Annotated in this window: 48 protein-coding genes, 3 rRNA genes, 1 pseudogene and 1 other annotated feature (1 of these 53 only partly in view); of the genes and pseudogenes, 46 read left to right on the top strand and 6 right to left on the bottom strand. The window is 42.2% G+C overall.

The annotated features are described in order from the left end of the window. The 4 genes from HMPREF1477_RS06010 to HMPREF1477_RS05995 form a co-directional block, all read left to right on the top strand. Positions 1 to 961 (top strand): 16S ribosomal RNA (locus tag HMPREF1477_RS06010) (it extends 602 nt beyond the left edge of the window). A 467-nt stretch (positions 962 to 1,428) separates the two neighbouring features. Further along, positions 1,429 to 4,357 (top strand): 23S ribosomal RNA (locus tag HMPREF1477_RS06005). 73 nt (positions 4,358 to 4,430) lie between these two features. After that, positions 4,431 to 4,547: ribosomal RNA gene (gene rrf, locus HMPREF1477_RS06000) — 5S ribosomal RNA — on the top strand. The 16S, 23S and 5S rRNA genes sit together here, the layout of an rRNA operon. Positions 4,548 to 4,760: 213 nt before the next feature. Then, entirely contained in the window at positions 4,761 to 5,651 is an 891-nt protein-coding gene (locus HMPREF1477_RS05995; RefSeq protein ID WP_016476201.1) for a pirin family protein, read from the top strand. Here the strand turns inward: HMPREF1477_RS05995 and HMPREF1477_RS09890 are convergent. Continuing rightward, a complete protein-coding gene (locus HMPREF1477_RS09890; protein ID WP_302944606.1) occupies positions 5,644 to 5,949 on the bottom strand; it encodes a helix-turn-helix domain-containing protein in 306 nt (101 codons plus the stop codon). The two genes, HMPREF1477_RS05995 and HMPREF1477_RS09890, sit on opposite strands and share 8 nt — an antisense overlap. A gap of 51 nt (positions 5,950 to 6,000) precedes the next feature. On the opposite strand from HMPREF1477_RS09890, the gene HMPREF1477_RS05985 reads away from it, so the two are divergent. From HMPREF1477_RS05985 to HMPREF1477_RS05900, 18 genes and pseudogenes are all read left to right on the top strand, one after another. After that, positions 6,001 to 6,360, top strand: coding sequence for a CGGC domain-containing protein (locus tag HMPREF1477_RS05985; RefSeq protein WP_016476200.1), 360 nt, complete (start codon positions 6,001 to 6,003; stop codon positions 6,358 to 6,360). Between the two features lie 38 nt (positions 6,361 to 6,398). After that, positions 6,399 to 7,532 carry a M48 family metallopeptidase gene (locus HMPREF1477_RS05980; protein WP_016476199.1) on the top strand — a complete coding sequence of 378 codons (1,134 nt, stop codon included), beginning with the start codon at positions 6,399 to 6,401 and terminating at the stop codon, positions 7,530 to 7,532. Positions 7,533 to 7,683: 151 nt separating this feature from the next. Beyond that, the gene (locus HMPREF1477_RS05975; protein ID WP_016476198.1) at positions 7,684 to 8,748 is read left to right on the top strand and encodes an ABC transporter substrate-binding protein; all 1,065 of its coding nucleotides are present in this window, start codon (positions 7,684 to 7,686) and stop codon (positions 8,746 to 8,748) included. Positions 8,749 to 8,829: 81 nt separating this feature from the next. Then, positions 8,830 to 9,780, top strand: a complete 951-nt coding sequence (locus HMPREF1477_RS05970) for an ABC transporter substrate-binding protein (RefSeq protein WP_016476197.1) — start codon at positions 8,830 to 8,832, stop codon at positions 9,778 to 9,780. Between the two features lie 549 nt (positions 9,781 to 10,329). Continuing rightward, on the top strand, positions 10,330 to 10,941 hold the full coding sequence (locus HMPREF1477_RS05965) for a MotA/TolQ/ExbB proton channel family protein (RefSeq protein WP_016476196.1): 612 nt from the start codon (positions 10,330 to 10,332) through the stop codon (positions 10,939 to 10,941). Further along, positions 10,938 to 11,342 (top strand): biopolymer transporter ExbD, encoded by a 405-nt coding sequence (locus tag HMPREF1477_RS05960; protein WP_005376414.1) that lies wholly within the window; start codon positions 10,938 to 10,940, stop codon positions 11,340 to 11,342. The genes HMPREF1477_RS05965 and HMPREF1477_RS05960 overlap by 4 nt, the downstream gene beginning before the upstream one ends. Before the next feature lie 4 nt (positions 11,343 to 11,346). Then, on the top strand, positions 11,347 to 12,090 hold the full coding sequence (locus HMPREF1477_RS05955; RefSeq protein ID WP_016476195.1) for an energy transducer TonB: 744 nt from the start codon (positions 11,347 to 11,349) through the stop codon (positions 12,088 to 12,090). Positions 12,091 to 12,243: 153 nt separating this feature from the next. Continuing rightward, entirely contained in the window at positions 12,244 to 14,190 is a 1,947-nt protein-coding gene (locus HMPREF1477_RS05950) for a TonB-dependent receptor (protein WP_038148095.1), read from the top strand. A gap of 133 nt (positions 14,191 to 14,323) precedes the next feature. Beyond that, a complete protein-coding gene (locus tag HMPREF1477_RS05945) occupies positions 14,324 to 16,309 on the top strand; it encodes a TonB-dependent siderophore receptor (protein ID WP_016476193.1) in 1,986 nt (661 codons plus the stop codon). 42 nt (positions 16,310 to 16,351) lie between these two features. Continuing rightward, complete coding sequence (locus tag HMPREF1477_RS05940) at positions 16,352 to 17,305, top strand: ABC transporter substrate-binding protein (protein ID WP_016476192.1); 954 nt, start codon at positions 16,352 to 16,354, stop codon at positions 17,303 to 17,305. Further along, positions 17,298 to 18,335, top strand: a complete 1,038-nt coding sequence (locus tag HMPREF1477_RS05935; RefSeq protein WP_016476191.1) for an iron ABC transporter permease — start codon at positions 17,298 to 17,300, stop codon at positions 18,333 to 18,335. Before HMPREF1477_RS05940 ends, HMPREF1477_RS05935 begins: the two co-directional genes overlap by 8 nt. A gap of 59 nt (positions 18,336 to 18,394) precedes the next feature. After that, a pseudogene (locus HMPREF1477_RS05930) lies at positions 18,395 to 19,180 on the top strand (ABC transporter ATP-binding protein); the annotation flags it as partial. Between the two features lie 54 nt (positions 19,181 to 19,234). Then, on the top strand, positions 19,235 to 20,164 hold the full coding sequence (locus HMPREF1477_RS05925; RefSeq protein WP_016476189.1) for an ATP-binding protein: 930 nt from the start codon (positions 19,235 to 19,237) through the stop codon (positions 20,162 to 20,164). A gap of 2 nt (positions 20,165 to 20,166) precedes the next feature. After that, positions 20,167 to 22,218 carry a VWA domain-containing protein gene (locus HMPREF1477_RS05920; protein ID WP_016476188.1) on the top strand — a complete coding sequence of 684 codons (2,052 nt, stop codon included), beginning with the start codon at positions 20,167 to 20,169 and terminating at the stop codon, positions 22,216 to 22,218. A gap of 3 nt (positions 22,219 to 22,221) precedes the next feature. Further along, on the top strand, positions 22,222 to 25,845 hold the full coding sequence (gene cobN, locus HMPREF1477_RS05915; protein ID WP_016476187.1) for a cobaltochelatase subunit CobN: 3,624 nt from the start codon (positions 22,222 to 22,224) through the stop codon (positions 25,843 to 25,845). Position 25,846: 1 nt separating this feature from the next. Continuing rightward, positions 25,847 to 26,758 (top strand): ABC transporter substrate-binding protein, encoded by a 912-nt coding sequence (locus tag HMPREF1477_RS05910; RefSeq protein ID WP_016476186.1) that lies wholly within the window; start codon positions 25,847 to 25,849, stop codon positions 26,756 to 26,758. 29 nt (positions 26,759 to 26,787) lie between these two features. Beyond that, complete coding sequence (locus HMPREF1477_RS05905) at positions 26,788 to 28,647, top strand: TonB-dependent siderophore receptor (RefSeq protein ID WP_016476185.1); 1,860 nt, start codon at positions 26,788 to 26,790, stop codon at positions 28,645 to 28,647. A 166-nt stretch (positions 28,648 to 28,813) separates the two neighbouring features. Continuing rightward, positions 28,814 to 30,130: a pyridoxal phosphate-dependent aminotransferase gene (locus HMPREF1477_RS05900; RefSeq protein ID WP_005380091.1), complete on the top strand. Its 1,317-nt coding sequence runs from the start codon at positions 28,814 to 28,816 to the stop codon at positions 30,128 to 30,130. A 129-nt stretch (positions 30,131 to 30,259) separates the two neighbouring features. On the opposite strand, the gene HMPREF1477_RS05895 is transcribed toward HMPREF1477_RS05900, so the two are convergent. Next, positions 30,260 to 30,721 carry a helix-turn-helix transcriptional regulator gene (locus tag HMPREF1477_RS05895; protein WP_016476184.1) on the bottom strand — a complete coding sequence of 154 codons (462 nt, stop codon included), beginning with the start codon at positions 30,719 to 30,721 and terminating at the stop codon, positions 30,260 to 30,262. 706 nt (positions 30,722 to 31,427) lie between these two features. Between HMPREF1477_RS05895 and HMPREF1477_RS05890 the strand changes: the two genes are divergently transcribed. The 15 genes from HMPREF1477_RS05890 to HMPREF1477_RS05820 all read left to right on the top strand — a co-directional run bounded on the left by HMPREF1477_RS05890 (position 31,428) and on the right by HMPREF1477_RS05820 (position 45,618). Next, complete coding sequence (locus HMPREF1477_RS05890; protein WP_016476183.1) at positions 31,428 to 32,735, top strand: FAD-dependent oxidoreductase; 1,308 nt, start codon at positions 31,428 to 31,430, stop codon at positions 32,733 to 32,735. Then, on the top strand, positions 32,732 to 33,010 hold the full coding sequence (locus HMPREF1477_RS05885) for a ferredoxin family protein (RefSeq protein WP_005376445.1): 279 nt from the start codon (positions 32,732 to 32,734) through the stop codon (positions 33,008 to 33,010). The genes HMPREF1477_RS05890 and HMPREF1477_RS05885 overlap by 4 nt, the downstream gene beginning before the upstream one ends. Positions 33,011 to 33,014: 4 nt before the next feature. After that, positions 33,015 to 34,019: an electron transfer flavoprotein subunit beta/FixA family protein gene (locus tag HMPREF1477_RS05880; RefSeq protein WP_005376408.1), complete on the top strand. Its 1,005-nt coding sequence runs from the start codon at positions 33,015 to 33,017 to the stop codon at positions 34,017 to 34,019. Then, positions 34,019 to 35,014, top strand: coding sequence for an electron transfer flavoprotein subunit alpha/FixB family protein (locus HMPREF1477_RS05875; protein ID WP_016476182.1), 996 nt, complete (start codon positions 34,019 to 34,021; stop codon positions 35,012 to 35,014). The genes HMPREF1477_RS05880 and HMPREF1477_RS05875 overlap by 1 nt, the downstream gene beginning before the upstream one ends. Before the next feature lie 284 nt (positions 35,015 to 35,298). Next, a complete protein-coding gene (locus HMPREF1477_RS05870) occupies positions 35,299 to 36,075 on the top strand; it encodes a Fic family protein (RefSeq protein WP_016476181.1) in 777 nt (258 codons plus the stop codon). Between the two features lie 326 nt (positions 36,076 to 36,401). After that, on the top strand, positions 36,402 to 37,160 hold the full coding sequence (locus HMPREF1477_RS05865) for an SDR family NAD(P)-dependent oxidoreductase (protein ID WP_016476180.1): 759 nt from the start codon (positions 36,402 to 36,404) through the stop codon (positions 37,158 to 37,160). A 135-nt stretch (positions 37,161 to 37,295) separates the two neighbouring features. After that, positions 37,296 to 37,895, top strand: coding sequence for a hypothetical protein (locus HMPREF1477_RS05860; protein WP_016476179.1), 600 nt, complete (start codon positions 37,296 to 37,298; stop codon positions 37,893 to 37,895). Between the two features lie 46 nt (positions 37,896 to 37,941). Continuing rightward, positions 37,942 to 38,526 carry a hypothetical protein gene (locus tag HMPREF1477_RS05855; protein WP_016476178.1) on the top strand — a complete coding sequence of 195 codons (585 nt, stop codon included), beginning with the start codon at positions 37,942 to 37,944 and terminating at the stop codon, positions 38,524 to 38,526. A 237-nt stretch (positions 38,527 to 38,763) separates the two neighbouring features. Further along, entirely contained in the window at positions 38,764 to 39,714 is a 951-nt protein-coding gene (locus HMPREF1477_RS05850; RefSeq protein ID WP_038148211.1) for an ABC transporter permease, read from the top strand. Beyond that, positions 39,707 to 40,516, top strand: coding sequence for an ABC transporter permease (locus HMPREF1477_RS05845; protein ID WP_016476176.1), 810 nt, complete (start codon positions 39,707 to 39,709; stop codon positions 40,514 to 40,516). Before HMPREF1477_RS05850 ends, HMPREF1477_RS05845 begins: the two co-directional genes overlap by 8 nt. A gap of 66 nt (positions 40,517 to 40,582) precedes the next feature. Then, positions 40,583 to 42,097 (top strand): ABC transporter substrate-binding protein, encoded by a 1,515-nt coding sequence (locus HMPREF1477_RS05840; protein ID WP_016476175.1) that lies wholly within the window; start codon positions 40,583 to 40,585, stop codon positions 42,095 to 42,097. Beyond that, positions 42,090 to 42,857, top strand: a complete 768-nt coding sequence (locus HMPREF1477_RS05835; protein ID WP_016476174.1) for an ABC transporter ATP-binding protein — start codon at positions 42,090 to 42,092, stop codon at positions 42,855 to 42,857. The genes HMPREF1477_RS05840 and HMPREF1477_RS05835 overlap by 8 nt, the downstream gene beginning before the upstream one ends. A gap of 1 nt (position 42,858) precedes the next feature. Next, positions 42,859 to 43,599 (top strand): ABC transporter ATP-binding protein, encoded by a 741-nt coding sequence (locus tag HMPREF1477_RS05830; RefSeq protein WP_016476173.1) that lies wholly within the window; start codon positions 42,859 to 42,861, stop codon positions 43,597 to 43,599. A 172-nt stretch (positions 43,600 to 43,771) separates the two neighbouring features. Further along, on the top strand, positions 43,772 to 44,848 hold the full coding sequence (locus HMPREF1477_RS05825) for a type I restriction endonuclease (RefSeq protein ID WP_016476172.1): 1,077 nt from the start codon (positions 43,772 to 43,774) through the stop codon (positions 44,846 to 44,848). 50 nt (positions 44,849 to 44,898) lie between these two features. Next, complete coding sequence (locus tag HMPREF1477_RS05820; protein ID WP_016476171.1) at positions 44,899 to 45,618, top strand: hypothetical protein; 720 nt, start codon at positions 44,899 to 44,901, stop codon at positions 45,616 to 45,618. A gap of 48 nt (positions 45,619 to 45,666) precedes the next feature. Here the strand turns inward: HMPREF1477_RS05820 and HMPREF1477_RS05815 are convergent, their stop codons facing one another. The 3 genes from HMPREF1477_RS05815 to HMPREF1477_RS05805 form a co-directional block, all read right to left on the bottom strand. Next, the gene (locus HMPREF1477_RS05815) at positions 45,667 to 46,014 is read right to left on the bottom strand and encodes a hypothetical protein (protein WP_038148090.1); all 348 of its coding nucleotides are present in this window, start codon (positions 46,012 to 46,014) and stop codon (positions 45,667 to 45,669) included. A gap of 226 nt (positions 46,015 to 46,240) precedes the next feature. Next, on the bottom strand, positions 46,241 to 46,513 hold the full coding sequence (locus HMPREF1477_RS05810; RefSeq protein ID WP_016476169.1) for a type II toxin-antitoxin system YafQ family toxin: 273 nt from the start codon (positions 46,511 to 46,513) through the stop codon (positions 46,241 to 46,243). 6 nt (positions 46,514 to 46,519) lie between these two features. Continuing rightward, positions 46,520 to 46,801, bottom strand: coding sequence for a type II toxin-antitoxin system RelB/DinJ family antitoxin (locus HMPREF1477_RS05805; protein ID WP_016476168.1), 282 nt, complete (start codon positions 46,799 to 46,801; stop codon positions 46,520 to 46,522). A 184-nt stretch (positions 46,802 to 46,985) separates the two neighbouring features. On the opposite strand from HMPREF1477_RS05805, the gene HMPREF1477_RS05800 reads away from it, so the two are divergent. From HMPREF1477_RS05800 to HMPREF1477_RS05760, 9 genes are all read left to right on the top strand, one after another. Further along, positions 46,986 to 47,615, top strand: coding sequence for a hypothetical protein (locus HMPREF1477_RS05800; RefSeq protein ID WP_016476167.1), 630 nt, complete (start codon positions 46,986 to 46,988; stop codon positions 47,613 to 47,615). 359 nt (positions 47,616 to 47,974) lie between these two features. Continuing rightward, positions 47,975 to 48,382 carry a hypothetical protein gene (locus tag HMPREF1477_RS05795; RefSeq protein ID WP_016476166.1) on the top strand — a complete coding sequence of 136 codons (408 nt, stop codon included), beginning with the start codon at positions 47,975 to 47,977 and terminating at the stop codon, positions 48,380 to 48,382. Positions 48,383 to 48,473: 91 nt separating this feature from the next. Beyond that, positions 48,474 to 48,677, top strand: a binding site (T-box leader). A 288-nt stretch (positions 48,678 to 48,965) separates the two neighbouring features. Continuing rightward, positions 48,966 to 50,504 carry a 2-isopropylmalate synthase gene (locus HMPREF1477_RS05790; protein WP_016476165.1) on the top strand — a complete coding sequence of 513 codons (1,539 nt, stop codon included), beginning with the start codon at positions 48,966 to 48,968 and terminating at the stop codon, positions 50,502 to 50,504. Position 50,505: 1 nt separating this feature from the next. Next, positions 50,506 to 51,765, top strand: a complete 1,260-nt coding sequence (leuC, locus tag HMPREF1477_RS05785) for a 3-isopropylmalate dehydratase large subunit (RefSeq protein ID WP_016476164.1) — start codon at positions 50,506 to 50,508, stop codon at positions 51,763 to 51,765. Position 51,766: 1 nt separating this feature from the next. Beyond that, positions 51,767 to 52,258: a 3-isopropylmalate dehydratase small subunit gene (locus HMPREF1477_RS05780; protein WP_016476163.1), complete on the top strand. Its 492-nt coding sequence runs from the start codon at positions 51,767 to 51,769 to the stop codon at positions 52,256 to 52,258. A gap of 331 nt (positions 52,259 to 52,589) precedes the next feature. Beyond that, a complete protein-coding gene (leuB, locus tag HMPREF1477_RS05775; protein WP_016476162.1) occupies positions 52,590 to 53,660 on the top strand; it encodes a 3-isopropylmalate dehydrogenase in 1,071 nt (356 codons plus the stop codon). Between the two features lie 73 nt (positions 53,661 to 53,733). After that, positions 53,734 to 54,063 (top strand): multidrug efflux SMR transporter, encoded by a 330-nt coding sequence (locus HMPREF1477_RS05770; protein ID WP_016476161.1) that lies wholly within the window; start codon positions 53,734 to 53,736, stop codon positions 54,061 to 54,063. Between the two features lie 100 nt (positions 54,064 to 54,163). Beyond that, positions 54,164 to 54,703, top strand: coding sequence for a hypothetical protein (locus tag HMPREF1477_RS05765; protein WP_016476160.1), 540 nt, complete (start codon positions 54,164 to 54,166; stop codon positions 54,701 to 54,703). Between the two features lie 322 nt (positions 54,704 to 55,025). Further along, positions 55,026 to 56,213, top strand: a complete 1,188-nt coding sequence (locus HMPREF1477_RS05760) for an MBL fold metallo-hydrolase (RefSeq protein ID WP_016476159.1) — start codon at positions 55,026 to 55,028, stop codon at positions 56,211 to 56,213. Between the two features lie 84 nt (positions 56,214 to 56,297). Here the strand turns inward: HMPREF1477_RS05760 and HMPREF1477_RS05755 are convergent, their stop codons facing one another. Further along, positions 56,298 to 57,575 (bottom strand): STAS-like domain-containing protein, encoded by a 1,278-nt coding sequence (locus tag HMPREF1477_RS05755; RefSeq protein ID WP_016476158.1) that lies wholly within the window; start codon positions 57,573 to 57,575, stop codon positions 56,298 to 56,300. Positions 57,576 to 57,671 lie beyond the last annotated feature (96 nt).

Below are 57,671 nucleotides of genomic sequence, written 5' to 3'. Positions count from 1 at the left end.
AGGCGGATTGGTCAGTCTGTCTTAAAAGTTCGGGGCTTAACCCCGTGATGGGATGGAAACTGCCAATCTAGAGTATCGGAGAGGAAAGTGGAATTCCTAGTGTAGCGGTGAAATGCGTAGATATTAGGAAGAACACCAGTGGCGAAGGCGACTTTCTGGACGAAAACTGACGCTGAGGCGCGAAAGCCAGGGGAGCGAACGGGATTAGATACCCCGGTAGTCCTGGCCGTAAACGATGGGTACTAGGTGTAGGAGGTATCGACCCCTTCTGTGCCGGAGTTAACGCAATAAGTACCCCGCCTGGGGAGTACGACCGCAAGGTTGAAACTCAAAGGAATTGACGGGGGCCCGCACAAGCGGTGGAGTATGTGGTTTAATTCGACGCAACGCGAAGAACCTTACCAGGTCTTGACATTGATGGACAGAACCAGAGATGGTTCCTCTTCTTCGGAAGCCAGAAAACAGGTGGTGCACGGTTGTCGTCAGCTCGTGTCGTGAGATGTTGGGTTAAGTCCCGCAACGAGCGCAACCCCTATCTTATGTTGCCAGCACTTCGGGTGGGAACTCATGAGAGACTGCCGCAGACAATGCGGAGGAAGGCGGGGATGACGTCAAATCATCATGCCCCTTATGACCTGGGCTACACACGTACTACAATGGGAGTTAATAGACGGAAGCGAAACCGCGAGGTGGAGCAAACCCGAGAAACACTCTCTCAGTTCGGATCGTAGGCTGCAACTCGCCTACGTGAAGTCGGAATCGCTAGTAATCGCAGGTCAGCATACTGCGGTGAATACGTTCCCGGGCCTTGTACACACCGCCCGTCACACCACGAAAGTCGGAAGTGCCCAAAGCCGGTGGGGTAACCTTCGGGAGCCAGCCGTCTAAGGTAAAGTCGATGATTGGGGTGAAGTCGTAACAAGGTAGCCGTATCGGAAGGTGTGGCTGGATCACCTCCTTTCTAGGGAGACATACACCAGGCCAAGAGCTTGGATGTCACTTAGGTCGACACTTTGGCCAGTAAGTAGACGTAGCATATGCGCTAGCTGTACTTACAACCTACATTGTTCGGTTTTGAGAGATCTGTAAATGATTTCTCAATTTAATATGACGTATAAATTACGCGTTAATCTAGGCGCATGAGTTGAACGACGTCGCCACGTAATGGTAATTACGTAAGACAAGTGAAACGAATGCAACGACGAGTAACACGGAATTTATCGGCAGATTTGTTCTTTGAAAACTACATAGAAGATAATTATTATATATATTTGTAAGGTCATCTCTTAGAATTTCTAAGTAGGTTGACCCGAGCACATAGGAAATAATTCTCTGACTTATTGGTGACGTACATGAAAATGTACGGCTACAAAAAACGACAATGTATCTAATGCATGTCAATAAAATCTCAAATACGAAAGTATTTTAAGTAAAGATTTTAAGGGCGTACGGCGGATGCCTTGGCGATATCAGCCGAAGAAGGACGCGGTAAGCTGCGATAAGCTACGGAGAGGTGCAAGCAACCTTTGACCCGTAGATTTCCGAATGGGGGAACCCGGCAGTGGTTATGCACTGTCACCCATACCTTTGAGTATGAGGAGGGCACCTGGGGAACTGAAACATCTAATTACCCAGAGGAAGAGTAATCAAACGAGATTTTCTTAGTAGCGGCGAGCGAACGGGAAAGAGGCCAAACCGGAGCGGGCAACCGCACCGGGGTTGAGGACAGTCATCAAGTGTAAATGAGGTAGAAGAATTGAGTTGGAAAGCTCAGCCGCAGAAGGTGAAAGCCCTGTAATCGAAACCTTGCATACATGGGACTGTATCCAGAGTACCACGAGACACGTGAAACCTTGTGGGAAGCAGGGGGGACCACCCTCCAAGCCAAAATACTGATATCGACCGATAGCGCATAGTACCGTGAGGGAAAGGTGAAAAGAACCCCTGGCGGGGAGTGAAAGAGAACCTGAAACCGTATGTCTACAAACAGTCGAAGTCTGTATATATATCAGGACGACGGCGTGCCTATTGAAGAATGAACCGACGAGTTACTGTTGCTAGCGAGGTTAAGTGGAAAACATGGAGCCGCAGCGAAAGCGAGTCTGAACAGGGCGTTCAGTTAGTGATAGTAGACCCGAAACCGTAGTGATCTATCCATGGCCAGGTTGAAGCACAGGTAAAATTGTGTGGAGGACCGAACTCGTGAGCGTTGAAAAGCTTTGGGATGAGTTGTGGATAGGGGTGAAATGCCAATCGAACACGGAGATAGCTGGTTCTCCCCGAAATAGCTTTAGGGCTAGCCTCGAGGTTGAGAGTATAGGCGGTAGAGCACTGATCGGGCTAGGGGCCATACCGGTTACCGAACCTAGTCAAACTACGAATGGCTATACTTATACTCGGGAGTCAGACAGTGAATGATAAGGTCCATTGTCAAGAGGGAAACAGCCCAGAACACCGACTAAGGTCCCCAATGTCATACTAAGTGGCGAAGGATGTGGAATTTCCAAAACAACCAGGATGTTGGCTTAGAAGCAGCCACCATTTAAAGAGTGCGTAATAGCTCACTGGTCGAGAGACTCTGCGCCGAAAATGTCCGGGGCTAAAGTATGAAACCGAAGTCGTGTCATATGCAGCAATGTATATGGGTAGGGGAGCGTTCTCATCGGATTGAAGCAGTACCGTAAGGAGTTGTGGACTGGTGAGAAGTGAGAATGTCGGTATGAGTAGCGAAAAGAATGGTGAGAATCCATTCCACCGAAAGCCTAAGGGTTCCTGAGCAACGATCGTCGTCTCAGGGTAAGTCGGGACCTAAGCCGAGGCGGAAAAGCGTAGGCGATGGACAACAGGTTGAAATTCCTGTACCGGTGTGAATCGTTTGATCGAAGGAGTGACACAGTAAGGTAGGTCAGCACGCGATTGGAAGTGCGTGTTTAAGCATGTAGGTTGAGTTATAGGCAAATCCGTAACTCTAAAAGCTGAGATGTGATGACGAGCTGTTTACAGCGAAGTGATTGATCCTACACTGTCGAGAAAAGCTTCTAGGTAGAGACACATCGCCCGTACCAAAACCGACACAGGTAGGCGGGGAGAGAATCCTAAGGTGCGCGGGAAAACCCTCGTTAAGGAACTCGGCAAAATGCCTCCGTAACTTCGGGAAAAGGAGGACTCATGTAGTGTGAAGGGCAGTAACGCGTGGAGCATGAATGAGTGGCACAAGAGAGGCGCAAGCGACTGTTTACCACAAACACAGGTGCCTGCTAAAGCGAAAGCTGATGTATAGGTGCTGACACCTGCCCGGTGCTGGAAGGTTAAGAGGAGGGGTTAGACTTCGGTCGAAGCTCTGAATTGAAGCCCCAGTAAACGGCGGCCGTAACTATAACGGTCCTAAGGTAGCGAAATTCCTTGTCGGGTAAGTTCCGACCCGCACGAAAGGTGTAACGACTTGCGCACTGTCTCAACGAGGGACCCGGTGAAATTGAAGTACCTGTGAAGATGCAGGTTACCCGCGACTGGACAGAAAGACCCCATGGAGCTTTACTGCAACCTAAGATTGAACTTAGTTAATGAATGTACAGGATAGGTGGGAGACTTAGAATCTAGGGCGCCAGTCTTAGAGGAGTCGTTGTTGGGATACCACCCTTTGATTAATTGATTTCTAACAGGCCGATTAACAACCGGCTGGACAGTCTTAGGCGGGCAGTTTGACTGGGGCGGTCGCCTCCTAAAGAGTAACGGAGGCGCCCAAAGGTTCCCTCAGAGCGGACGGAAATCGCTCGAAGAGTGTAAAGGCAGAAGGGAGCTTGACTGCGAGACGGACAGGTCGAGCAGGGACGAAAGTCGGGCTTAGTGATCCGGTGGTGCCGAGTGGAAGGGCCATCGCTCAACGGATAAAAGCTACCCTGGGGATAACAGGCTAATCTCTCCCAAGAGTCCATATCGACGGGGAGGTTTGGCACCTCGATGTCGGCTCATCACATCCTGGGGCTGAAGTAGGTCCCAAGGGTTCGGCTGTTCGCCGATTAAAGTGGTACGTGAGCTGGGTTCAGAACGTCGTGAGACAGTTCGGTCCCTATCCATCGCGGGCGCAAGAAACTTGAAGGGGGCTGCTCCTAGTACGAGAGGACCGGAGTGGACGAACCGCTGGTGTACCAATTATCCTGCCAAGGGTACAGTTGGGTAGCTACGTTCGGGACGGATAAACGCTGAAAGCATCTAAGCGTGAAACCAGCCTTGAGATGAGGTTTCTCATAGCATAAGCTAGTAAGATCCCATGTAGACGACATGGTTGATAGGCCAGGTGTGGAAGAGCTGTGAGGCTTGGAGCTGACTGGTACTAATAGATCGAGGGCTTTACTTAATAACAATAAGCAGACATGTGCAACAAATATATATAACTTCTATGTGGTTTTCAGAGTACAAACTCTGACAGATTCAGTGGCGATAGCTACGAGGGTCCACCTGTTCCCATCTCGAACACAGTAGTTAAGCTCGTAAACGCCGAAAGTACTTGGCTGGAGACGGCCTGGGAGGATAGGAAGTCGCTGATTAAGCTAAAAGACACACCCTAGGGTGTGTCTTTTTTTGTTGTATGGATTTCTATCATCCTAGGCTGTCTTTACTATTCTAATAGCCCACCCCTTGACTTATCGAAAAAATTAGATATAATAGTATTAAGATATATGAGCAACTATTCATATATAATACAACTATTCATATATAATACAACTATTATAAATCCTGTTCGATTAAGAGGTGATAGAATGAATCCTGTAAGAACAATTGAAAGAATTATTAAAGCTCCTGATATTCATTGGGTAGGCACTGGATTTAGAGTACGTCAGTACTTCCCTGATAGCGATGAGTCACCTATGCTTGATCGTATGTCTCCATTTTTGTTACTCGATTATAACGAGCCATATTATTTTGAGGGCAGTCCTTTTGATACAGGTGACACTCCACATCCCCATAAAGGCTTTGAAACGGTAAGATTTTCTTTTTCCGGCTCCATTGGGCATAAAGATGCAGCTGGTAATAGTGGTGTTATTCACTCTGGTGATGTGCAATGGATGACTGCAGCTAGTGGTGTTTTGCACAAAGAATTTCATGAAAAAGAATATGCAAAGCGGGGACGTTTGTTCCATGCTTTACAATTATGGATAAATCTACCTGAACGTCATAAAAACGATACACCTGCATATCAATATATACCTGCTACCACAATGGGGCGGTATCAATCTCTTGATGAAACAATCGATGCCATCGTTTACACCGGTGCTTTCAGACATATAACAGGTCCTGCTAAATCCCATACACCGATGAATATTTACAAATTAAAACTTCAACCTAATTCATGGATCTCTATTTCTGAGAATATGACTTGGAATACAGGCTTCCTTGTGATTAATGGTACAGGCAGTGCCAATGGTGAAAGCATAGAATCTGGAGACTTTGTACTTTTCAACAATGATGGAGAGCGCTTTGAGGTAGAGTCTGGTGATGAAGGTCTTGAAATCTTCGTTCTCGCTGGAGAACCACTCAATGAACCAGTGGTAAAACAAGGATCATTTGTTATGACAAATAAAACAGAGCTTATTCTCGCATATGGCGAATACAAAAATGGTAAATTCGGTCGTGAAGAAGATATTATGTAATACGTATATAAATCTTACTCCAAAAGATTTGATATAGTATTACAATATAATGCAATATAAATACGATAGCCCCTATCATACTAATTATGATAGGGGCTATTATTATATAAAACTTAATTTTCACTCTCTTATTTAATGCGAAAGCGATTTTGCTAAGTGTATCAATACTTGTATTATAACCACGTTCTATTCTAGCAATGGTAGACTGTGGGACACCAGAACGTTCTGCTAATTCACGTTGGCTTAGCCCTGCATTCTCACGTGCTCTTAATTTTCTGTATTCATAATTTTTATCAATTTAGTGTGATATAATATGCATAATATTATGTATGTTACCTAAGGAGGGTTTATGTCTAAGAAGATTGCAGTTCTAGTGAACGAAGACACAATGCAACGTTGTTCTTGCGGTGGTTGTCTTAAGGCATATATGAATAAAGTGGATTCTTTCGAGCGCTATGCTGATGAGGATACTGAGCTGGTTGGTTTTACCCATAGCGGTGGCGATTTGGAGAAGAAATTGGCTTCTTTCAAGAAAAATGGTGTTACTACCATTCATCTTTCCACCTGTACGCGTGGTAAGAATGATAATTATGAAAGCATAGCTCGCCAATGCGCGGCAGCTGGGTTTGATGTTGTTGGGTACACTCATGGTGGTGCTGTATCTAAAGATGGTAAGGTGGCTATTGAGCTTGTTGGTGAATCTAAGTAAGACTGCGTTTATTTTGAGAGACAATGAGAGGTTCAAATATGAATAAGAAAATTAAATCTTTGGTACTAGCCGCTGTGATGGGGCTTTCATTAACAACAGTTGCCGTAGTACCAACAACGGTAGAGGCTGCTTCTGCGGGGGCTGCACAAACGTTAATTGGTGGTGCAGTGGCGTATGCATATGTATCCACGGCTTTCAATAAAATGGATAATTCTAAGGAAGGCCAAGAACAAAGCTTAGCTCGTGCAAAGAAACAAACTGGCTATTTAGAGGATAGTGCGGCACAAGCACGGGTGCAACGCATCATGAAGACCTTAGAGGCTTCGCCTAGCGTCAAGCGTTCGTATGTGGTGTACGCAAATCCTAGCGATGATTTCAATGCGTTCGCTACGGTTGGTCGCGTGATGTCTGTTAACAAGGGCGCTTTGGATCTATTAGATGATGATGAGCTCGCTTATGTTATGGCTCATGAAATTTCTCATGGCGAGCACAAGGACATTGTCAATGGTCTCAAGAAGCAAGTAGGTTTATCTACAGCGGTGAGCCTTGCTGCTGGCGGTGGCGGTAATGCGGCTATTTTGTCCAATATTGCTGGTAATTACATGGAGAACCAAGTATTCACGATGGGCCAAGAAAAGGCGGCTGACGAATTGGGCTTTAAAATTTTGAGCGAGTCTCCTTACAATGTGGGCGGTGCTGCTGCTTCTATGGCGGTGCTTCGTAATAAATATGGTGATTTGTACCGTGAAGGTTTGAACCAAGTATTTAGCCCTAACAATCACCCTAAGACGAGTAGCCGTGTAAAGGACAATATTGATCGCATGTATACCTATTCTGGCAATCACGTTACGGTCGATAATGGCGTGGTATTTGTGAATGGCGTGAATATCTATAGCCCTGCCAATAGTGGTCGCTATACGGGCGAAGAACGAGCTTATTTCATGGCTGGTAAATTGGCGCGCTTGTACCATAATGGTCAAATTCAGCCAGGTGGTGCATCTTATGATGGACCTACTGTGACCGTGGCAGGTCGTTCTATTGTCACAACTCCTAATGCTGATGTGGCCCTTATGGTTGCTACCAATTTAAATAATTCCTTTGTGAAAGCCGCAGGCCCTGCGAAAGGCAAACAAGCAGCAAAAACAAACAAGAAAAAAGCTAGTAAGAAATAGTTAAATAAGCAGCGAGACCAAGTAAAAAAGTTAGTAAGAAATAGTTAAACAAGCATATAGTATGACAGCGAAATACCTTATGTTGTAGTAGTTTGTGCTTTTACCAAAGAAATCGTATGACTCGTAAGTGATATACGGAGAGAGACCGCTTATGAAGAAGATAAAATGGATTGTACTACCATATATAGTCATGGGCATTTGTATTGCCATAGGTTTAGTTATCGGCATGGCGCCAGAGTTGTTAGGTGATGTTATACCGAGGCATGGTGTGATAGGTCGGATGTTAACGGCTGCGAATCACCGAAAGATTCAAGATAGTCAACATACAGAGATGGTCGTGCCGGATTATGTGCGCCGCGTCGTTACCTTGGGAACCGGAACGGTGGACTTGGTTGGTGCTGCTGGTGAGCCCTATGTTGTAGCCACCGATGGGTCTCCCTATGTCTCTAGTACAGAGATAAAGGGCCGTGTACAGCCTACGGTGGAGTCTATAAAATCCTATGAACCAGATGTGGTTGTAGCTCCAGAGACGACGCCGCCAGGATTAGTGGCATCGTTGCGCGCTGCCGGTATTCCTGTGTTTATTTATACGCTGAAAGATAGCTTAAAGGATGTAACCCTTAATACGAAGCAAGTGGCTAAGCTATTTAACAGTACAAGTGCAGAATCTTCGATTAATAGTTCTGTTATGCATGTCAAAAAACAGATGGAGTCTCATAAAAATGATGTGAAACCGGTGATTGTGTTATATAATCCGACGCATGGTGTGTATCGCTCTGGTGTACTTCGGGATATGATTGAAATGATTCATGGCATCGATGGTGCAGGTAACTTGAAAATCATAGAGCGTGGTAAGGATCCTAATGTTCTATCTGATGTTTGGGACTATCGGGCGAGCTATCCTACTTTCAACATGCAAGAAAACATGGGCACAAAAGCGGATTTGATTCGCATCAATCCTGATGTTATTTTTGTGCCTACCATATATTCGGTCAAACAACCTGAGTATAAGCAGGATATAGATGCCATTATGCATGATCCGGAGCTACAGAATATAACAGCTGTGAAAAAGGGCTATGTGTATCCTATTAATGACATGCACATCATGAGCTATTCATCGTGGATGTATTATGAAATGGAACAGATGTCGAAATGGTTGTATGGCGATTGGTCGTATAAGAATTATGTAAAATACCAAAGTGTGCCAGCTAATTAACGATATAGTTCTTATATTGTTGCTGCTAGTTTACAGTGTATTGCATGATGAGATTTTTTTGAAAGCATAGGAGGAGAGCTTATGCAATTACGTCGTTTGATGATTGTTTTGGCTATTTGTATTGTCGGGCTGGTGGTAGCAGCTCTTGGTATGTACCGTTCTTGGCAAAACTTTACAAGTGGGGGCCTATTCGGCATATTAAGCTCTCACGGGCACTATATGATGGTGGATGGAACCAGTACAACGGTTACATTAGATCATAAGGCAGAGCGTATCGTCGCCGTAGGGCCTAATGTGGCGGATTTGGTGAGCGAATTGGCCGGTGATTCCGTAGTGGCTACTACCGCAGCACCGTATCAAGTGACTAATACCGTTAAGCAACGGGTGGCGCCTGATGTGAATGCTATTGTGGCGTTAAAGCCAGATATTGTTATCATTGAAGATGGCGCTGAATCCATAGAACTCGTTAGTCCATTGCGAGAAAAGGGCGTTAAGGTAGCATTATTAAGAGCGCCTGCGACTGTGAAAGACGTAGAGGACCAGACGCGTAATGTAGGTAAATTACTAGGCCGTGAAAGCAAGGCGGACAGCCTCATAGCGACGATGATGAACTACATCCGCGATACAGAATCGCTTCGTTTTGCGCACCGCGACGATCCAAAGCAGACCGTTGCTGTGTATAATGAAAACGGATTATATGGTAAACCGAAAACCTTGATCGCCGATATGCTCACCTATGTGGGCGTAGATAATGCAGCTGCTAAGAGCGGAGTGAAACAATCTTACTTTGGTACAAAGGCAGACCTTATTAAGGCCGACCCTGATGTTATCATTGTACCGATGGACATACATGCACCGGATTATAATCGCGATGCAATCTATGCCAATTACTATAATGACCCTGCATTGGCAAATTTGAAAGCTATTAAAAACAAAAAGGTAGCCATCGTGTCTACGGATGCCCTGTTGGCCAAGAGTTACCATATTGGACGAGGTATTTATACAATAGCTCAAGTGGTGTATGCAAGATAGTGTATTGATAAGTAAGATACTGTTTAAGTATCATTATTTCGTAGCGAGAGGATGCATATACATAAGTTTTAGTATGATGATATAACGGTGTCATAGGATAGTTTAAACGAATGGTTATGCAGGTATGAATAATATTCATAAAATTGTATAGAATTAATAAATATGTACTTGATAGAGGTATTATGTTCAGCCTCTTAGTATGCTAAGAATTTAGATAATATCTGTATAGGCAGTCTATAGAAAACATTTCTATAGACTGCTTTTTTTTATATGTATTGAGAGCAGATAAATAATTTTTAGCATGAGAATTATTAGTGTTTTTATATAATAGACAAATGTATGTATTCAATAGAGAAATTAGTAATTATAAAAATACATAGAGTAAAATATCATACCTATACAGGGTATAGGTTTATTGTGCTACGTATTTGTTTATGAAATAATAAAATAACTTAGTGTTAATCGTAATATAACGATTAATACAGATTACATTTGTGTTTTATACGCAGTAGAGTACAAATTTATAATTATAAGTTTGAGGAGGTTATTATGGAGTATGCAATTCATCTTTTTAATGCGGGTGGCGTAGTCATGTATCCGCTAGTTTTATTTATGTTGGCAGCATGTACGATTTTATTTGAGCGAATTCGTATGTATCGTCGCATTGACACTGAAATTCAACAATTAGCAGATAGCATTGAAGCAGGTCGTAATGCGAATGATTGGATTGCATTAGAACAAGCGATTAAGAATAATGATGATGCGCTTAGTCAATTTGTAACACCGATTGTTGATTCCGTATATAACTTTGAAGGCTTAGAAAACCGCCTTCATGATGTAGTAGGGTATATGGATGAACGTTTAAAACGCGGTCTTAACTGGCTCAGCATGATGGTTACTATGGCTCCATTACTAGGTCTATTGGGTACTGTAGTCGGTATGATTCGCTCATTCGCTGCTGTTGGTGGCGATATCGGTGCCCCTACCGTTATTACTGGTGGTGTATCCGAAGCGTTGATTGCGACTGCTACAGGGCTTTCAGTAGCCATCGTAGCATTAGCTATCCACAGCTGGTGCACAAGTAAAGTAAATTATGATATTGCAAAATTGGAACAACGCTTAGGTTCTATCTTGGATTTATATATTAGGAGTCAACGATGAAACGTAGTTCAGTAGGGATACAAAAAGAACCTACCATCATGATTATACCTATGATTGATATTGTATTTTTCTTGCTCGTATTTTTCATGATGAGTACGTTATATATGAATACAGAGGAACAAATTCCGCTCAATTTGCCAAAGGCCTCTGCATCAACGGCAAAAACGATTGAGCCGATTACGATTTCGCTCACAGCTACTCATAAGATGTATTTGAACGAACGTGAAATTAGACCTGATGATTTGGGCAATGAAATTCAAGGCATCGTTGCGAAGGAACCACAACAAGCTTTTATCGTCCGTGCATCTGAAGATATTGCGTATAAGGATGTTATTAGCATTTTGGATAATCTCAAGATGAGTGGTGCTCGATTTGTCAGCGTAGCGACAGAACGGAAGTGATCATATGGTGAGTAAACGATATGGCATTCCTTTTATCGCTGCATTGGTGGTCAACTTAGCATATTGGGGTGTTGTAGGCGATTTGTTCGGCCATTTAAAACCACCAGAAACGCCAAAGAAAGATTTGGTCATCAATCTTGACATGGTGCAACCGGAACCCCCTGAGCAGGAGAAGAAACAGCAAGAGAAAATTGTCTCTGATGATAAAGAAAATGCTGCGGGTGGTAAGTCAGGTAGTGTATTACCGGATTTATCGGGAAAACCGACACCGGGCTTGCAAAATCTTAACCCTTATCTAGGTGGCGATGAAGCGGCTAGTGTAAATCTACATGGGAATACAGATAATCCAGTGGGTGTTCCCGGCGATGGTGATACATCAGGTCCGGGTGGTGGCCCCGTTGGCAATGGTGGTAAAGCAAATGACGGCCCTGGTACACAGAGCGGCAATCCTGGGACTAGTGATACGGAAGGTTCGGGATACTTTGATGTTTCCGGTTATCGTGCTAGTTTAGATGCCAATAAAGTCATGCCAGCACAAGCTGTACGAAGAGGTATTACAGGGACAGTCACCATTAGGGTTTATTTTGATGGCGAAGGTAATTATGTAAGGGCTGAAATTGAGAGGAGTAGTGGTTCTAGCCTTCTTGATAATGATGCATTGGCACTGGCGGCTAGGTCCGGTGGTGCTACAAATACGACCGGAGAACCTAAATCAGACGTTTTTTATATAAGATATGAATTTGAATAATGATTATATTTTGAATGAGCCTAAATTGAATTAAATGGATTACAGTTTATATAGGGGATATGAGAAGGTTCATATCCCCTACAACCAAATTCCCACTGTAGTTCGGAGGCTACAAATTAACAGAATTAACATAGTTTTAATAAAACATAGAGGATGATGAATGAAATGAATAAACGTGTATATGTGGCCACAATGATGGCGTTACTTAGTATGAGTGTAAATGGTTATGCGGTAGATATGACAACTAATCAGAATCAAGAGTCGTCCAATGTAATCAATGTTACCGCTAATCGCACAGCCCTCCTAGATTTGGACACACCTGTAGCGATGAATGTAATCACACCTGAGGATTTAAAAAATAGTGGTGCTACCACTGCCTTTGATGCGGTCGCTACGGTGCCAGGGGTGACAATTAATTCCTACGGTGCCGGTGGTGCCGATTTTGGCGGCATGGATAGCCGTACGAATATACGTGGACTTGATCGAGGGGCCCTTGTTCTCGTCAATGGCGTGCCTATGAATCTCAATGGTAAGGGCGGTCTCGGTTCTATTCCTACGAGTGCTATAAAACGTATCGAGGTGGTGAAAGGCGCCGCTTCTACATTGTATGGTGCAGAGGCATTAGGTGGCGTTATTAATGTCATTACTAAGACCCCATCTACAGAGGGCGGTTCTGCTACGGTTGCCGTAGGCAATGAGGGGGCTAAACGCTACGATGTGACTTATGGAACCGATAGATTTATCGTTGGCATCGATCGAAAATACTGGGGCACACAGGACCCATCTACACCGGTTCGCTACGATTATGCCGGTACTAAACATTACGATTACTATAGTACTCGCAATAAGGGCAATTCGTTGGGTCTATTTATGAGCGGTAAGCTTTCAGATAAGGTAACCTTGAATTTCAACCGCGCTGAAAGTAAATCTTCTTTTGGCCTAATCAGTACGGAAACGAATCCTGTTAACCAAGCAAGACATTCTACAACGTATAACTATAAGGATGACCGCAATAATGCATCCTTAATTTATAAGGACAAGGGGACTACCGGAACCTTGTTTTATAATGACCGTACGATGCGTGGTACGAGCCGGGTGCACAATACGTCCCAAGTTAAGGCAACTGAAACAAGCTATCGCGCACGTCAATATGGTTTTGATGTACAGCATGAATGGGATTTTAGAGATGGTAAGGACTATTTAATCGCAGGTGTTACGGGTAAACAAGAAATCTATCATGCAACGGCTGTACCTGTGTATATCCATCCGAAACGCAATAGTTATGCCGTATATGGTAGTTATTCTTATGAAATCAATCCTAAATGGACGTCCATTTTAGGATTGCGTTATACCGTAATCGATGATCCAATTAAAGATCAGCATGTATTGACTCCTCAATTCCAATTGTTGCACTCTATCAATAAACAATCCTCCATGTATGTGAACGTAGGGAAAGCTTTCACAATGCCTAGCTTGAGCGATACATTCCGCAGCGTTAGCCGTCGGTATACAGCGGTAAGCAGCAAAAATCTCAAACCAGAAGAGGGTTGGAACTATGAAATTGGGTACAAGCGGATTAACAAAAAGGATGATTGGAAGGTTGATGTGTTCTATATGGATTTCAAAAACTTCTTCCAATGGCAACCGGATGCAAATGGTCGACCTTTGGTGCGCGTAAATGGCGGGAAATTCCGTAACGTGGGCATCGAAGCCGAATATGGTAGACGTTTATCCGACCGCCTCAAATGGAACGTGAGTGGTTCCTATTCTAATCCAAGACAAAAGGAAATGAATGAAAATTATTGGAAACAAGCGGCCCCTAAATTGCAATTCACTACAGGCATTCGCTATGAAAGCCCAACGTGGGAAGCAGGCACATCCTTTAGCTTTGTTACCAAACGGTTGCGCAATCGAGATGGTGGCTTAAACCCTAATATTGCCCTTTGGAATGCATACGTAGGCTATCATTTCAATAAAGATGCAACACTTCGTCTAGATGCACGCAATTTGTTAGACCGTCACAACGTTATCACCAATGGGGATTATGAATACTGGGGTGACCCATTCACATATGAATTGAGTTATACACAAAAGTTCTAATATTTATTTGTAGAGATTTATATAAAATCCAGTACTGATAGGGGGTATGGGTTTTGTGCAGTCCTTTTAAATGTGTAATAATACAATTATGTAGTTTTTATGAATAATTAGTGTGTATTACGAGGGATTTGTTATGAACACTCTTAAGAAACGACGGACTTCTGTACTTATAGGATTGGCTTTGATGGGATTATCTGTGCATGCATATGCAGCGGATGTAACGGCTACGGCAGATACTCCTACTACGGCAGCATCTACTGAAGTAAATGGCGCACCTGAAAGCCATGTCATTAATGTAACAGCTAATCGGATGGCGTTGTTGAACCTAGATACGCCGGCAGCGATGGATGTTATTACGGACAAAGATATCATGAATAGCGGTGCTAAAAATGCCTTTGATGCGGTGAACATGGTGCCTGGTATTACATCTTTCTCCTATGGTGCATCTGGCCTTGAATATGGTGCCATGGATAGTCGGGTCAATATTCGTGGATTAGAACGAGGTTCACTCATTCTCGTCAATGGCGTACCGATGAACCTTAATGGTAAGGGTGGTCTTAGCTCTATTCCAACAGGTTCTATCGCCCGTATCGAAGTGTTGAAAGGCGCCGCTTCTGCTTTATATGGTTCTGATGCGATGAGCGGCGTTGTTAATGTCATTACTAAAACACCTACTAAAGAAGGTGGCTCTGCTACTATTGGAGTAGGCAATATGGGTAGTCAAACCTATAAAATCAACTACGGCACGCCGCGTTTCTTGATTGGTATAGAACGGGGATTCTTTGGTAAACAAGATCCGTCTACACCAGTTCGTACAGATTCGGTGAGTCACCCTCGTGGGTATGAATACTATACAGCACGGGATAAGGGGAATTCCTTAGGTATATTTATGAGCGGCAAATTGAGCGACAAGGTAACATTGAACTTTAGCCGCTTTGAAGGTAAATCGGCCTATGCTCAGTTGAGTACTGAAAGCAATGCGACGAATCGCAATCGCCACTCTACAACATATGCATATGATGATTCTAAGAACAATGCGTCCTTGATTTATAAGGATGGAAATACGACGGGCACACTCTTCTATAATGATCGAGATTTGAAGGGAAAAAATCGTAAACATAGTCTTCCATCCTATACATCTAATGATAGTAACTATATTGCTCGTCAATATGGTTTTGATGTACAACACGAATGGGATTTTAGAGGTGGTAAGGATTATCTAATTGCCGGTGTATTGGGTAAACGTGAAACGTACCGCACTACATCAGGTCCTGTATATGCAAGTCCTCATCGTCATAGCTTAGATTTTTATGGTAGTTATTCCTATCAAATCAATCCTACATGGAGTACCGTTGTTGGATTGCGGTATACGGACATCAAGGATCCTGTAAAGAATCAACATGTGTTGACACCACAATTCCAATTGAATCACCGTATCAATAAAGAATCCTCTGTATATATGAATGTAGGCAAAGCTTTTACCATGCCTAATCTAAGCGATACATTTAAAACGGTAAACCGACAATATCAATCGGTTAGCGGGCGCAATTTGAAGCCTGAAGAAGGTTGGAACTATGAATTGGGCTACAAGCACATTACCGATAAAGATAGTTGGAAAGTAGCTGCGTTCTATATGAATTTCAAGAATTTCTTCTCTTGGAAACCAGATAGCAATGGCCGCAATACGATTCGCGTCAATGGTGGTCGCTATAGAAATGTGGGCATTGAAGCCGAATATGGTCGCAAGTTGACGGACCGATTAAAGATGTCCATCGGTGCATCCTATTCGAATCCAAAGCAAATGGAAATCGACAAAAACTACTGGAACCAAGCTAATCCAAAATTACAATTTACAGGGGGCATTCATTACAATAGTTCCACTTGGACCGCTGGATCTAGCATCAATTTTGTAACAAAACGGATGAAGAACCGCGACGGCGGCATCAATCCAAATCTTGTAGCGTGGAATGCGTATGTAGGGTATCAGTTCAATGAAAATTCTTCTGTACGACTCGATGCACGTAATTTATTGAATCGCCACAATGTTATTTCCAACGGTGATTGGGAATATTGGGATGAGCCATTTAATTATCAACTCAGCTACACACAAAAATTCTAGATTACTATAATTCTCTATTAGAACTATACAAGGAGTATCATCATGAACAAGAGCATTGCGTATCTTATATGTTTGGTGATACTCCTTTTTGTAGTTGTAACGGGGTGCGGTCCTCAAGAGGAATCTCAGGTGATACCTCATGCGCGTTATGTTGAAAGTTATGATGGGGTTCGCGTAGCGGTGCCTGAACATCCGAAGCGTATTTTGGCATTGTCTTCTGCATCGGATACGATCCTATTAGGTCTGGTAGAACCGAATCGTTTGGTGGGTATTAATAAATTGTCTACCTATGAGGAGTATTCTTTAGAGGCGAAGCGTGCCAAGTTGGTCAAACCTGTTATGAGTTCCTATCCGTTAGAGAAAATCATCGCCTTGGACCCCGATCTTGTCATAGCGCCTGATTATACGAGCGCAGATGTTATTGAAGGCTTACGCCATATGGGCATACCTACTGTTGTAGTGCCAACTGGAACTACGGTGGAGTCGGTGATTAAGAATGTGACGGACATTGCTCATATTGTGGGGGAAGATGAAAAGGGGCAGTTTTATGAACAGAAGATTCGACGTGAATTAGCTGAGATGAAACGCCTTAGTGAATCGATTGCACCAGAGGAACGTAAAAGCGTTCTCTTCGTATCATCCATGGATGGATACACGGGAACGGACAGCCTGTTTGATGATATGTGTAAATACATGAGTATCTATAATGCGCCGAATCTCCTCGGTTTACCGCCACGGACACCCTTTGGGGATGAACGCGTGTTAGCTATGGATCCAGATTATATATTTATTCCGTCCTATAAGGGCATGGATAAGAATTTAGCTAGTCGATATCTTGATAATCCGGCCTTTCAAAATATGCCGGCTATACGAGAAAACCGTGTGAAAGCCTTGCCAGCGGCGTACTTATATACAATGAATCAACACATTGGTGAGGCGATGCTAGCTATTATGCATACTGTGTATCCTCAGTTAGAAAGGAATTCTCATGACTAAACAGAAACAACGAATCGTGGCAATTGCCATAATTGGTGTATTGCTGTGTATTGTGAGCTTACTAGCGCTCCATGTAGGGACGATTATGATCCCTATCGGTGGGGGAATGCAAAGTATTTTAAATGGTATGGGCATACCGGTACATTTTACGGAGCCTATTACAGCTGAACAAGAGGCGGTATTGTGGTTTATCCGCATGCCACGCCTCATCATTGGCCTTCTCGTAGGCGGTGCACTCGCATTGTCTGGTGCCGTTATGCAAGGTGTTTTTTCGAATCCATTGGCAGACCCTGGTATTATGGGTGTATCCGCAGGGGCATCTCTTGGTGCGGTTATCGCCATTGCTCTCGGCGTAACATCTCTTGGCATGTTTTATATGCCTGCTTTTGCCTTTATTGGGGCTTTTGTATCTGTGGGGATCACTATTATTTTAACCTTGCGCAATAATAAATTAGATACGACGACCTTATTACTGGCTGGCGTTGCTGTTAGCATGTTACTCGGTGCTTTTACATCCGGCATTTTGACGATGATCAACGAATACCGATTGCGTGAATTCCTATTCTGGATGGTCGGTGGCCTTGATTTCCGTCGTTGGGATCATGTGGCACTAGCAGTAGGGCCTATCGTGACAGGCAGCATTATTTTGATGATGCTTGGCCGTCATCTTAATGTGCTCGTTTTGGGTGATACTGAGGCTCGTGCTTTGGGCTTACCTGTTATGGCATATCGTATGTTGTTCCTGTTCTTATCATCTGTGGTTACGGCTACTGCCGTATGCGTCAGTGGTTCCATTGGCTTTGTAGGCCTTGTGGTCCCTCATATTGTACGCCTCTTGGTAGGACCTGATCACCGGATACTGTTGCCTATGGCGGCCGTTGGAGGGGCATTATTCCTCGTATTTTGTGATACATTGGGGCGCGTTATAGCACAACCTATTGAAATTCGCGTTGGCATCATGACCGCTCTCTTAGGGGCACCATATTTCTTATATTTGCTTCATCGTTTGCGTAGTAAAGGAGGAGCCTAATGAAATTAGATGTTCAATCCCTATCTGTTACATTAGGGGAAAACGCTATTCTAAAGGACGCGTCCTTTTCTATTGATAGTGGTGAATTCGTTGGCATTATCGGCCCTAATGGTTCTGGTAAAACGACGCTATTAAAGACCTTGCGCGGCCTGTATCCTATCTCTGGTGGTCAGGTTTTGTGGGATGGTAAAAGCATCGCTTCCTTAAGCGATAAGGAAATTGCTCATCATGTGGCATATATGCAACAGTCCGTCAACGTTTCTTTTGATTATGAAGCCATCGATATTGTAATGACAGCACGCTATCCTTATTTAAAATGGTGGCAACAAGAAGGCCCAGACGATAAGGCCATTGTGGAAAAAGCGATGAAAGAGGTAGGCGTGTATCACCTGCGACATCGGTCTGTGCAAAACCTTAGTGGTGGTGAACGACAACGGGTATTCCTAGCGAAGGCACTAGCACAACAAACCGAGGTGTTGTTACTAGATGAACCGACAGCAGCCCTCGATTTGGTGTACGCCGATGATATCTTTCACGAAGGGCGTCGATTATGCGACGAAGGCAAAACGATTCTAATCGTCGTTCATGATTTAGAATTAGCTGCTAAATATTGCACTAAGCTTGTCTTAGTAAGCGATGGTCACATTGTAGATGTAGGGACGCCGAGAGATGTGTTGACGGCGGAAAATTTACGGAACGCATTCCGTTTATCTGCTGCGGTCTATGATGATCCGTACTTTAAACAACAACGAATATTCGTATTCCCTAAGGGCACTACGAATATTGATGACTTTAAACAAACAGGTGGTAGTACAGACATATCTATCGATCCTGAGTTGAAATAAAGGTTCTGTCTTGAGTTGAAATAAGATGTTTCTATCCTAAATGAGGTTAGGCTTATGTTATATCCATTTACTGCTATTGTGGGGCAAGAGGACATGAAATTAGCCCTGTTACTCAATGCTATCAATCCATCCATTGGTGGTGTATTAATTGAAGGTGAAAAGGGCACTGCTAAATCTACGGCGGTTCGTGCACTAGCGAATCTGTTACCTCCTATGGAACTAGGGGCTGATGCAATGACTGTTGTAGAATTACCTATCAATGCGACAGAGGATCGTGTGGTAGGGTCTATTAATTTAGAAAAGGCCTTACAGGACGGGGTGAAAGCCTTTGAACCGGGTATTCTACAGGCTGCCCATCAAAATATTCTCTATGTAGATGAGGTCAATCTCTTAGATGACCACATTGTAGATATTTTACTCGATGTAGCTGCTATGGGTGTGAATACGGTAGAGCGTGAAGGGGTGAGTCATTCCCATCCGTCTCGTTTTATCCTCGTAGGCACGATGAATCCAGAAGAAGGCGACCTTAGACCTCAACTATTAGATCGCTTTGGTCTATCCGTCATGGTCTATGGGGAACATGATCCAGCACAGCGTATGGAGGTTATCAAGCGCCGTCTAGCCTTTGGTGACAATCCAGATAGTTTTATTGAATCATATGCTGAGTCAGAACATGATTTGCGCGAACGTTTGTTACAAGCTCGTCAGTTGTTATCGAGTATCACACCAACGGATGATGTATTGTTAAAAATTGCGAGCATCAGCATTGGTGTCGGCGTTGATGGTCATCGCCCAGATATTACGATGATGCACACCGCTCGCGCTCATGCAGCCTTTCACGGGCGATATCAAATTACGGATGATGACCTTAAGGTGGCCGCCCGTTTAACATTGAAACATCGGTTACGTCGATTACCTTTTGAAGAGCAAGGCCATGATGAAGACCGTATTGATGCAGTGGTAACTGCAGTGCTCGAGGGCTAATTATGGGTACATCTGTGCAAGAGGCCCTCAAAATAGGCCTTGTAAACAATCAGATTCATACTCTCGTTATTTCTGGTGGTACTGGTGTGGGTAAAAGTTATATCCTTCGTCAGTGCCTCGAGGCGTGGCGAATCCCTTATCGTTTGATACCCATTTATGTAGAAAATTCACAATTACAAGAGACTATCGATTTTGAAGCGTCCCTAGAGCAGGGCAAGATGATTATGTCCGCAGGTCTTTTAGATGACACTAGCACTCGATGTTGGGTTGTCGATGATGGGCACGTTCTATCAACTGAGGTTCGTCATGCCTTATTAGTAGAGGCGAAGCGACGTCAAATACTGCTCATCATGACTATCAATCATGAAGATAGAACACTAGATGATGCGGAGTGGGAACTCGTCGATGTGCATGTATCTATGGCTGCACCTACACTAGAATCTCGTATAGCTGTGTTGCAACAAAATCGAGAAGAAATCCTATGTGGTGAAGCATCTATAGCAGGGGGTAATCAATCAGACTTGGACGATGCCTTATGTGAGGAGGAAACTAGTTCAATAGATGTTATTTCAGCTGAGGATATGTTATCTCTCATAGCTACTAAACGAGTTCAGAATATTGCTGTTTCGGATGCTATGCTTTCACTAGCCATATCCTATGCACTACAAGCACGCACTGTAGGGCATGGTGCAGAATACGTATTGCTGCAAGTTATGAAATCGTTAGCAATCCTAGATGGCAGCTCATACTGCAAGCCCATCCATGCAGACCGAGCCGCTTTATATGTTTTGCCCCATCGTATGAAGCGAGATGAAGTATCAGAATCTCAATCATCACAAGGGGATAATGGAAGCAGTACAAACGACCAAAATCAGTTACAGAAGAATACTGAAATAGCAGAGGACTCTGATGTAGATAACTCGAGTAATTCGGGTGGAGAAGATTCTAATGGTGATGAATCCAATCCCAATGAATCAGATAATTCCAATAATGATATAAGTGGTACCGAAGATGGAGCGTCTAATCAAGACGTATTCGGCAACGCTAATCAAGAAGAAACTAGCGGCACTAATGACGCTAACCCTAAGGAACCTGATAGTTCTGATTCAAGAAGCACTGATGCTGATGTATCTAACGGGCTATCTTCTGTATCTTTGCCTGATACTGTTGCCCGTATAGCTAACCAGATGTTTCATTGGAAATTACAGTCTTATAAGACGGTAGACCGCCAGTATCGTAAGGGTTCTGGTCGTCGCCTCATGACTAAAACAAAGGACACTCGAGGCCGCATGATTCGAGCCTATCAAGATGAACATGCTCTTGAGGACTTGGCCTTAGTCGATACATTGCGAGCGGCAGCACCCTACCAACGGTTGCGAGCTGCTGTTAAGGTGGAACAAGAAACACAATCTACGCAGTCTCTGCCATTAGAACAACAAGAAGCTAAGGGATTATCTATAGTGATAAAACCACAGGACTATCGCCGTAAAGCTCGAGAAAAACGTGTTGGCGCATATCAGCTCTTTGTGGTGGATGCGAGCGGTTCTATGGCGGCGCGTCATCGCATGGAGGCCACGAAATCCGCTATTTTGAGCCTCTTGCGTGATTCCTATATTCACCGTGACTCAGTAGGGCTCATTGCTTTTCGCAAGGAATCGGCAGAGGTGTTATTGCCGTTCACGCGTAGCGTAGAGCGGGCAGAGCGACTATTAGCCTCTATGCCTACAGGTGGTAAAACGCCATTAGCTCACGGTTTACGCATGGCCTACACCATGTGCGATAGATTGTTGCGTGCCCATCGGGCAGAACGCATTCAGATTATATGTATCACCGATGGACGTGCTACGTCGGGGGACTTAGAGAATCCCGTAGCAGAGGCCAAACAATGGGCTCGTATTCTTGGGACCTTGCCTGTAGACTGTATCGTTATTGATACGGAAACGGGCTTTATCAAGCTAGGCCTTGCTAAGGAATTATGTAAATTAATGAATGGCAGTTATTACGCCATGGATACTATTACGGCGGATGGTATATTACGAGTATCGCGGAGGTAGATCATGAGTCGTCTCATGTATATTTCTAATTTAGGAAAACAAATCCAATATATAGAAAAGGCTGTTGCCACCTATCCTGAATTAATACAGGGTGAGGTGGACATCTGTAATATGAAAAAACAGCCACTTTGGGATGAGGATTTTGAAAGCCGCCTACGCGCTGCAGATGTCGTTCTCGTAACGAATATGGGGGTTGGCTTAGATTCGCCATTTTTAGAACGTCTAGAGCGTTGGCTATATGCGCATCATCCTAAGTATTGGATTGATGTGGTAGAGCCTAAGAAAACAGATATTCTCTATCGCAATATAGACGAAAATCAACGGAGATTTCTTGAAAGCTATCGCCGCACCAGTGGCGTCATGAACTATGTGCGCCTTATTAACGGTGCTTTCAGTACAAAACCAATCTCCGAATGGGAGGAACCTGATCACATTCCGTGGCAAGCCATCATGGGCCGCGATGGAAATATCTACGTAACCTATGATGAGTTCATGGAGGCCGAAGGAAATCCAGATTGGCCGTCCATCGCGGTGTATTTCTATCGCGACGAATGGATTATGGGGGATATTGAGTATCAACAGGCCTTATTCGAAGAGATTTATAAACATCAGTACAACCCGATTATTTTTTATGGGCAGTATGGCTCGAATCCTCGTGTAGGCATTCCTAATATGAAGCTGTCCATGAACTATCTCTTTGGTAAGGATGTATTTCCCTTTGATGTGCTCATAAATACTTGTAAATTCTCCTATCAGTCCTTAGGGGCGCAAACTTTGGAGGAATTAAAGTTACAGGATGTGCCTATTATTCAGGGCTATACCATATACATGGATGAGAAAACCTGGGCTGCGGACCCGCAAGGCGTGACGCCTTTGGACGTGAATTTATCTATATCACAACCTGAGCTCGATGGCGTCATTCAGGGTGGCGTCGTGGCGTGTCAAACCTTTGATGAGCGTGGTCACTATGTGTATCTACCTGTAAAAGAACGCATCGGTGCTATTGTAGAGCGGGCCATTAAATGGTCTAAATTACGACATATTCCAGCATCGGAGCGAAAGGTAGCCATTATTTTGCATAACTATCCGCCTAAAAACTCTAATATTGGATCCGCCGCAGGTCTAGATACACCTGAATCGGTACGACGACTATTACAGCGTATGCAAGATGAGGGCTATACCGTAGATACTGTGCCAGAAACGAGTGCAGAGTTGATGGATATAGTCACATCTCATATGACGAATGACAGGTCTATGCTCACTGATGAGCTCTTAGCTTCTGCAGAAGGGCGTTTGAGTAGTGCTGATTACAAAGCATATTTTGAAACGCTGCCAGAAGATACGCAAAAGTCTATGATCGAGTCTTGGGGCGCGGCGCCTAGAGATGTATTCGTCTACGATGATGAGGTTATTATCCCTGGATTTTCCAATGGGAATCTATGGATTACAGTGCAACCACCTCGTGGTTTTGGGGAGAATGTATCTGCCATTTACCACGATCCCTGTTTGCCACCACCGCATCAATACTTGGCCTTTTACCATTGGGTAAGAACTGTATTTGAAGCGGATGCGGTCATCCATGTCGGTACCCATGGCTCCTTAGAATGGCTCCCAGGTAAGGGAGCAGGCCTCAGTGCTAGTTGCTATCCTGAAATTGGTATATCCTCGTTACCTAATATTTACCCGTACTGGACGACTATTATTGGTGAAGGTATCCAAGCTAAGCGGCGTAGCTCCGCTTGTTTAGTGGGGCATCTGTCGCCACCGATGACGACGGCTGGTCTATATGATGAGTTTGAAGAACTAGAAGCCTTACTCGATGAACATAGTCATTTTGAGCAAGAGCATCCTGAGAGTGTATCGGATATAGAGAACGTGATTCGAGAGAAAGCCATGGCGTGTCATCTCATCGATGAAGAACAAGGCGCTACGATGGAGATGGACGATCTTATTACAGCTGTCCATGAAAAGTTAAGCGACCTAAAGCATATGCAGATGAGAAATGGCTTGCACATTTTAGGGCAGGGACCTGAAGGTGTAGATCTAGAGGAATTTATTACCGCCATTGTACGGACGCCACAAGGGGATATTGCATCGGGTCTTGAAATCTTAGCCGAAGAATTAGGTTATGATTGGTCCTATATAGAGCGACATGCAGGGGACGTAAATAACGAGGGGATTCGTTATAGTCACATCATTGATCAAATTTGGAATGAACTGCGTGCGTTTGTAAGGTATGTGGTGAATACACCAAATTATACAGTACCAGAACGGCTAGCGCCTTTGGCCGCAGTCATTGTGCGCGAGTACATACCTAAATTAGGGCAAACAAAGAATGAGATTATATCCATTTCGCAGGGCTTGCAGGGAAAATATGTTGAACCAGGCCCTGGTGGGGCTCCTTCCAGCGGTCAAGTTGATGTATTGCCTACGGGGCGGAACTTCTATGGCCTCGATGAACGGGCACTACCCACAAAGATTGCTTATCAGCTAGGGATAGACTTGGCAGACCAAGTCATTGCTGACTATATCTTAAATGAACAACGGTACCCTGAAACGGTAGGCATCATTCTCTGGGCTAGTAGCAACTCTAGAAGTCACGGCCAGTGTTTAGGGGAATTTCTTTATTTATTAGGCGTTCGCCCTAAATGGCAGTCCAATGGTCGCATTTCAGGCCTAGAGGTGATTCCTTTAGAAGAATTACAACGGCCTCGTATCGACGTAATGGGGCGCATCAGTGGCCTCATTCGAGATATGATGCCTACTGCCATTAGTTGGCTCGACAAGGCTGTTGAACTGGTGGCAGACTTAGATGAACCACTAGAAGATAACTATGTGAAAAAGCATATTCACGATGATGTAGAGTGGCTCGTGGAGCAAGGTGAGGATCCTTTGTTGGCTACTAAAAAGGCGCGACTCCGTATCTTCGGTGACCCGCCACAGGCCTATGGCACCGGTGTAGGTGCTTTGATAGAAGGCAAAAACTGGCAGTCCGTAGAAGATATTGCGCAAGTGTATAGCAAGTGGAGTAGCTTTCACCTGCATCAGGATATTCCTCAGGATATGAGGCTATTCCAGCGTCGATTAACGACCATGGATGTGACTATTAAGAATGAAGATAATCGGGAAACTCATATTTTGAGTGCTGACGATTATTATAGCTATCATGGTGGTCTCATTGCAGCAGTGCGGACTGCAAAGGGCAGTGCGCCTCGCGCCTATGTGGGGGATAGCACCGACCGTAGCCGCGTTGTGATGCGGTCCTTGTCGGATGAGCTGCGTCGCGTTGTGCAAGGGGAAACACAAAACCCGAAATTCATTCAAGCTATGATGAATCATGGTTACAAAGGTGCATCGGATATGTCCAATGTAGTATCCCATAGCTTTGGTTGGGATGCGACGAGCGATATAGTGCCCGACTGGGTCTATGAAGGTTATGCTAACAAGTATGCTTTAGATACAACGGTGCAAGACTGGATGCGTGATGTAAATCCGTGGGCCTTGCAGCGCATTGCGGAAATTTTGTTAGAAGCCGCTCAACGTGGCTACTGGGATGCATCTCCAAAGATGCTAGAGAATTTGCAGTCCTTATATATTTCCATAGAAGGTGTTATAGAAGGTCGTTAGTATGAAACAAAGAATATCTATTATATGTACCATAGTCATGATGGTACTTCTGGTGTTCGGCTGTGGTCCTAAACAGCTGGAAACTACGGGCGCTACACATCAGGTGACGGATGGCACAGGCACTGTTGTTACGGTGCCGACTGAACCTAAGCACATCGTTCCTATTGCTGCTAGCACAGAGGATATAGTCCTATCCTTGGTTGATCCAAGCCGCGTAGCCGCTGTTGGTACGGTACCTAATAATGTGCCCGACGCGTCGGCTAAGGTAGAGAAACATGTGAAAGCATCTGCTGAGTCCATGCTCTCAGTACAGCCAGATTTAGTATTAGTACCCAATTGGATGTCTCCAGATGCGATTGGGGAAATGCGCAATATGCAGATTCCTGTTTATGTATATAAAACGCCTACTACGGTAAAAGAAGCAAAAGCTACTATTCATGAGATTGCTGGGCTATTACATGCATCTGATGAATCCATGATTGCCAGCATGGATGCAGATTTGAAAACTGTAGAAGAATTGGCCAATAAGCATAGTGGAGAACGTCCTTTGGTAGCGTTTTATTCCCAATTTGGTTTAACAGGCGGCAAGGGTTCAACCTTTGATGATATGTGTAACTATTTGAAGGTAACCAATGCGGCCGCTCAAATAGGATTAGGCCCTTTTGATAATGGGACGAGAGAGGATTTAATAAAATCTAACCCTGATATCATTTTTATTCCTTCTGTGGCCTATACATCAGATGGCACTACGCCAGCAACGGCAGAGCAGCTTTACTCTGATCCTGCTTTGCAGGGCGTTAAGGCCATCGCCAATCGTCGTGTGTACCTTGTAGATTCCTCGCAGGTCATGAGTTATTCTCAATTTATGACTCGAGCAATGGTATCTATGGCACAAAATATTTATAGTATGTAATTTATAGTTTGATGTGTGTGGAGGTTTTTATGAAAGTATCAAAGAAACAACGTTTATCTCTATATGTGGGATTAGCTCTTGTATTTGGTAGCACAATTAGTGCACCTAGCGTATTAGCTGTTGATGCACAAGATTCTCATACCATTGTCGTTACTGCAACGCGTAGTGAACAACAGCTTTCACAAGTACCAGCTAGCGTAGGTGTAGTCACAGGCGATGATATCCGCGAACGTCACGCAACTAATATGAATGAAGCGATGCGTATCGTGCCGGGAGTAGATATCAATACGTATGGTGGTGGCGTAGGTTACACGAATTCTAATGCGTTTCGTATCAATGGTTCCGACCAAGTACTATATTTAGTGGACGGCATCAATATGGGCGCGGCTGGCGTGAATCCACCGATGACAATTTTGAAAGATATGTCTAGCATCGACCGCATTGAAGTACAACGCGGTGCCGGTTCTACCTTATATGGTTCTGGCGCTATCGGTGGCGTAGTTAACGTTATCACTGCAAAACCTGAGGAAGGTGTTCAAACTAAGCTTCGCATGATGGGCGGCAGCAATAATCTTGAGCAATACGCGATTACCAATGAAGGTAGCAAAAACGATTGGTACTGGCGCGTAGGCTTGCAAAAGGACATCATTGGTTCTTACAAGGATGGTCATGGGGTGCGCATTCCACAACATGCTAATAGCCATACTGGTTCCTTCATGGTAGGCAACAAAATCAATGACAAAAATGATGTGAAGGTATTCTATGATACATATCGTGGTGATGCGATGTATTCTGACCATATGGGGCGCCTTAATCACATTCGTTACGGTACAGAAGCAAGTGATTCCTTCCGTGCTGTTTGGAATAATAACATCAATAAACGTTGGAGCCATCAATTGTACGTATTAGATAATCATTATAAAACTAAATATGATGGTTATTTAACAGATATTAAGACTCGTGCGTTTGGTGACCAAGTGACGTATAAAGCAAAAGATCATACCGTAGTTGGCGGTATTGATTGGCGTCAAGATAAGGTGCTTAATATGGGTGGTGTAAAACTTACGAACACATCTTACTTCGTACAAGATGAGTGGAAGGTTGCTCCAAAATGGACTGTCATACCAGGTGTTCGCGTTGACCATCACTCTGCATTTGGTACACATACATCTCCATCCATTAGCGTTGGCTACGATGTGAATGCTAAAACGAATGTATATGCAGCGTATAAAGAATACTTCTTGGCTCCTACACCATATCAACTCTTTGATGGCACAAATGGCAACCGCAATTTGAAACCTGAAACAGGTCATGAATGGAGCTTAGGTGTTCATCATAAATTCGGTAAAACTTGGAACAGCAATCTCAGCTTCTTTAGTCGCAGTACAAAAGATAAAATTGGTTGGGTAATGACAAACCCTGCAGCGTTCTCAGGTGAATACCGCAATTTTGATACAGAAAAAGCATATGGCATCAATGCAGATGTCCGTAAACAATTGACGAAACATTTGTCTGCTCGCCTTGGCTATACGTATACACATATCGATGCAACGCCTACGCGCAAAGCTAATCGCGATGGGTATGTTCCTAAACATGCGGTTAATGCAGGTCTCGATTACAACGATGCTAAATGGGATGCTCATTTAGATATTCGCGGTGTCATCGACCGTCCAGGTCCTGCGGCTAATATCTTCCCTCGTACAACATATTGGATTACTGATATCAGTGCTAACTATCGCGTACGTGAAAATGTGACTGTATTTGGTCGAATTAATAACTTATTTGATACATATTATGCAGAACAATCTAGTGTTCGCTATGGCCATGCAGGTGATTGGTGGCCAGGTCAAGGTCGCAACTTCCGCTTAGGTATTGAAGTTACTATCTAATTTGCTGGTTAAGAATAAAAATTGATAAGGCTGTAAGCTACAATGATAAAACTATAGATTTTCTCTTGTAAAAGCACTATAATAGAATGTATCTATATATATCAATGTATGCGTATTACAGCCTTATTTTTGTGTAAGGCGTTTATTTAGAGGAGTTGGATTCTGTATGGAACTACCGGTTTTATCCCCGTATATGATGGCTCGCAAGCCGTCGGGGATCCGCATGGGGCAAATTAAATTTTTAGAGCGAAAGAACCCACCTATTTTGGTTAACGGTTCTATTGGTAATGTTATGCGTCCTATGCATCCCGCCATGCAGCGCCGACTATTTACTCTAGGCGGACCAAATAGTCCTTTCAGTACAGGTATCGTACCCTATGTACCAACAACGGGTACCGATGAATGTCGTGAAGCATTCTTGCATATTTTGCGTAGCCAAGGTTTCGATACAACAGGCCTTAATGTACTCGTTACAGATGGTGCGTCCATGGCGATGGAAATCATCATGCTTGGCGTTTGTGGCGGTGCAGGTGAAGAGGAACGTCCTCTATTGATGTTCAATCCGTCCTACACGAACTACGATGCGGTAGGTCATCGCATTGGTCGTAAAACGGTAACCGTAGAACGACGCCTGAACGAGAATGGCGAATTTGAATTACCATCCATTGAAACCGTGGAAAAACGCATTATAGAAACAAAACCAGGGGCATTGTTGATTATTCCTTACGACAATCCAACTGGTCAACTATTCAGCAAGGAAACTTTGATTGAATATGCATCTTTGTGCGTAAAATATAATTTATGGATTATTTCCGACGAAGCCTATCGTGAATTGGCCTATGAAAAAGGCAAGGAAACATCTAGTATTTGGACATTGACGAATAAGGATGTACCAGGTATCGAAGGTCGTCGTATCAGTCTTGAAACGGCCTCTAAGGTTTGGAATGCTTGTGGCCTTCGCATTGGCGCCATCATTACAGACAATGCGTTGTGCTATGAAAAATCTGTTGCTGAATATACGGCGAATCTCAGTGCTAATACGCTTGGTCAATATATTTTTGGTGCCTTGGCTCATGAAAGCCACGCTGATCTTCATAACTGGTATGAGCAACAACGTGATTACTATCGCGAAATGATTTATGAACTTCACAAGGGATTCAAAGAGGTAGAACCAGATTTCATTATCTCTAATCCAGAAGCGTCCATCTATTTCGTTATCGACGTGCGCAATGTAGCAAAACCTGGCTTTGACGGCGTTGAATTTGCTGCTTGGTGTGCTGAACACGGTCGTGTGACCTTGGATGATGGCAATGACTATACATTGCTCATGGCTCCACTAAACGGATTCTACAGTGGTGCCGATAGGGAACACAATCCTGGTAAGACACAACTTCGCGTATCCTTCTGCGAAAACCCAGATCTTTTAAAACTAGCGCCTGTATTGCTATCTAAACTATTTAGAGCATATGAAGCGCAACGATAAATAAAACGTGTAAGAGCGAGAATCGATAGAACAGAAAAATAAATGTAAAAGGAGCTATATTGCTGAGGTTAGCCTCTAGCAGTATAGCTCCTTTATTGTTCCCTATAAAGTAATGATAGGGAGTTGTGTTTAGGTATTATCTTTTTCATAGTCTAGTCCCTTAGTAGATATGCCTATGCTTTGTTGTTGATTTAGCATAGAACTATCCTCTGTTGATGGATAGGATGTGTCGTCTAAGGTTACTGTTTCCAATAATTTGTCGATATTATCGGTTTGGATGGATACTTCTTTGTTGTACCATTCGCCAAACTCGCGGATAACTGTTTCATTGCGCCTATAATAGGTGTATTGGTCAATTTTTCGCGATTCCACAAGGCCTGCACGCTCTAATATAGTCATAAATGTAGATACAGACGATTGCGATACACCACAGCGTTTTTGAATACTCTTAACGCTAACGCTGTTTGGAAAATCGATGAGAGTTTTAGAGTGTACTTGAACACCGAATTCTTGCTCTGGGTGCTTTAGCCACAATATAATATCTAACCGATGTGGATTGGATAATGCTTTCAGAATTCTTTGCGGATCCATATGGCCTCCTTGAGGTAAATACCAAAATGTTGAGTGCCTTACTTTGACCGTGGTCTTGCATTATGCGGTCGTATTATATACGCGTCTTGCTCCGTATAGAGAATATTACTTACATTTATCATACGCTAATTTTTATGTGAAAGCTAGGAAAATTTATAAATTTTTATGGGGGTGGCAGTGGGGACTTCCAAAAGCTTCCACCGGCCGGGTCTGACTTCGCCCTTCGGGCTACGCAGGGCCAAAGTCAGCTTTTGAAAGTCCTCACTGCCTCTCCAAAAACTTTAAGTGTAGAGAACAGGGCAAAGTCGTTTTTAGAAGCCTATACCTCCACGCAAGAAACTTTATGTGCTAGAAGAGAAAGGCCCGCATTTCACGCAGGCTTTCAAATTGATTTTATAAGCAACTTCGGAAATAGTATAGTTAGAGGGCTAAGTTTTTATAGTCTTATATGATTTTTATATACTATTTTCTGTTTTATAGTGAAAATGTATTTGATTAGTTTTCTGATACATTTTATAATAATGTTAATTGCGGTATGTCTTTTCGGAGCATACTTGATGGGCTGGTCTCGACCAGCCCATTTTTTATTTTCTTATAAAATTTTCATGTACATGTGGTATGTTAAAAAGGTATTTTCAATCTGTATCGTGAATATATAATATATAGACTTATGTAAGTTAGGCTTTCATAAAAAGGAGCTGAGTATATGGCAATAGATCGAAATGAGAGATTTGACGTTATCGTCGTGGGGGCAGGGCCGGCGGGTGCTGCAGCGGCGTTACGTTTGGCGGAGCAGCGTGTGAAGGTGTTGGTCATTGAGCGCGGGATGGCACCAGGTGCTAAGAATATGATGGGCGGCCGTATTTATACGCACTCCCTAGAGAGATTGGTACCGGATTTTAGGGATCGTGCGCCTCTTGAAAGAAAGGTGACGAAGGAACGCATTTCCATCGGCGCTGGCAATGAGATGACGACCATCGAATATAGTTACCAAGATGTGAAAGAAAATGAAGAATCCTATGTTGTGTTGCGTGCTAAATTCGATAAATGGCTGGCCGAAGAGGCTGAGAAGAAAGGGGCTTTGCTCGTTTCTAATGTACAGGTAACGGAACTCATCACCGAAGGAGAAGGCAAAAAACGTCGCGTTGTAGGTGTACGTTGTCACGACGATGAGGTGTATGCAAAGCTTGTTATCATCGCAGAGGGGGCCAACACAGTGCTCTTAGAAGAGGCTGGTTTAACTGACCCTACAGATCCTAAGACGATGGCTGTGGGTGTAAAAGAGGTATATAAATTCAAAAAAGAGGACCTCGAGAATCGCCTTATGTTATCTAGTGATGAAGGCATGGCATGGCTTACGTTGGGCGATATGACAGATGGTCTACTAGGCGGCGGCTTTATATATACGAACAAGGACAGCCTTTCCGTAGGCATGGTAGTAGGCCTTGAGGATATCGGCTTGGCAGATAAATCAGTTGACGAAATGTTGGAGGCTTTCACCAGTCATCCTAGAATTGCACCGCTTTTGAAAAATGGTCAATTAAAGGAACACAGCGCGCATCTTGTGCCTGAAGGCGGTTATAAAGCGATGCCAAAATTGGGCGGCAAGGGTTACATCGTCGTTGGCGATGCGGCGCGGATGTGTATGAATCTAGGGTACACGATTCGTGGTATGGATCTGGCTATCGAGTCCGGCATGTGCGCGGCTGAGGCGGTCAATGTGGCGCTACGCGACGAAAATATGGACCGCGTTACTAAATTGTACGAAAAACAAATCAAGGCGTCTTGGTTGCGTCGCGATATGAAATTGTATAAAAATATGCCGAAATTCTTGGCCTCTAATCCGCGGATTTTTAATGAGTACCCTGCATTTGTAAACAATCTTATGCGTGATGTATTCACCGTAAATGGTGACGGTGCGGTGCCATTGATGAAAAAATTGTTGCGCCGCGTCAAGGATGTAGGCCTATTTAGATTGATTCGTGATGCATGGAAAGGGGTGCGTTCCCTATGAAATTAGAAGAGCGTTTGGGCGCGAATAAATATTATGTAGATGAAACGTGTCCTCACATCATTATTGATGGTGAAAGCGTAAGCCGCGAAGAGGCGATGAAGCTCGTGAATGGTTGTCCTGCAGGACTATATACATTACAAGAAGATGGCAAGTTAGCCTTTGATTTTGCGGGCTGCCTCGAATGTGGAACATGTCGCGTATTATGTGGACACAGTGTTGTTAAGACTTGGAAATATCCTCGTAACGCCAAGGGCGTAGAGTTTAGACAGGGGTGAGTGCATGGAATTATTAGTCTGTATAAAACAAGTACCGGATACGTCGGAAATTAAACTAGATCCGGAAACAAATAATCTCATCCGCACAGGTCTGCCTAGTATTGTAAACCCTTACGACATGCACGCGCTTGAGGCGGCTTTGACTGTGAAAGACCAAATTGAAGGCAGTCGCGTTACGGTTGTGACAATGGGTCCTCCACAAGCTGAAGAGGCATTGCGTCAATGCTTGGCGTTAGGCGCTGATGATGCGGTGCTCGTAACAGATCGTGCCTTTGGTGGTGCCGATACATTGGCTACAAGTTATACGATTGCATCCGCTATTCGTCATATTCAACGAACCATGAACCGTCAATTCCAACTCATTTTCTGCGGTAAACAAGCTATCGATGGCGATACAGCACAGGTGGGTCCTCAAATCGCAGAGGAACTCGGTATGGCGCAAGCTACCTATGCTTGTGAATTTTCCGTAGACCAAGCCTCTCAAAAGGCGATTGTAAAGCGGGAGCACGAGAATGGTTATGAAGTGATTGAAGCTCCGTTGCCATTGCTTGTGACGACGACAGCCGAACTTAACGAGCCACGTCAACCTGGCCTTTGGAGCTCCATTTACGCGAAACGATATACTATTAATCATATTACCTTACGTGATATGCCTCATATTGATGAAAGCCGCATTGGCCTTACCGGTTCCCCAACACGGGTACGCAAGGTATACCAACCACCGCTTCGTGGCAAGGTAGAAATGCTTTCATCCGTCGACGAAGGCGCTAAAAAGGTGCTTGAATTGGCGTACCACATCAAGCCTGAAAAGTTCGCACACCTTTTGGTGCCAAATGACACACCGGTTGTAGAGGCGCAAGACGATGAGGGCATTGACGTAAATGACCCAGTACAGCGAGCTGCGTCTGTTGAAAGCGTGGTGCCTAGCGAACCTAAGGCGGTAGATCCAAATACATTTGCAGCAGAGGCCGCTAAAGCTGATGCTGTTTCCGAAGGAGGTGACCGATAATGACAAATTTTGATGAATACAGAGACGTTTTTGTCGTAGCTGATACCATCGATGATGTAGTGCATCCAGTTACGTATGAACTTATCGGTCAAGCCCGCCGCATCGCCAAGGAACTGGGTCAGCTCGTGCAAGTCATGCTCCTCGGTGAAAACGTACAAGCTGAGGCAGAGGAACTTGTGGCTCATGGCGCCGATATTGTTCACGTTTTTGAAAGTTCCCTCTTGAAATACTATACAACAGATGGCTATACAAAGGTATTGACGGATTTCTTTGAAGACCATAAACCGAATATCCTTTTAATTGGTGCTACCAATAATGGTCGTGACTTAGCACCACGCATGTCTGGTCGCATGCAAAATGGCGTTGTAGCAGATTGCACTATCCTAACCGTAGATACAGAAGAAGGCCTTGTAGAATGGACCCGTCCTGCTTTAGGTGGTAATATCTTGGCTGAAATTATTTCGCCAAACCATCGTCCACAAATGGGCTCTGTTCGTCCTAATGTATTCAAAAAGCCTGAGCGCATTGCGGACAGTTGGGGCCGTATCCAACTTGAACAATTTGACCTCAAGTCTGAAGACATTCGCACTAAACGACTAGATTTTATTCCATTCAGCAAGTCTGGTTATAATATCCAAGAAGCGGATATCATCGTAGCTGGCGGTCGTGGTATGGGTTCAAAGGAAAACTTTGATAAACTCTACGAACTCGCTGATGCTATCGGCGGCGTTGTAGGCGCTACCCGTCCACTCGTTGAAAAAGGTTGGATTGAATTGCCATACCAAGTAGGCCAAACAGGTAAAACCGTAAGCCCTAAACTATACTTGGCATTTGGTATCTCTGGCGCAATCCAACACGTGAGTGGCATCTCCGGTGCTGATACAATTGTGGCTATTAACAACGATCCAAATGCAGAAATCTTCCAACACGCGAACTATGGGATTGTTGGGGATTGTATGGAAGTTCTCAACGATATGTTGGCGCATTTAAAATAGAACATAAAAAGATTGGGCCCTTAGCTTAATTGCCGTAGTAGAAAGGACCCCTTCCGAAAAACTCCACCGGCCGGGTCTGACTCCGGCCTGCGGCCTCCGCAGGGCCAAAGTCGTTTTTCGAAAGGGGTCCTTTCTTTCTTCTACAGTTGATATAGCCATAGGCCCAATCTTTTTATGTTTCCTCTTAACTTAGCACCGACATATTCGTTGAAATAATATAAGTAGAAATATGGTAAAATGGTGTTATACATATCATAGTTGAATGGACGTAGGGAGGTGATGTTGTGACTGCTGATAGTAATGGTTATGTAGGTTTTGATTTGGCATTGTTTATCGCTGAGAAGTTGCGGGCTCAGTTTGTGTTTGATATGGCACAGATGGAGGGAAACACGGCGACGTATCCGCAGGTTGAGACGATTGTGTGTGGTACTTCTGTGGCGGGGCTCAGTGTGAGTGAAACTCGACAAATAGATAATATTAATCGTGGCTGGCAAGCCTTGATAGAGGATTTGCGGTTAAAACGATTTCAGATTAATAAGTTAGTGGCTATCGAATATAATAAGTTAGTTTCTGAAAGTGAGAACCGCCTAGGATTTGGTGGATTTCGCAATGCACCAGTAGCTATAGGTGGTACAAGTTATACACCGCCTAATCCTTTGGATTTAAATTCCTGTTGGAACGAATTAATAGCTAGGTGCCAAGAGCTAGAGGATAATCCGTTGGAACAATCGCTTCTATTATATGCCGAGATGGCTCGGAACCAGTTCTTTGGCGATGGCAATAAACGAACCGCTCTGCTCATGATGAATGGAAACCTTATTCAGAATGGATTATGCCCAATTACGATAACGAAATCTTGCGAAGTAGAATATCGGACCGCTTTAATTGGATATTATGAAAGCCCCGAGCAACATCGCATTCAATTCTTCGATTTCCTAAAACAAGAACAACAAACCATGCTAAAACGCTGGGGCTATGAAATCCAAGATATAAATGAAACCGAACTTGGTAAAACAATCGATACAAATCCAAAAGAAGGATCCACTAAACATAAATTATAATTGAGGCCCTGAATTACAACTTTCCCTTTCCCCGTAACAAAAATCTTTGCGGGAAATAAGGATAACGTATTTAAAACAGGTCCTGATGGGCTTCCAAAACCGACTTTGGCCTTACCGTAGAGAGGACACAATCTGATAGAGGTCCTGAATTACTTCCTTTTCTTTGTTTAGCAATGAAAATCTTTGCGTTTCATTATGTAATTCAGGACCTATGTATTTAAAGCTTGTGATGATAGGGGCGGAAAAAAGACTTCGGGTCCCGCTTGCGCGATAGCGTGTCTTTTTTCCGCCCCTGTCATCACTGTTAAATAGAAGGAGGAATACATATGAACCGCAAAATTTTCGTTACAGGTGCTACTTCTGGTATCGGCCTTGAGTGTGCTCGTGCTTTCGCTCAAGATGGAGATAATGTATTGATTGCTGGTCGTCGTGCAGACCGCTTGGCGGCGATTAAGGAAGATTTTGAGCAACAATATGGCATTCGTGTGGATACGCTTGTACTTGATGTGAGCAAACGTGAAGATGTAGATGCTAAGGTAAAACCAGCTATAGAAGCTTTTGGTGGCATTGATGTACTTGTAAATAATGCAGGTCTGGCACAGGGACTCGATCCATTTCAAGATAGTACCGTAGAAGATGCAGTCACAATGATTAATACGAATGTATTAGGCCTTCTTTATGTGACTAAGGCTGTATTGACGTTCATGATGGCTCAAAATAGTGGTCATATTGTGAACATGGGCTCTACTGCTGGGATTTATGCGTACCCAGGCGGCGCTGTGTACTGTGCTACAAAGGCAGCTGTTAAGACATTAAGCGATGGCATCCGCATGGATACCATAGCTACAGATATTAAGGTTACTACCATTCAACCAGGCATCGTAGAAACTCCATTCAGTGAAGTACGATTCCACGGTGATGCGGAACGAGCTAAATCTGTCTACGCTGGTATTGATGCAATCCAACCAGAAGACGTAGCCGATGTAGTACTATATGTAACGAACCAACCTAAACGCTTGCAAATCTCTGATGTAACCATCATGGCGAACCAACAAGCGGCAGGCTTTATGGTACATAAGAAATAATAGGCTAAATACTAAGCTTGTTAAAATGATATAGGTAGCATTTATTACTTGAAATCCTACATCATTTAGGATATACATATTAAGTATATTTTAATAAATATAATTTTACAAAACTTGTTTTTGGAGATTGTTGTTATGTCAACAAAAATAAAGACATTACTAGTGGCTTCTTTAGCATGTGCAGCTATTGGTTCCTATAGCATTACTAGTGCTCACGAGCCATCTGTTGGGGATCGTTCTGTGCCTATGACTGGTGGAATCTCAGTTGAACCTAGGGAACCAAATTTTATTATGCCGAGTCCTGTACATGTGTTCACCACAGTTAAAGAAGCGGCGGAGTATATGAATATTACACCACAGATGCCAAAGTTGTTACCTGTAGGCTTTAATATTCAATCTGTCATCACTTTAGAAAAAGATATATTACAAGTTGTGTATGTCTACAAATCTGGTGCGGATCCATGTTATAATCAAGATGGAGGTGCATATATTATATATCGTTCATCTAAGTTAACTGGTGATATCAGTGGTGACCATAAAATTCATAAGGTTATAGAAACTGAAAGTGTAGATGGTACAAAGGTTACTTTCAAAGGCAGTGACAAAATGGTTTATCTTGCATCGTGGATGAAAGATGGACAAAATCATTTTTTAGATTTTTATCGCCCCGTTACACGAGATGTGGCGAAGGCTATTATCCGTAATATTGTTGAGGAAAAATCACATACAAAATAAATGTGTTTTTAATAATTTTTATGTTGCGGGAAAGGAGATTATACCCATGATTAAAAAATTTGTATTGTTGGCTGTGGCTTGTGCGTGCGTAGGTTCTTATGGCGTTGCTGGTGCGCAAGGTACTTTAGATGTAAAACCAGATCCAGCTAAACCTGTAGTTGCAGAACAGGCAGCGTCTATGGTTGGCATGCCAAGCCCAATTCATGAATTCGCCACTATTGATGAAGCTGCTAAATACATGAATATTATGCCTCATCTACCTAAAGTATTACCTGTAGGTTATAATATTGAGTCTGTAAGCACAATCAATAAAGATGTTTTGCAAGTTGTGTATGTTTACCAAGCTGGTGAAGATTCTACTCGCAATCAAGCAGCAGGCAAACGTATTGTATATCGCGTAGGTACTACAAAAGGTGATATCAGTGGTCATTATAACGATTATCGCGTTACAGCTACAGAAAAGGTAAATGGTACAAAGGTTACTTTCAAAGGTGGCGAAAAAATGGTATACTTCGCTGGTTGGACAAAAGATGGTCAAAACCACGCGATGTACTTTGAACGTCCTGTCAATCGCGATATGGCAAAAGCGATCATTGCTAATACAGTTGCACCAAAATCACATATGAAATAATACAGCCTGATACAAACTATTCTTGATGGAATGGCATGCGATCTACAGTGCAGTACTCGCATGAAATGTAAGGGTTTTATATAAACAGCTCCTCGTATGAGGGGCTGTTTTTTCGTTATGTGAAACTTTCATAATGAGAATAGTTATAATATACCTGGATGGGTATACATGGATGTGCATATTATTGCTACAATAAAGGTATATAGTTTCTTAGTGATAAAGGAGGTAGGTGATGGATTGTATCGATTAATACTACAGCGTTTGGCGAGTATTGTAGGTATTTTATTGGTAGTTACTATTGGTACATTTGTATTGATAAAATTATCTCCTATCGACCCGGTGGCAATGAAATTTAATCTCGTGGGTGCCACGCCTGATCCGGTGTTGGTGGCTCAATTAAGAGAACAATTAGGTCTCAATGATCCGTGGTGGCAACAGTATGTGCGTTGGCTTGGACAAATTGTACGGGGTGATTTTGGGGAATCGATCCTGTATTCAATGCCGGTAATCACATTGTTATCGGGGGCCTTGCCTAATACATTGGGCCTCGTATCACTAGCACTTGTCATGGGAATTGTAGTGACCATTCCACTAGGGATGCTGTCCGCCAAGTACAAGGATTCATGGGTGGATCATGGTGTACGATTATTGACGTTTCTAGCCTTAGCGATTCCTAGCTTCTGGGTGGGGTTATTGTTGCTCTACTTATTTGGCGTTAAATTACAGATTGTATCAGTAACGAACACAAATGGTTTCTCTGCTTATATATTGCCAGCTGTTACATTAGCTCTATGGCTATGTGGACTATATATCCGTCGCTTGCGTAATGCTATTTTAGAGATATCCAGGCGTCCCTTCGTTCAAGGGGCGCGTGCATTAGGCTTACCAGAGTGGATGGTATTTACTCGATATATATTCCCTCATGTAGGACTGATGTTATTACCTATGATGGGCGTAACGATGGGCGCTATGCTTGGTGGCTCTGCTGTTATTGAAACAGTATTCGCCATCAAGGGTATTGGGTACATGATGGTACAAGGCATTATGGCGCGAGACTTTGTATTGATGCAGGGCTATATCATTTGGATTACATTGGTGTTCATTATTATCAATATCATCATTGATGTATTGAGTTATTGGCAAAACCCTAAGCGAAGGGCCGCTATACAAGGAGGCTCTTATGAATAGACAAAAGCCGTACATCTTATACATTATGTTAGTCTTAGCAACTTTATGGATTTTACTATTCCTCTGTGCTCCATACATAGCTCCATTTAATCCAGAGGCTACGAATGTGGCAGACCGATTGCAAGATATTAGTAGCACGCACTTATTAGGCACTGATCAGCTGGGCCGTGATGTGTGGTCTCGCATCCTTTATGGCGGTAAAGCATCATTAGGAATTGCTTTCATCATCATTGGTATCAGCGGTGCTATCGGCATCGTTATTGGTGGGGTAGCAGGATTTTCTACGCCTCGTATTGACCGCTGGCTGTCTCGCTTGATTGATTTGGTGTTAGGATTTCCGAATATGGTAATTGCCATCGCGTTCATCGGTATCATGGGACCTACCATTCCGAATGTCATTATTTCCTTGTGTATTACAAAATGGGCGGAATATGCGCGCATTACACGTGGTCTTGTACAGATTGAACGCCACGCGGAGTACATTACCTTCGCTCGCATGTCGGGCGCATCAAATCTGCGCATCCTGTGGCGATACATTTTGCCAAATGTGCTGCCACCCCTATTGATTGTAATCATTCAACATCTCGGAGACGTTATTATCTTAGTAGCTAGTTTCTCGCTTATCGGTATCGGTGTACAACCGCCAGATCCAGAGTGGGGCACAATCTTATTAAGTTCCCGAGATTTCCTACAAACGGCACCGTGGCTATTGATCTATCCAGGGCTTGCCATTTTTATTACTGTTGTTTTATTCAACTATATTGGCGATGCGTTGCGCGATGCACTCGATGTATCTCGTTAACTGCGCTTTGTATAGATTTTTTATGGTGAAAGCCCTAGTGGGCGATGTATTTTTAAAGGAGAAAGTATGAAACGTTGGTTATTAGTATGTTTAGCCATGTTGTCTATGGTGGCCCTCTTGACGGGGTGTGGTAGTGATACGGCTAAGCAAGGAAAACACATGAATGTTGGTCTGTATTGGTTTGGTGAAACATTAGACCCAACACACGAGTGGGATGCATGGACATTGACGCGCATCGGTGCCGGTGAAACATTGGCAACTGTAACACCAGACATGAAATTTACCCCTCAATTAGCAGATTCTTGGGAAAATGTGGACCCTACTACATGGAAATTCCATATCCGTGAAAATGTTAAATTCCAAAATGGCACACCTATGACGCCACAAAAGGTAAAAGAGTCCATCGAGTACACTATGAAACAAAGTGCTCGTTCCGCAAAAGCTGTTAAAATCGAGTCCATTACCGTAGATGGTCAAAACTTGATTATCAAAACAACAGAACCAAATGGCTCCTTGTTGTCTAGCTTAACAGAACCTGCGTTTGTCATCATGGATACAGCGGATCTTAAGGACGTGGCAACGAAACCAGTTCTTACGGGCCCTTACAAAATTAAATCTTTCACAAAGGGTGAAACCATTGAGCTAGAAGCCTTTGCAGATTACTGGGGTGGTAAACCAGGTCTTGATTCTGTAACAGTAAAAGATATCGAAGACAACAATAAGCGCGCGATGGCATTACAATCTAAAGATGTAGATGTTATCCAAAAAGTAGATTCTGCTAACCGTAGCTTGTTTAAAGATGGTTTCAATATCCAAGATATCGCTGGCGTGCGTGTGTTCATGTTAAAAATGAACCAAACTGTAGCATCTCCATTACATGACAAAGCTGTACGTAATGCAGTTGCTCATATTATTAATTATGATTCTATGGCAAAAATCATCGGTAACGGTTCTACACCAGGTGCGGCACCATTCCCACCATCTGCTAACTTAGGCTATGACACAATTGCTAATAAGGCGACAACTGATGTTGCCAAGGCTGACCAAATTTTAACTCAAGCTGGTTATGCTAAAAATGCAAACGGCGTGTATGCAAAAGATGGTAAAGAATTATCTTTAACACTAGCTGTATGGGGTAAAGATACTAGCATGTACGAAGAAATTCAACAAGAATTGAAACAAGCGGGTATCAATGTAACGCTTAAGAAATTACAAAGCCCTGATGAAGTGGATACACTAGGTACAGATGGTTTTGACTTGGTAGAACGTAATGTTATTACCATGTCTACAAATGATCCTTATTGGTTCCTCAGCTTATTCTACAAATCCGGCGCAAAAGCTAATGTTGGCGCTTACTCTAACCCTCAAGTAGATGCGTTAATCGACCAATTGTCCGTAACATTTGATCAAAACGAACGCTCTAATATTGCAAGACAAGCACAACAAATCTTAGTTGATGATGTAGCAGATATTTACTTGTTGTATCCAAGTGCAACAGTTGTATCCACTAATAAGGTTAAAAATGTACCAGTACATCCAATCGATTACTACTTATTAACAAAGGATTCTACTATTGAATAAATCGGATTGCATTGTATTTGATGATGTAACAATTGCATATGGTACGGAAGAGGCGGTGCGCAATATATCCTTCTCCGTGCCTAATGGCGAGGTCTTTGCCATCGTTGGTGAAAGCGGATCTGGTAAATCTACGCTAGTCAGCGCCGCCTTTGGCATGTTGAAACAAGCTACTATAACAGGTCAAATTTTGTTAAATGGCATCGACATCTCTACCTTGAGTGATAGCGATTGGCGCAAATTACGTGGTACAGAGATTTCCATGATCTTTCAAAATCCTAGTGCCTATTTAAATCCAAATCGGACCGTAGAAAATCATTTTAAGGATTTGTTCCGTGCCCATGGTGAAAGCTATGATGTAAGCCGCGTTATAGATATGCTTAATCTTGTTCACTTAACTGACGGAGAACGTATATTACAGTCGTATCCATTCCAGTTGAGCGGTGGTATGCAACAACGGTTAGCCATAGCATTGAGCCTCATCTTAAAACCTACTATTGTCTTTGCCGATGAACCCACTAGCGCCTTAGATATACTCGTGCAAGCCTCTGTGTTAGATCTGTTACGTGAAGTGACGCAAGCCCTTGGAGCAACGGTAATTATCGTAACCCATAATATCAAGGCTGCTGCACGTATTGCTCATAGCATTGGCGTTATGAATAAGGGACATCTCGTTGAAGTAGGGCCAACAGAAGAGGTTATACATTATCCAAAGGATGACTATACGCGGGTATTGTTAGACTCCGTAATGAAAGTGGTGTAACATGATTCAAGTCGAGCATATAGGTAAACAATATACAAACCACCATCATACGATTCATGCCGTACATGACGTATCCTTCTCAGTGGCACCGAATGAACGCGTTGGCATTGCTGGCGGTAGTGGTTCTGGTAAAAGTACACTTCTCAAATTAATTGCGATGCTAGAAAAACCGACATCTGGTACTTTACGACTATTCGGAGAGGATGTTACATCCATTCAAAACTATAGAGATATCTATCGCTCCATGCAGATGATGTTTCAAAATCCCTTGTCCATCATTCCGCCGCGGATGAACTTAGAAGCATTTCTGCTAGAGCCATATATCAACTATGGTTTTATGGATATGGCTGCCGCAAAGGACGATATTCGTAAGTGGATTCAACATGTAGATTTACCGAAAGCGATTGTTCAAAAGTATCCACACGAAGTGAGTGGTGGGCAGTTACAACGTGTTGTATTAGCACGGATTATGCTGATGCATCCAAAACTAGTACTCTTTGATGAACCTACATCAGCCCTTGATGCGGTGAATCAAAAGCTGGTACTAGATTTATTACAAAAACTCCACAGGGAACAACCCTTCGGCTACGTATTCGTCAGCCATGATATTGGACTTTTACAAGCCGTAACAGACCGAATCATCGTTATGAAAGACGGACATATCGTTGAAATTATCGAATCAAAACGACTCAAAGAAGCGGTACATCCTTATACAAAAGCACTTGTGGAAGCGAGTGAGTAAACAAAGAGGCTGTAGCAGAATGCACAAATGTATTCTGTTACAGCCTTTTTACTATTACTTCCTGTTTATTACTTTTATAAATTAATAATGCTAATATATGCAGGAAATCTTGTTTCTATGTAGAAATATATAAATAAGGTGAAGTATGTATTAATGTATAGGAGGTATTGTTATGGAATTTGAAGGCCTTATTAAATCACATGTACAAAGGATTAAGACTTTAAAGAATGACATTTTGACAGAAGAGGCAACAAAGACATCCCTTATTATGCCGTTCTTTAGAATTCTTGGTTATGATGTATTTAATCCAAATGAATTTATGCCAGAGTTTGTAGCAGATGTGGGACTTAAAAAGGGAGAAAAAGTTGATTATGCAATCAAGCTAGACAATGAACCTGTTATCTTAGTTGAGTGCAAATCAATTAATGAAAAACTGGAAAAACATGACTCTCAACTATATCGTTATTTCGGTACAACAACAGCTAAGTTTGCTATTCTTACAAACGGTATTGTATATAGATTCTATACAGATATTGATGAAGTTAATAAGATGGATGAAGCGCCATTTTTAGAAATTAATCTATTAGAACTACGTGATGAGCAAATTGCAAAGTTACAGCATTTTACAAAAGAAAAATTTGATCGAGATGCTATTTATGATTCGGCAGAAGGCTTAAAAAATGAGGCTCAGATTCGACAAATTATTAAAGATGAAATAGAAAATCCTAGTGATGAATTAGTTAAATTTATATTGGGTAAAGGTGTTTATAATCGAGTAAAAACACAGGCTGTTATTGAAAAATATACTCCTATTGTAAAAAATGCCTTTGATTATATTATAAAAGAAATGCTTAGTAAAAAGATTGAGACTGCCTTTGCAAATACTGAACCAACTGAATCAAGTACCCCTCAATTAGACAACGAAGAAATAAATACTAATGAAGAAGTAGAAAGTAAAATTGTTACAACAGAAGAAGAACTTGAATCATATTATATTGTTAGAGCAATTCTAAGTAAGTATATAAATGTAGACCGGATTACTTATAGTGACAAAGAAAGCTACTTTGCAATTATTTTAGACAATCATATTACTAAATGGTTATGTCGTATCTATATCAAAAAGAACAAGAAATATATTGGCATTGTAGAAAATGGTGAACAAATTAAATATACAATTGAAAATATTAGTGATATCTATAGGTATGCAGATAAAATTGTTCAAAGATTGCAATCATTAGAGGTAAAATAATCTATTTAAAAGTGATAGTTAGTATTGTCTTATAAGTGATGGGAGACATTATGTATATAGCAGTACAAAGAATTATTTCATGTCAGAAACTATTAGAACGACATATTGATGAGTTTGAACCTTGTAAAGTAGTAGTTTCAAAAGATTTACCTATAGATATAGTGTTAGATACAAAAATTTATTGTCATAAAGAGAATGAATATATTGTTGTTGGAGATAAGAAGACCTTTATACAACAAATTTGTATGGCAAAGTTAAATACTTATGTAGAAAAGAATACTCTGTATAAAGAGGCTGTTTTGCTAATTGAAAAAGAATTAGATAATATTGTTAGAGAATTACCTTATGACTATATACGAGATAACGAGCAAAAAATAGTCTTTAGAAAATGTAATCAAGATAGTCAATTTATGACTTTAAATGAGATAGCAGTTATTGTTGAGAAGAACAATAAAATTTTACAAGGGCTGAAATTTGATGATAAACCTAGTTGGGGAGCTGACAGTAAATATACACGTGCGGGATATAGTGTTGAAAAAGGCATATATGCTGCGGATAGATTAAAGATATTGTTTAAGATGAGTGACGAATGTGGGCGCAAGCTAAGCAATGATTTTGAAGATTATTGTTGGTTTATAGAAAATAAGCGTAGTAATGGTAAAGTATATTATGCAAATAGACGTAGGCGACGTGACTTAGCAGCATTAAAGTACTATGAAACTCATAATGGTGAGAAAAAGTTTGTTGAAGATTACGGTAATGATCGATAAAAATAAAACCGGCTTCCTAGATAGGAACCGGTTTTGTTTTAGGCAATTTTATACAATTTCTGCTTTCAAATCGATAATATTTTTTGCGGCTACGCAGGCAGGGCAGTCACAGAATTCTGCACCTTCTGCTTTGATGTCTTTAGCGTGTTGTAATAGGTTAGCGGCGCCTTCTTCGCCAAGGATTTGTGTAGCAAGTTCAGATCCTGCAAAGCCGATTGTTTCGTCGATAAGTGCAATGTTTTGTTCTGCTACGGATACGAGTTGTTTTGTAAGTTCTTCTTGTTTAGGTGTACCTTCTGCATTAATCCAAGATTGAGCGAATTCCTTTACTTTAGGATTGCTTTGTGGTGCATCTAATAATGCTTGTACGAGTTGTGTTAATTGTGTATGTGTCATGATTATTTCCTCCATATAATTACTAACTATAGTTTGGAATAGTGCATTTAGTATCATATGAGCACCTGTTCCTTTTGTTAAGTTCATTATAACACCTACAATAATTTTGAATAGTAGAATGATTTGCGATAGATACTATCAAATAGGATAGATTTATGATGATAACTGGTATAAATTTTTAGGGAAATAGAAAAGAGGAATGCTTTCACATTCCTCTTAAGCTTAGTTAGAATAAATCTGAGTGGCTACCCGTGCGAGTTAAAGATAATACTAATATGTCATCTTTAATTGCATAAATTAGAAGCCAATTTGGCTCGATATGTAATTCTCTAAAGCCTTCGTAGTTTCCTGTTAATGGATAATCTTTATAACTAGGATCTAATAGCGTTTGATTCTGTAATTTATTGATGATTGAATAGAGTTTATTGAGATCTTTACCGCGTTTTTTTGAGCGCTTTAGGTCCTTTTTGAACTTACTGCTAAGCACTAATCTCAACATAACTGATTACTCCAATCCTAAATCCTCAATCATTTCTTTTACATTAGCATATGATTTTGCTTTTACTTTTTCTGCCAATATATCTTTCGTTTCTTGAATAGCAGCTTCTGTTTCTGGATTATAACGAGGTTGTTTAGGTTGAAATGGAAATCCGCCTTCCATTAGTGATGTGTGGAGAAAAATATTAATCGCATCAGTTACGGATATGCCAAAGCTAGCATATAGTGCTTCTAATTGTGCTTTTACAGCTGGCTCGATACGCAAACTGATAGAGGCTGTTTTAGCCATAGTATCACCTCCTGTTACTTCTATTGTAATGCAAATGCTATATAATTGCGATCTTATAACTGCGAATTGCAAGCATAATACATATCTTTTCCTGGACGAAAAATACTTATGAATATAAGAATATTAGCTTTTTAGGTGATATAATTAACTTACTATATGTAGTTTGTTTACAGGAGAATATATCATGAAAAAGGTTGTATGTGCGTTAGCTACGCTAGCTTTTATAGGTTCCATCAATGTTGTGTCCGCAGATGAGTTGATGCGGTTCCGTCTTAATGGTAATTCGATTTATGATCAGCCTTATGGGGATCGAAATGAGTTTCCTTGTCCAGATAGACTTGGAAGTTGCACTATGACTGATGAGGATTATAGAAGCACTCGTAAAGGTCAATCTCTAGAGGTGTTTGATACCCTATATGAGGCTAAGCAACATCTGAACTTTAAGCCGCAGTTGCCAAGTGGTTTAGAGGGATTACGTTCCGTACATGTATCCATTGTGGATCACGATGTATTACAAGTTGTGTATGCCTATCATGAGCTTTTAAAAGGAACATATTTTGACCGTGTAGATGATATGCCAAAGTATATTAAGTATCGCGTATCGACTCTATCAGGTAATATTGCAGGCGATTATAAGGATTATGTGCCTCAGAAGACGGATATTGTGAATGGTATGACGGTAACCTATCGAATGGTGGATGACGCCGTTTACTTAGCATCTTGGGAGTATGAGGGGCAGAACCATGTGCTCTTATTTAATGAGCCTATTCCTATTGAACGGGCCAAAGAAATGATTAAGAGCGTAGATTATTGAAAAAACACTTTGAGTGTAGTATATTATAGATAGGCAATTGATAGTTGTGCAATTAACTACAAAATCCCCCGGAGCTGCAACTCCGAGGGATTTTTTACATTATTACGCTAATGTTAGAGCGTTGGGCTAGTTGCTAAAGAAAAGGGCTAGGAAAGCGTCTAACCACTTGCAAATGTAGTAGGCGAGTACATTTACCATGACGGCTAGCCAAAATTGATAGTTGTTGTGCAATAACTACACCCCCTTTCTGTTGCCAGATTAGGGTTAGCAACACCTATAGTATAGCAAAATACTTTTTACACAAATAGCGATATACAGTCCTCTTTGGTGTGCTTCATATTAAAAATAATGGAGTTTTTATGAACCTAAAAAATTACAAGATTTCAACATTGCCATATATAGAAAATGCTAGCAATGAGATAATGGAAAAGTACAATATAAAAGCGCAATATGAAATGGAACCGCCTCATGGAGATGCTATTTATTCTATTTCTATAAAGGGGAAAGCATTGCCGTTTTGGATGTATGGTAGAGATGTTACGTTCATAGGTAGTAGCATGGTTATGGTGGAGTCCGTAAAATGTAAAACCTGGAATCCTATAGAAACTGTGATTATCGATTTAGAGGATAAAGTATATGCCAACTTACAAGAATGGTATACAGATATTTCATTTGTTAATGGTCGAATAGAGCTATCTAATCAAGTGGTAAAAATGAATAAACGAATTCTAAATGATTTTGAGGATTTAGAATGGATAAGCTTTTAAGATTGATTGTCCTATATTGACTCAGTAAAACTTCATCATATCCTAATTGACATAACTCTATAGAATAAAGTACAATATCTTTATATCTTAAATACAAGCTATGAATGGGTATAAAGGTTTACAAATCCTGCTTTCAGAGAGTTGCCGGTTGGTGTGAGGCAATAGAGGTTGTATGCTGACACTCTCCCGTGAGCTTTGATGGCGAATACAGCAGTAGTCGTTGACGGTGGTGCCGTTATAACCGAAACGAGTCCCAATTAGGGTGGTACCGTGTTATGTATATAACGCCCCTTTGAGTAACGACAGTTGCTCTGAGGGGCTTTTTTTATACTCTCAAATACTGGTCGGAGCCTCCACCGGCCGGGTCTGACTTCGGCCTACGGCCTTCGCAGGGCCAAAGTCGGCTGCGACCGACATTTAACAGTTCTTATTAGCAAGAGTAACGGTCTTCGGCCTAGGGCCTCGACCTACTAAAGTCGCTTGCGAGCACGCACTTTAATTCTACGTTTTGTTTGACTAAACTTTCACAATGAATAGATATAATAAAGTGTTGTGTTTTATTAGTACAGAAAAGGTGAAGATTATGGATCAAAATCGCGTATATTTCTTCGATACAACCCTTCGTGATGGGGAACAAACACCAGGTGTATCCTTACAAACTCCTGAAAAAATTGAAATTGCGAAAGGCCTAGTACGCCTTGGCATTGATGTAATCGAGGCTGGTTTCCCAGCAGCATCCCCAGGAGATTTTGACGCGGTACAAACGATTGCACGCGAAGTCAAAGGTGCAACAATTTGTGCGTTGGCTCGTGCTAATGAAAAGGATGTACAAAAAGCGATTGATGCGTTGAAAGATGCGGAACGTAGCCGTTTACATGTATTCATTGCTATTTCCGAACTTCATATGGAATATAAATTAAAAATGACTCGCCAAGAGGTATTGGATAAGGTTAAATCCGTATTGGCATATGCAAAAGGTAAGGTTGATGAAATCGAGTTCTCCGGTGAAGATGCGGCACGCTCTGATTTAGATTTCGCATGCCAAGTATTTGGTGTTGCCATTGCTGGTGGTGCAACAATTATTAATGTACCAGATACAGTAGGTTACATGAACTCTAATGAGTTCGGTGATAAAATCCGCTATATTAAAGAACATACACCAGGCATTGAAAATGCAATTATCTCCGTTCACTGTCATGATGACTTAGGTCTTGCTAATGCAAATACGTTAGCTGCTATTAAAGCAGGTGCACGCCAAGTAGAAGGCACAATTAATGGCCTAGGCGAACGGGCTGGTAACGTAGCGATTGAAGAAGTGGTAATGGCTCTTAAAACACGCCATGATTACTTCGGCGACCTTCAAGTGAACATCGATACAAAACAATTTACGAAAGTTTCTAAACTAGTAAGTCGTTTGACAGGTGTCGTAGTTCCACCAAACAAACCAATCGTAGGTTCTAACGCTTTTGCTCATGAGTCTGGTATCCATCAACATGGTATGATGAGCAATCCTGAAACATATGAAATCATGACTCCTGAGTCCGTAGGGGCTGAAAAAACAGACCTCGTATTGGGCAAACACTCTGGTCGTCATGCCTTTGCTGATCATTTGGCAAAACTTGGTTTCCAATCTTTCACAGAAGAGAAAATCAACGACCTCTTCGCTAAATTCAAAGAATTGGCAGACCGTAAAAAACAAGTATACGATGATGACATTATCGCTCTTGTAGTAGATAACTTACATCACAAAAAAGCATTCGAGCTCGTGGCTCAATACTACAAATTGGGTGAAAAAGGCTACGCCTATGCTGACGTTCGCCTCATGACACCAGAAGGTGAAAAAGCCGATGCTGCCGTTGGTGATGGTCCAGTAGACGCATCCCTTAAAGCCGTTGAACGTGTGGTTGGCTTGCCAATTAGCTTAAAAGACTACCAAATCCGTGCCATCACAGCTGGTAAGGATGCCCTTGGGGAGGCAACCCTTAAGGTTGAATACAACGGTCGCTTGTACCATGGTCGTGGTATTAGCACCGATATCGTTAAATCAAGTGTGAACGCATATATTAATGCAGTTAACTCAGTATTCCTAGCTATGGAGCTAGAACAACAGGAGGAAGAATAATATGGGTATGACCATTACTGAAAAGAATATGGCTCGCCACGCGGGTCTTGATGTTGTAAAGCCAGGCCAAATCATCGAATGTCATTTGGACGCTGTTTTGATGAACGACATCACATTCCCACCAGCGCGTAAGGAGTTCTTGAAAATCGGCAAACCTGTATTTGACCGTCATAAAATCTACTTGGTGCCGGATCATTTCACACCAAATAAAGATATTCAATCCGCTACACAAGCGAAAGTCATGCGCGACTTCGTACGCGAACATGGCATTACAAACTACTTTGAAGTGGGTAGAATGGGTATTGAGCACGTTATTTTGCCAGAAAAAGGCCTTATCGGTCCTGGGGAAATGATGATTGGTGCGGACTCCCACACTTGTACATATGGTGCGGTAAATGCATTCTCCACAGGCGTAGGCTCCACTGATGCGGGCGTTGCTATGGCAGAAGGTAAAACTTGGTTCAAAGTGCCTGAAACAATTAAGGTTGAGCTTATCGGCAAACCTAACAAATGGGTAACTGGTAAAGACGTAATCCTTGATTTAATCGGTAAAATCGGCGTAGATGGTGCTCGTTACATGGCTCTTGAATTTGCTGGCGAAGGCGTACAACATATGACTATGGCTGATCGTCTTACAATCTGTAACATGGCCATCGAAGCTGGCGGTAAATGTGGCGTATTCCCATATGATGAAATTACTGAAGCATACATTAAAGGTCGCGTAAATCGTCCTGTAGAACCAATTAATCCAGACCCTGATGCAGTATATGCTCAAACTGTGACTATCGATTTGTCTAAATTGCAACCAGTTGTAGCATTCCCTCATTTGCCATCCAACACACATTACATCAACGAGATCGACAAAGATATTAAAATCGATCAAGTTATCATCGGTTCCTGTACAAATGGCCGTTACGAAGACTTGGTGGCAGCTGCAGAAATCTTCAAAGGTCGCAAAGTAGCTCCATTCGTTCGTTGTATCGTAATTCCTGGTTCCCAAGATGTATACGATCAAGCTATGAAAGATGGTTTATTGGACATCTTCATTCAAGCTGACTGCGCCGTGTCCACGCCAACATGTGGTCCTTGCCTAGGTGGTTACATGGGTATCATGGCAGCTGGTGAAAGAACCGTTTCCACTACAAATCGTAACTTCCGTGGTCGTATGGGTCACGTTGATTCTGAAGTATATTTGGCAAGCCCTTACGTGGCGGCAGCAAGTGCTGTATTAGGCCGCATTGCAGGCCCTGAGGAGGTTTAATATGGATTTTGAAAGCAAAAAAATCTGGCGCTACGGCGACGATGTAGATACAGACGTAATCATTCCAGCTCGATACTTGGCAATTGCCGATTGGAACGAATTAGCTGAACATGCGATGGAAGATATTGATACTACTTTCGCTCCCAATGTGAAAGCTGGCGAAATCATGGTAGCTGGTAAAAATTTTGGCTGTGGTTCCTCCCGTGAACACGCACCAGGCGTTATCAAAGCAAAAGGCGTGCCTGTTATCATTGCACACTCCTTTGCTCGTATCTTCTTCCGTAATGCTATCAACATCGGTTTACCAGTAATTGAAATCGGCGAACAAGTCGATCGTATCGACGCTGGCGATGCAATCGGCGTAGACTTGTCTAAAGGTATCGTATACAACTTGACTAAAAACGAACAATACCAAGGCACTGAATTGCCACAATTCATTCAAGACATTGCGGCAGCAGGAGGTCTTGTGAACTTTGCGAAACATCGCAAGTAGTACATATCCGGGATGGAATGTTTGTTTTTCCCTCCAGTTGCCTTAGCGGTCTTCACCCGAGGGGTTCGACCTAGCAAAGTCGGTTAAAACAAAGCATTCCATCCCTACACTCTACAACTTTGCGGTATTTCGCAAAGTTGTGACCCCTGTTCTGAGGGTGGGTGTGTTTTTCGGTCTTGCGGGGTTCCGCAATGTATTGATGATGTAGAGGCAAGGTGAAGTCCTCAAGCGACTTTAGTAGGTCGAGCCCCTTGGGCGAAGGCCGTTAAGCTAGCTGGAGCTTTAGGGCTTTACCTTGCCTCGGATGAATGTAGTATATGAGGAAATAAGAATGAGCGAAAAAAATATCGTATTGATCCCTGGTGATGGTATCGGTACTGAGATTATTGCTGCAGCGAAGGCTGTGTGTGATGTGGCTTTTGAGAAAGCTAATGTAAAGGTTAATTGGATTGATAAAAAAGCGGGCGGTGCGTCTATTGATGCATACGGTGTGCCTTTGACTGAGGATACAATCGAGGCTTGTAAAGCTGCTGATGCTGTATTACTTGGTGCTGTAGGCGGTCCTAAATGGGATAATGTAGATCCTGCTATCCGTCCTGAAAAAGCAATCCTCGGTCTTCGTAAGGAGCTTGGTTTATTCTGTAACTTGCGTCCTGTAAAAATCTATCCATCTTTGCAAGAGTATTCTCCTCTTAAAAAGGAACTCGTACAAGATGTAGATTTCGTTATCGTTCGTGAGTTGACTGGTGGTATTTACTTCGGTGAACGCGAAGAGGCACAAGGGGAAGGTGCTAACGAGTTTGCATGGGATAAAGAAACATACAGCCGTTATGAAGTAGAGCGCATCATGGACATCGCTATGGAAACAGCTCGCAAACGTAATAAAAAGGTTGTATCTGTAGATAAAGCAAATGTATTGGCTTCTTCTCGTTTGTGGCGTAAAATCGCTCACGAGAAAGCGGCAGCTAATCCAGATATCGCAACAGATTACTTCTATGTAGATAATACAGCGATGCAACTTGTTGTAAATCCTGCACAATTCGACGTTATCGTTACAACAAACTTGTTCGGCGATATCTTGTCTGACGAAGGCGCTGTTATTTCTGGTTCTATCGGGCTTTTACCATCTGCATCCATGGGTACTGGCACAGCATTGTACGAGCCAATCCACGGTTCTGCACCAGATATTATGGGCCAAAACTTGGCGAACCCATTGGGGACAATCTTGTCCGCAGCTATGATGTGCCGTCACTCTCTTGAGTTACCTCAAGTGGCTGACGCTATTGAAAAAGCTGTTGAACAAGTGCTTGTTGATGGTTACCGCACAGGCGATATCTACCGCGAAGGTTTGAAACGTGTAGGTACCACAGAAATGGCGCAAGCTGTTATCGAACGCTTATAATAGGTGCGATTGAGTGCGTACTTATGTATTGAAGAGAGGGTAGTAAGGCCCTCTCTTTTTTGTGGGAGGCGTTATGTTACCATATTTTTTACTTGCCTTATCTATAGGGCTTGAATTATTTGCAACGACCATGTTGAAAGCATCTGATGGTTTTACGCGGCCGTTACAGACTATTGCCTGCGTATGTGGCTATGTAGGATCTTTCTATACATTGACGCATGTACTGAAATATATTCCGCTCAGTGTTACCTATGCTACTTGGTCTGGCGTAGGCCTTGTGGTGACAGCACTCATTTCTGTCTTTATCTTTAGTGAGGGCTATAATATGTACACTATTTTGGGGATAGGTCTTATTGTGGTTGGTGTTGTCATCCTTAACTTGTGGGGGAACGTAGGTCAATAATCTATAAGACTGTTAACGTAGTCATTCATTAGATTGGTCTTATATCATAATTACCATAATCGTATTGTTAGATGAGAGAAGAGCTAATAAGGAGGCCTTTATGAATTCTTCCATGTATCGAAATTTAACTATTACTGCGTTGTTGATGGCATTAGCTATCATGATTCCTATTATGATGACTCTGAAAGTTGTCATTCCACCGGCATCGTATACACTAGCGAGTCACGTGCCTATATTCCTAGCCATGTTCTTGTCTCGTAAGATGGCTGCTTGTGTTGTTATCGGCTCTACGCTAGGTTTCTTTGTAGCTGGCTTCCCTATCGTTATCGTTATGCGCGCTGCCTCTCATATCATCTTTGCCTTGATGGGTGCTTATTATATAAAACATCATCCAGGTGTATTAACAGGGGCCTTATCCTTTGCTGCTTTCAACCTTGCTTGTGCTATCGTTCATGCTATTGGTGAAGTGCTTGCGTGTCTATTATTCTATACGACAACTACGATACCAAATATCGATCTAATTTATGTCGTATTCGTTCTGGTAGGCGGCGGTACTATCGTTCATAGCATGGTTGATGGATATATTGCGTTATATATCTATAAAGCTATCCCAGGATTATCTAAGACTGAGAATAAATAATCGGACGTTATCCTAGCTTATTTAAGCTAGATAATAAATAATCCGCTATTGAAACTACATATGCTCGTAACCACTCATAGTAAATCTATTGTACGCTAATGTATAGAATTTGATTATCTATGAGTGGTTTTTTAGAATAATTATCAAATCTGTACCTACAGATACAGACTTAACTATGCGATATGGTTATAATAAAACCATAGTTAATGACCGAGTTGTGATATATGCATAGGTACATAGATAGGTACATATACACAGATGCCACATAGGCCATACATATTGTTAATTGTGAAAGACTTTCACAAGAATTATGGAGGTTATTATGAGAAAGCATATAAAAAATAACGTATCTTGGGTTGGTAAAATTGATTGGGAATTGCAAGAATTCCACGGTTCTGATTACAGTATTAATAATGGATCTAGTCAAAATGCGTACTTGATTGAAGAGGAAAAAACCGTCCTCATCGATACCGTATGGAAACCTCATTCCTCAGAGTTTATTGATAATTTGGAATCTGAAATTGATCTAAACAAGATTGATTTTATCGTATGTAATCACGGCGAAGTCGATCACAGCGGTTCCTTGCCAGCGTTGATGGAAAAAATCCCTAATACGCCGATTTACTGTACAGAAAATGCCGTTAAGTCCTTGGTTGGTCAATATCATCATCCAGAATGGAATTTTAAAACCGTGAAGACAGGTGATTCCGTAGATATCGGCAATGGTAAATCTTTGGTATTCGTAGAAATGCGCATGCTGCACTGGCCTGACTCTATGGCAACCTATATGACTGGCGATAATATTTTGTTCTCTAACGATGCGTTCGGACAACATTTCGCCGTAGAAGAATTGTGGGCCGATAAGGCTGATCAATGTCGTCTATGGGCAGAGGCGATGAAATATTACGCCAATATTTTGAATCCATTCTCTCCATTGGTAAAAGCTAAGGTTGAAGAAATTCAAAAGCTCAACTTGCCAATTGATATTATCGCTACTAGCCATGGTGCAATTTGGCGTGAAAACCCATTGCAAATCGTAGAGAAATACTATGAGTGGTCTCAAGCATACCAAGAAGACCAAATTACAGTCGTATATGACACTATGTGGGATGGTACAAAGAAATTAGCCCATAAAATTGCTGATGAGATTGCTAAACAATCTCCTGATACACGGGTTAAGATCTTTAATATCAGTAAAACAAATAAAAACGACATCATGACAGAAGTATTCAAATCAAAAGCGATTGCCGTTGGTTCTCCGACAGTAGGGAATAGTGTTATCTCTTCTGTAGCTGGTTGGCTAGACTTCTTGCGTGAATTGAAGTTTAAAAATAAAAAGGCTGCCGTATTTGGTACCTACGGTTGGTCTGGTGAATCTACGAAGGTACTTCGTGAAGAATTAACTAAATATGGTTTCTCCGTGGTAGAACCTGAAATTAAATGTAACTGGAATCCAGATGCAGATGATTTTGGTAAAGCAGAAGAACTTGTAAAAGCTTTATTAGCATAATCATTGCTTATATGGCAAGATATTAAAAAAGGTGTACCAACACAAATGAACGTGTTGGTACACCTTTTTTTTATGTAGTAGCTTCTAGTTAGTATATGTATCAAACACAAAATCTATAATTGTCCGAATGGTTTCATTAGCTCCTATAATCTTGATTTGTTTATATGATTTGAGACCTAGAATTTTAATTGGATCTGCCAATAAAGCGGTTAAGAAGCTGTGTGTAGCTGTTATAGCGTGAGAGAAATCAAGGATTACGGTTTCTCCTTTTTGTATAGCAGGTATGATTTTTCGCTCTCTAAGATTAATGGCCTCTAATTTGACTTCACACCGTTCTCCGCAATAGTTATACATATCAATGTACAATTCGGGAGCGCGGACTATATTATTTCGTTTAGCTACAGTTTCGGTGGCGTGTTTTCTGAAATCCTCTAGGTGTTTATGAAGGTCATATGTTTTTAATCTATCAAAACCAATGGTCATGTATATAAATGTGCCGGGCCAAGCGTTTTCTAGTGTTGTGTAGGTTACATCTAGTGGAGAAATATGTGCGACACCATCACCTGATACGATATACATATCTGCTTCTAATGTTTTACCAAGATTACTAGACAAGTAAAGGCCCATGCCAGCATTGTTTTGCTGTTTATAAGGTCCTACGTTGACGCCAAATGTACCAGAGATTTCAGGCTCTAGTGCCATAGCGATGGCATCTGTATTGTTTGTGAAGGGTGCATAGGTTTGTTCTAAATGTGTTTTAATACCTACACCAAGGTCAGCAAGAATAAATGATAGTTGGTTTTTATCTCGATACCAGTTAAATTGTAATAATGATGGAATCTGAGGATTAAAACCGTGTTCTAATGCATTATATGTTAGTTCGGATATGATATAACGAACTGCATCCTCATATCCTCTAATTAAATCTGTAGGTAAGTCCATAGCGTAATCACGAATTGTATTTAGCATTTGCGTAATATTATGATCTTTGTATTTAATGGCGAAGATGGGCTTGTTGTAAACGTAGTGAAAATTGTCTTGTGTATTGTCTAGAACGTTAAAACACCCCTTGCCATCAATATTTTTCCACATATTATAAAATTGAGTATTTTTTGTATATCTCAAATTCACATATACATGGTTTCTTTTTAGATACCATATATATTGAATTAGTAGAATTAAAGACTGATAATCCGCCATTTTACATTGTCTTGCATCAATTGTTACTGAGTTACCTTCGTAATCCCATCTAAATAATTTAAGAATATTATCAAAGTCGATAATCCCCTTGTGTTTAAATGTTAATGTATTTGGTAATGTTACGATTAGAAGTTTTTCTTTTGTCATACCTGTTGTGTTCATGCTCTCTCTCCTTTACGTTGACATAGGTACATGTTGTTGATATACTTTGTTTAAAGATAACGTCCTAGAGACATTAAAGAGCGGAATGTTCGTCTC

It is taken from the genome of Veillonella sp. HPA0037, assembly GCF_000411535.1.
In the GTDB taxonomy this organism is placed as follows: domain Bacteria; phylum Bacillota; class Negativicutes; order Veillonellales; family Veillonellaceae; genus Veillonella; species Veillonella atypica.
The sequence above is the reverse complement of the archived record's forward strand: the minus strand, read 5'-3'. Positions and strand labels throughout refer to the sequence as shown.

Excerpts from the sequence above, each read along its gene's own strand:
- HMPREF1477_RS05995 (WP_016476201.1), top strand. The coding sequence starts at position 4,761 with ATGAATCCTGTAAGAACAATTGAAAGAATTATTAAAGCTCCTGATATT.
- HMPREF1477_RS05985 (WP_016476200.1), top strand. The coding sequence starts at position 6,001 with ATGTCTAAGAAGATTGCAGTTCTAGTGAACGAAGACACAATGCAACGT.
- HMPREF1477_RS05980 (WP_016476199.1), top strand. The coding sequence starts at position 6,399 with ATGAATAAGAAAATTAAATCTTTGGTACTAGCCGCTGTGATGGGGCTT.
- HMPREF1477_RS05975 (WP_016476198.1), top strand. The coding sequence starts at position 7,684 with ATGAAGAAGATAAAATGGATTGTACTACCATATATAGTCATGGGCATT.
- HMPREF1477_RS05970 (WP_016476197.1), top strand. The coding sequence starts at position 8,830 with ATGCAATTACGTCGTTTGATGATTGTTTTGGCTATTTGTATTGTCGGG.
- HMPREF1477_RS05965 (WP_016476196.1), top strand. The coding sequence starts at position 10,330 with ATGGAGTATGCAATTCATCTTTTTAATGCGGGTGGCGTAGTCATGTAT.
- HMPREF1477_RS05960 (WP_005376414.1), top strand. The coding sequence starts at position 10,938 with ATGAAACGTAGTTCAGTAGGGATACAAAAAGAACCTACCATCATGATT.
- HMPREF1477_RS05955 (WP_016476195.1), top strand. The coding sequence starts at position 11,347 with ATGGTGAGTAAACGATATGGCATTCCTTTTATCGCTGCATTGGTGGTC.
- HMPREF1477_RS05950 (WP_038148095.1), top strand. The coding sequence starts at position 12,244 with ATGATGAATGAAATGAATAAACGTGTATATGTGGCCACAATGATGGCG.
- HMPREF1477_RS05945 (WP_016476193.1), top strand. The coding sequence starts at position 14,324 with ATGAACACTCTTAAGAAACGACGGACTTCTGTACTTATAGGATTGGCT.
- HMPREF1477_RS05940 (WP_016476192.1), top strand. The coding sequence starts at position 16,352 with ATGAACAAGAGCATTGCGTATCTTATATGTTTGGTGATACTCCTTTTT.
- HMPREF1477_RS05935 (WP_016476191.1), top strand. The coding sequence starts at position 17,298 with ATGACTAAACAGAAACAACGAATCGTGGCAATTGCCATAATTGGTGTA.
- HMPREF1477_RS05925 (WP_016476189.1), top strand. The coding sequence starts at position 19,235 with ATGTTATATCCATTTACTGCTATTGTGGGGCAAGAGGACATGAAATTA.
- HMPREF1477_RS05920 (WP_016476188.1), top strand. The coding sequence starts at position 20,167 with ATGGGTACATCTGTGCAAGAGGCCCTCAAAATAGGCCTTGTAAACAAT.
- cobN (WP_016476187.1), top strand. The coding sequence starts at position 22,222 with ATGAGTCGTCTCATGTATATTTCTAATTTAGGAAAACAAATCCAATAT.
- HMPREF1477_RS05910 (WP_016476186.1), top strand. The coding sequence starts at position 25,847 with ATGAAACAAAGAATATCTATTATATGTACCATAGTCATGATGGTACTT.
- HMPREF1477_RS05905 (WP_016476185.1), top strand. The coding sequence starts at position 26,788 with ATGAAAGTATCAAAGAAACAACGTTTATCTCTATATGTGGGATTAGCT.
- HMPREF1477_RS05900 (WP_005380091.1), top strand. The coding sequence starts at position 28,814 with ATGGAACTACCGGTTTTATCCCCGTATATGATGGCTCGCAAGCCGTCG.
- HMPREF1477_RS05895 (WP_016476184.1), bottom strand. The coding sequence starts at position 30,721 with ATGGATCCGCAAAGAATTCTGAAAGCATTATCCAATCCACATCGGTTA.
- HMPREF1477_RS05890 (WP_016476183.1), top strand. The coding sequence starts at position 31,428 with ATGGCAATAGATCGAAATGAGAGATTTGACGTTATCGTCGTGGGGGCA.
- HMPREF1477_RS05885 (WP_005376445.1), top strand. The coding sequence starts at position 32,732 with ATGAAATTAGAAGAGCGTTTGGGCGCGAATAAATATTATGTAGATGAA.
- HMPREF1477_RS05880 (WP_005376408.1), top strand. The coding sequence starts at position 33,015 with ATGGAATTATTAGTCTGTATAAAACAAGTACCGGATACGTCGGAAATT.
- HMPREF1477_RS05875 (WP_016476182.1), top strand. The coding sequence starts at position 34,019 with ATGACAAATTTTGATGAATACAGAGACGTTTTTGTCGTAGCTGATACC.
- HMPREF1477_RS05865 (WP_016476180.1), top strand. The coding sequence starts at position 36,402 with ATGAACCGCAAAATTTTCGTTACAGGTGCTACTTCTGGTATCGGCCTT.
- HMPREF1477_RS05860 (WP_016476179.1), top strand. The coding sequence starts at position 37,296 with ATGTCAACAAAAATAAAGACATTACTAGTGGCTTCTTTAGCATGTGCA.
- HMPREF1477_RS05855 (WP_016476178.1), top strand. The coding sequence starts at position 37,942 with ATGATTAAAAAATTTGTATTGTTGGCTGTGGCTTGTGCGTGCGTAGGT.
- HMPREF1477_RS05845 (WP_016476176.1), top strand. The coding sequence starts at position 39,707 with ATGAATAGACAAAAGCCGTACATCTTATACATTATGTTAGTCTTAGCA.
- HMPREF1477_RS05840 (WP_016476175.1), top strand. The coding sequence starts at position 40,583 with ATGAAACGTTGGTTATTAGTATGTTTAGCCATGTTGTCTATGGTGGCC.
- HMPREF1477_RS05830 (WP_016476173.1), top strand. The coding sequence starts at position 42,859 with ATGATTCAAGTCGAGCATATAGGTAAACAATATACAAACCACCATCAT.
- HMPREF1477_RS05825 (WP_016476172.1), top strand. The coding sequence starts at position 43,772 with ATGGAATTTGAAGGCCTTATTAAATCACATGTACAAAGGATTAAGACT.
- HMPREF1477_RS05820 (WP_016476171.1), top strand. The coding sequence starts at position 44,899 with ATGTATATAGCAGTACAAAGAATTATTTCATGTCAGAAACTATTAGAA.
- HMPREF1477_RS05815 (WP_038148090.1), bottom strand. The coding sequence starts at position 46,014 with ATGACACATACACAATTAACACAACTCGTACAAGCATTATTAGATGCA.
- HMPREF1477_RS05810 (WP_016476169.1), bottom strand. The coding sequence starts at position 46,513 with ATGTTGAGATTAGTGCTTAGCAGTAAGTTCAAAAAGGACCTAAAGCGC.
- HMPREF1477_RS05805 (WP_016476168.1), bottom strand. The coding sequence starts at position 46,801 with ATGGCTAAAACAGCCTCTATCAGTTTGCGTATCGAGCCAGCTGTAAAA.
- HMPREF1477_RS05800 (WP_016476167.1), top strand. The coding sequence starts at position 46,986 with ATGAAAAAGGTTGTATGTGCGTTAGCTACGCTAGCTTTTATAGGTTCC.
- HMPREF1477_RS05795 (WP_016476166.1), top strand. The coding sequence starts at position 47,975 with ATGAACCTAAAAAATTACAAGATTTCAACATTGCCATATATAGAAAAT.
- HMPREF1477_RS05790 (WP_016476165.1), top strand. The coding sequence starts at position 48,966 with ATGGATCAAAATCGCGTATATTTCTTCGATACAACCCTTCGTGATGGG.
- leuC (WP_016476164.1), top strand. The coding sequence starts at position 50,506 with ATGGGTATGACCATTACTGAAAAGAATATGGCTCGCCACGCGGGTCTT.
- HMPREF1477_RS05780 (WP_016476163.1), top strand. The coding sequence starts at position 51,767 with ATGGATTTTGAAAGCAAAAAAATCTGGCGCTACGGCGACGATGTAGAT.
- leuB (WP_016476162.1), top strand. The coding sequence starts at position 52,590 with ATGAGCGAAAAAAATATCGTATTGATCCCTGGTGATGGTATCGGTACT.
- HMPREF1477_RS05770 (WP_016476161.1), top strand. The coding sequence starts at position 53,734 with ATGTTACCATATTTTTTACTTGCCTTATCTATAGGGCTTGAATTATTT.
- HMPREF1477_RS05765 (WP_016476160.1), top strand. The coding sequence starts at position 54,164 with ATGAATTCTTCCATGTATCGAAATTTAACTATTACTGCGTTGTTGATG.
- HMPREF1477_RS05760 (WP_016476159.1), top strand. The coding sequence starts at position 55,026 with ATGAGAAAGCATATAAAAAATAACGTATCTTGGGTTGGTAAAATTGAT.
- HMPREF1477_RS05755 (WP_016476158.1), bottom strand. The coding sequence starts at position 57,575 with ATGAACACAACAGGTATGACAAAAGAAAAACTTCTAATCGTAACATTA.